Annotated in this window: 45 protein-coding genes; 17 read left to right on the top strand and 28 right to left on the bottom strand. The window is 67.5% G+C overall.

Annotated elements, in window-relative coordinates:
• The 3 genes from NV2_RS23610 to NV2_RS32860 form a co-directional block, all read left to right on the top strand.
• Window positions 1-418 (top strand): alpha/beta hydrolase fold domain-containing protein (locus NV2_RS23610; RefSeq protein ID WP_157103042.1); only part of this gene is annotated, 418 nt, incomplete at its 5' end.
• A gap of 225 nt (window positions 419-643) precedes the next feature.
• Window positions 644-1,435 carry an inositol monophosphatase family protein gene (locus NV2_RS23605; protein ID WP_067878537.1) on the top strand — a complete coding sequence of 264 codons (792 nt, stop codon included), beginning with the start codon at window positions 644-646 and terminating at the stop codon, window positions 1,433-1,435.
• 54 nt (window positions 1,436-1,489) lie between these two features.
• The gene (locus NV2_RS32860; RefSeq protein ID WP_307613577.1) at window positions 1,490-2,185 is read left to right on the top strand and encodes a helix-turn-helix domain-containing protein; all 696 of its coding nucleotides are present in this window, start codon (window positions 1,490-1,492) and stop codon (window positions 2,183-2,185) included.
• A 759-nt stretch (window positions 2,186-2,944) separates the two neighbouring features.
• Here the strand turns inward: NV2_RS32860 and NV2_RS23595 are convergent.
• Window positions 2,945-3,283, bottom strand: coding sequence for an ArsR/SmtB family transcription factor (locus NV2_RS23595; RefSeq protein WP_067878531.1), 339 nt, complete (start codon window positions 3,281-3,283; stop codon window positions 2,945-2,947).
• Between the two features lie 65 nt (window positions 3,284-3,348).
• On the opposite strand from NV2_RS23595, the gene NV2_RS23590 reads away from it, so the two are divergent.
• On the top strand, window positions 3,349-3,678 hold the full coding sequence (locus NV2_RS23590) for a putative quinol monooxygenase (protein ID WP_067878527.1): 330 nt from the start codon (window positions 3,349-3,351) through the stop codon (window positions 3,676-3,678).
• A gap of 396 nt (window positions 3,679-4,074) precedes the next feature.
• Window positions 4,075-4,728, top strand: coding sequence for a Uma2 family endonuclease (locus NV2_RS23585; RefSeq protein ID WP_067878524.1), 654 nt, complete (start codon window positions 4,075-4,077; stop codon window positions 4,726-4,728).
• A 1-nt stretch (window position 4,729) separates the two neighbouring features.
• Here NV2_RS23585 and ybiA read toward each other — a convergent pair whose 3' ends face one another.
• Window positions 4,730-5,320 (bottom strand): riboflavin biosynthesis intermediates N-glycosidase, encoded by a 591-nt coding sequence (ybiA, locus tag NV2_RS23580; RefSeq protein WP_067878521.1) that lies wholly within the window; start codon window positions 5,318-5,320, stop codon window positions 4,730-4,732.
• A 229-nt stretch (window positions 5,321-5,549) separates the two neighbouring features.
• Between ybiA and NV2_RS23575 the strand changes: the two genes are divergently transcribed.
• Both NV2_RS23575 and NV2_RS23570 read left to right on the top strand, forming a co-directional pair.
• A complete protein-coding gene (locus NV2_RS23575) occupies window positions 5,550-8,231 on the top strand; it encodes a hypothetical protein (RefSeq protein WP_067878519.1) in 2,682 nt (893 codons plus the stop codon).
• A complete protein-coding gene (locus NV2_RS23570; protein WP_067878517.1) occupies window positions 8,228-9,724 on the top strand; it encodes an AAA family ATPase in 1,497 nt (498 codons plus the stop codon). Before NV2_RS23575 ends, NV2_RS23570 begins: the two co-directional genes overlap by 4 nt.
• Window positions 9,725-9,776: 52 nt before the next feature.
• On the opposite strand, the gene NV2_RS23565 is transcribed toward NV2_RS23570, so the two are convergent.
• From NV2_RS23565 to NV2_RS23555, 3 genes are all read right to left on the bottom strand, one after another.
• Window positions 9,777-10,907: an NADH:flavin oxidoreductase gene (locus NV2_RS23565; protein ID WP_067878513.1), complete on the bottom strand. Its 1,131-nt coding sequence runs from the start codon at window positions 10,905-10,907 to the stop codon at window positions 9,777-9,779.
• A 229-nt stretch (window positions 10,908-11,136) separates the two neighbouring features.
• Window positions 11,137-11,475 (bottom strand): hypothetical protein, encoded by a 339-nt coding sequence (locus NV2_RS23560; protein WP_067878511.1) that lies wholly within the window; start codon window positions 11,473-11,475, stop codon window positions 11,137-11,139.
• 123 nt (window positions 11,476-11,598) lie between these two features.
• The gene (locus NV2_RS23555) at window positions 11,599-11,934 is read right to left on the bottom strand and encodes a cupin domain-containing protein (RefSeq protein ID WP_067878508.1); all 336 of its coding nucleotides are present in this window, start codon (window positions 11,932-11,934) and stop codon (window positions 11,599-11,601) included.
• A 71-nt stretch (window positions 11,935-12,005) separates the two neighbouring features.
• On the opposite strand from NV2_RS23555, the gene NV2_RS23550 reads away from it, so the two are divergent.
• Together NV2_RS23550 and NV2_RS23545 are read left to right on the top strand one after the other, a co-directional pair.
• Window positions 12,006-12,956 carry a GlxA family transcriptional regulator gene (locus tag NV2_RS23550; protein ID WP_067878506.1) on the top strand — a complete coding sequence of 317 codons (951 nt, stop codon included), beginning with the start codon at window positions 12,006-12,008 and terminating at the stop codon, window positions 12,954-12,956.
• A 64-nt stretch (window positions 12,957-13,020) separates the two neighbouring features.
• The gene (locus NV2_RS23545) at window positions 13,021-13,854 is read left to right on the top strand and encodes an SDR family oxidoreductase (protein ID WP_067878503.1); all 834 of its coding nucleotides are present in this window, start codon (window positions 13,021-13,023) and stop codon (window positions 13,852-13,854) included.
• Between the two features lie 20 nt (window positions 13,855-13,874).
• On the opposite strand, the gene NV2_RS23540 is transcribed toward NV2_RS23545, so the two are convergent.
• Both NV2_RS23540 and NV2_RS23535 read right to left on the bottom strand, forming a co-directional pair.
• Window positions 13,875-15,452 carry a class I adenylate-forming enzyme family protein gene (locus NV2_RS23540; protein ID WP_245662750.1) on the bottom strand — a complete coding sequence of 526 codons (1,578 nt, stop codon included), beginning with the start codon at window positions 15,450-15,452 and terminating at the stop codon, window positions 13,875-13,877.
• A 90-nt stretch (window positions 15,453-15,542) separates the two neighbouring features.
• On the bottom strand, window positions 15,543-16,262 hold the full coding sequence (locus NV2_RS23535; RefSeq protein WP_067878500.1) for a TetR/AcrR family transcriptional regulator: 720 nt from the start codon (window positions 16,260-16,262) through the stop codon (window positions 15,543-15,545).
• Window positions 16,263-16,460: 198 nt separating this feature from the next.
• Here NV2_RS23535 and NV2_RS23530 point away from each other — a divergent pair, with 198 nt between their 5' ends.
• Window positions 16,461-17,558 (top strand): FAD-dependent monooxygenase, encoded by a 1,098-nt coding sequence (locus tag NV2_RS23530; protein ID WP_067878497.1) that lies wholly within the window; start codon window positions 16,461-16,463, stop codon window positions 17,556-17,558.
• Between the two features lie 157 nt (window positions 17,559-17,715).
• Here the strand turns inward: NV2_RS23530 and NV2_RS23525 are convergent, their stop codons facing one another.
• The 4 genes from NV2_RS23525 to NV2_RS23510 all read right to left on the bottom strand — a co-directional run bounded on the left by NV2_RS23525 (window position 17,716) and on the right by NV2_RS23510 (window position 21,662).
• A complete protein-coding gene (locus NV2_RS23525) occupies window positions 17,716-18,210 on the bottom strand; it encodes a hypothetical protein (protein WP_067878493.1) in 495 nt (164 codons plus the stop codon).
• Window positions 18,207-18,962: a 4-hydroxy-tetrahydrodipicolinate reductase gene (gene dapB, locus NV2_RS23520; RefSeq protein WP_168436180.1), complete on the bottom strand. Its 756-nt coding sequence runs from the start codon at window positions 18,960-18,962 to the stop codon at window positions 18,207-18,209. The genes NV2_RS23525 and dapB overlap by 4 nt, the downstream gene beginning before the upstream one ends.
• Window positions 18,963-19,225: 263 nt before the next feature.
• The gene (locus NV2_RS23515) at window positions 19,226-20,341 is read right to left on the bottom strand and encodes an alcohol dehydrogenase catalytic domain-containing protein (protein ID WP_067878555.1); all 1,116 of its coding nucleotides are present in this window, start codon (window positions 20,339-20,341) and stop codon (window positions 19,226-19,228) included.
• Between the two features lie 118 nt (window positions 20,342-20,459).
• The gene (locus tag NV2_RS23510; RefSeq protein ID WP_067878488.1) at window positions 20,460-21,662 is read right to left on the bottom strand and encodes an MFS transporter; all 1,203 of its coding nucleotides are present in this window, start codon (window positions 21,660-21,662) and stop codon (window positions 20,460-20,462) included.
• A gap of 98 nt (window positions 21,663-21,760) precedes the next feature.
• On the opposite strand from NV2_RS23510, the gene NV2_RS23505 reads away from it, so the two are divergent.
• Window positions 21,761-22,096 carry an ArsR/SmtB family transcription factor gene (locus NV2_RS23505; RefSeq protein ID WP_067878485.1) on the top strand — a complete coding sequence of 112 codons (336 nt, stop codon included), beginning with the start codon at window positions 21,761-21,763 and terminating at the stop codon, window positions 22,094-22,096.
• A gap of 122 nt (window positions 22,097-22,218) precedes the next feature.
• On the opposite strand, the gene NV2_RS23500 is transcribed toward NV2_RS23505, so the two are convergent.
• The 4 genes from NV2_RS23500 to NV2_RS23485 form a co-directional block, all read right to left on the bottom strand.
• Window positions 22,219-23,535, bottom strand: a complete 1,317-nt coding sequence (locus NV2_RS23500) for a M16 family metallopeptidase (RefSeq protein ID WP_067878553.1) — start codon at window positions 23,533-23,535, stop codon at window positions 22,219-22,221.
• 64 nt (window positions 23,536-23,599) lie between these two features.
• The gene (locus NV2_RS23495) at window positions 23,600-25,888 is read right to left on the bottom strand and encodes a polyribonucleotide nucleotidyltransferase (RefSeq protein WP_067878483.1); all 2,289 of its coding nucleotides are present in this window, start codon (window positions 25,886-25,888) and stop codon (window positions 23,600-23,602) included.
• Window positions 25,889-26,269: 381 nt separating this feature from the next.
• The gene (gene rpsO / locus NV2_RS23490) at window positions 26,270-26,539 is read right to left on the bottom strand and encodes a 30S ribosomal protein S15 (protein WP_067878480.1); all 270 of its coding nucleotides are present in this window, start codon (window positions 26,537-26,539) and stop codon (window positions 26,270-26,272) included.
• Between the two features lie 141 nt (window positions 26,540-26,680).
• The gene (locus NV2_RS23485; protein WP_067878477.1) at window positions 26,681-27,640 is read right to left on the bottom strand and encodes a bifunctional riboflavin kinase/FAD synthetase; all 960 of its coding nucleotides are present in this window, start codon (window positions 27,638-27,640) and stop codon (window positions 26,681-26,683) included.
• Between the two features lie 229 nt (window positions 27,641-27,869).
• Here NV2_RS23485 and NV2_RS23480 point away from each other — a divergent pair, with 229 nt between their 5' ends.
• Window positions 27,870-28,559, top strand: coding sequence for a metal-dependent transcriptional regulator (locus NV2_RS23480; protein WP_067878549.1), 690 nt, complete (start codon window positions 27,870-27,872; stop codon window positions 28,557-28,559).
• 38 nt (window positions 28,560-28,597) lie between these two features.
• Here NV2_RS23480 and NV2_RS23475 read toward each other — a convergent pair whose 3' ends face one another.
• A complete protein-coding gene (locus tag NV2_RS23475; protein WP_067878475.1) occupies window positions 28,598-29,668 on the bottom strand; it encodes a tartrate dehydrogenase in 1,071 nt (356 codons plus the stop codon).
• Complete coding sequence (locus NV2_RS23470) at window positions 29,668-31,143, bottom strand: NAD-dependent succinate-semialdehyde dehydrogenase (RefSeq protein WP_067878471.1); 1,476 nt, start codon at window positions 31,141-31,143, stop codon at window positions 29,668-29,670. The genes NV2_RS23475 and NV2_RS23470 overlap by 1 nt, the downstream gene beginning before the upstream one ends.
• Before the next feature lie 137 nt (window positions 31,144-31,280).
• On the opposite strand from NV2_RS23470, the gene NV2_RS23465 reads away from it, so the two are divergent.
• Both NV2_RS23465 and NV2_RS23460 read left to right on the top strand, forming a co-directional pair.
• Window positions 31,281-32,522 (top strand): aspartate aminotransferase family protein, encoded by a 1,242-nt coding sequence (locus NV2_RS23465; protein ID WP_067878469.1) that lies wholly within the window; start codon window positions 31,281-31,283, stop codon window positions 32,520-32,522.
• Window positions 32,523-32,536: 14 nt separating this feature from the next.
• Window positions 32,537-33,037: a DUF3830 family protein gene (locus tag NV2_RS23460; RefSeq protein WP_067878466.1), complete on the top strand. Its 501-nt coding sequence runs from the start codon at window positions 32,537-32,539 to the stop codon at window positions 33,035-33,037.
• 184 nt (window positions 33,038-33,221) lie between these two features.
• On the opposite strand, the gene NV2_RS23455 is transcribed toward NV2_RS23460, so the two are convergent.
• Both NV2_RS23455 and NV2_RS23450 read right to left on the bottom strand, forming a co-directional pair.
• Window positions 33,222-34,625 (bottom strand): amidase, encoded by a 1,404-nt coding sequence (locus tag NV2_RS23455; RefSeq protein ID WP_245662749.1) that lies wholly within the window; start codon window positions 34,623-34,625, stop codon window positions 33,222-33,224.
• A 12-nt stretch (window positions 34,626-34,637) separates the two neighbouring features.
• A complete protein-coding gene (locus tag NV2_RS23450) occupies window positions 34,638-35,603 on the bottom strand; it encodes a D-2-hydroxyacid dehydrogenase (RefSeq protein ID WP_067878463.1) in 966 nt (321 codons plus the stop codon).
• Between the two features lie 82 nt (window positions 35,604-35,685).
• Between NV2_RS23450 and NV2_RS23445 the strand changes: the two genes are divergently transcribed.
• The 3 genes from NV2_RS23445 to NV2_RS23435 are packed head-to-tail and all read left to right on the top strand — an operon-like array spanning window position 35,686 to window position 37,848.
• Window positions 35,686-36,426 carry a maleate cis-trans isomerase family protein gene (locus NV2_RS23445; RefSeq protein ID WP_067878460.1) on the top strand — a complete coding sequence of 247 codons (741 nt, stop codon included), beginning with the start codon at window positions 35,686-35,688 and terminating at the stop codon, window positions 36,424-36,426.
• A gap of 8 nt (window positions 36,427-36,434) precedes the next feature.
• Window positions 36,435-37,175 carry a maleate cis-trans isomerase family protein gene (locus NV2_RS23440; RefSeq protein WP_245662748.1) on the top strand — a complete coding sequence of 247 codons (741 nt, stop codon included), beginning with the start codon at window positions 36,435-36,437 and terminating at the stop codon, window positions 37,173-37,175.
• Window positions 37,162-37,848, top strand: a complete 687-nt coding sequence (locus NV2_RS23435; protein ID WP_067878454.1) for a GntR family transcriptional regulator — start codon at window positions 37,162-37,164, stop codon at window positions 37,846-37,848. Before NV2_RS23440 ends, NV2_RS23435 begins: the two co-directional genes overlap by 14 nt.
• A gap of 189 nt (window positions 37,849-38,037) precedes the next feature.
• Here the strand turns inward: NV2_RS23435 and truB are convergent, their stop codons facing one another.
• The 9 genes from truB to infB all read right to left on the bottom strand — a co-directional run.
• Window positions 38,038-38,961, bottom strand: a complete 924-nt coding sequence (gene truB, locus NV2_RS23430) for a tRNA pseudouridine(55) synthase TruB (protein WP_067878451.1) — start codon at window positions 38,959-38,961, stop codon at window positions 38,038-38,040.
• Window positions 38,961-39,626 (bottom strand): 4'-phosphopantetheinyl transferase Npt, encoded by a 666-nt coding sequence (gene npt / locus NV2_RS23425; RefSeq protein WP_067878449.1) that lies wholly within the window; start codon window positions 39,624-39,626, stop codon window positions 38,961-38,963. Before npt ends, truB begins: the two co-directional genes overlap by 1 nt.
• A 181-nt stretch (window positions 39,627-39,807) precedes the next feature.
• Window positions 39,808-40,161 (bottom strand): MerR family transcriptional regulator, encoded by a 354-nt coding sequence (locus tag NV2_RS23420; protein WP_067878446.1) that lies wholly within the window; start codon window positions 40,159-40,161, stop codon window positions 39,808-39,810.
• A gap of 178 nt (window positions 40,162-40,339) precedes the next feature.
• Window positions 40,340-41,299, bottom strand: a complete 960-nt coding sequence (locus NV2_RS23415) for a metallophosphoesterase family protein (RefSeq protein WP_157103041.1) — start codon at window positions 41,297-41,299, stop codon at window positions 40,340-40,342.
• Between the two features lie 63 nt (window positions 41,300-41,362).
• Window positions 41,363-42,712, bottom strand: a complete 1,350-nt coding sequence (locus NV2_RS23410) for an MATE family efflux transporter (protein WP_157103043.1) — start codon at window positions 42,710-42,712, stop codon at window positions 41,363-41,365.
• A 276-nt stretch (window positions 42,713-42,988) separates the two neighbouring features.
• Complete coding sequence (locus tag NV2_RS23400; protein ID WP_067878437.1) at window positions 42,989-44,005, bottom strand: DHH family phosphoesterase; 1,017 nt, start codon at window positions 44,003-44,005, stop codon at window positions 42,989-42,991.
• 82 nt (window positions 44,006-44,087) lie between these two features.
• Window positions 44,088-44,531, bottom strand: a complete 444-nt coding sequence (gene rbfA / locus NV2_RS23395; RefSeq protein WP_067878434.1) for a 30S ribosome-binding factor RbfA — start codon at window positions 44,529-44,531, stop codon at window positions 44,088-44,090.
• A 23-nt stretch (window positions 44,532-44,554) separates the two neighbouring features.
• The gene (locus NV2_RS23390) at window positions 44,555-44,845 is read right to left on the bottom strand and encodes a DUF503 domain-containing protein (RefSeq protein ID WP_067878432.1); all 291 of its coding nucleotides are present in this window, start codon (window positions 44,843-44,845) and stop codon (window positions 44,555-44,557) included.
• A gap of 109 nt (window positions 44,846-44,954) precedes the next feature.
• Window positions 44,955-47,379, bottom strand: a 2,425-nt coding sequence (gene infB / locus NV2_RS23385; protein WP_157103040.1) for a translation initiation factor IF-2, incomplete at its 5' end; no start/stop codon positions are given.

Raw genomic sequence — 47,379 nt, 5'->3', positions numbered from 1 at the left:
CGGCCCCGCACTGAGCCACCAGATTCTCTCGTGCCCCATGCTGGACGATCGAATGGCAACCCCCTCGACTCATATGCCCGACCCTGACAGCGCCGGTTTTCGGCAGTCCATCGGCACAGCGTGGACTGCACTGCTGGGTGACGCTGCCGGGACCGAGGAGGCATCGGTCTACGCGGCGCCGGCCCGAGCCCTGGACCTTGCGGGTCTTCCGCCCGCGTACATCGATGTGGGCGGAAGCGAGATCTTCCGCGACGAGGCGATCGACTACGGCAGGAGACTGTCGGATGCCGGTATACCGGTAGAACTCCACGTGTGGCCGGGTGGCTTCCACGGCTTCAACAGTCTCGTACCGCATGCAGGCGTATCCCAGGCCGCCAATGACGCCAGATTGACGTATCTGAAGCGCGTTCTACTGTGACTTTTCCTCCCTGACGCCACCGCCGACAACACCGACGTTCGTCTACGCAGGTGCCGTTCCGGGATGCATCGACCACTCGCCCACGCGAACCTCCATACCGGAAACTACCGTGCAGGGCAGTCGCACGACATCGAAACACCACGACCTACGGCGCGACGTTGTCGATGCCGCCTTCGCACCGAGCGGGACTGGCACTGTCAGGTTCGGCCTGGATAGCGTGCATGCATGCAGGACCACCTCGACGACCTCCGCTTCGCCCACGTCATCGCCGACACTGCGGCCGCGACGAGCACCGAACGCTTCAAGAAGTTCGGCCGCGAGCTGGATACGAAGCCTGATATGGATGTGGCGCGCGACGCCGAGACGGAGGTGGAGAAGCTCATCCGTGGACAGCTGCAGCGTTCCCGCCCGCGCGACGCGGTCCTCGGTGAGGGAGAAGGGTTGGAGGGAACCGGACCTCGCTGCTGGGTGATCGACGCCGTCGACGGTCTCGAGAACTTCGCGCGCGGCGTCCCGGTGTGGGCCACGCAGATCTCCCTGCTGGAATTGTCCGAGGGCGGATACCGCCCGGTCGTCGGGCTCGTCTCCGCTCCCGCACTCGGGCGTCGCTGGTGGGCCGCGAAGGACCACGGCGCCTTCACCGGCCGCAACCTCTCCTCGGCTTCCCCGCTGCGCGTCTCCCGGATCTCCGCGCTGCCCCACGCCTCGCTCGCCTACTCCTCCCTCATCGATTGGGAAGACCAGGGCCGCCTGGCGGGCCTCCTGCACCTTGCGCGCACGGTGTGGCGCACGCGCGCATACGGCGACTTCTGGCCGTACATGATGGTCGCCGAAGGCGTGGTCGATATGTGCGCCGACCCGGAACTGTCACCGATGGAGATGGCGGCGAACGCTGTCATCGTCACCGAAGCGGGCGGCACCTTCACCGGTCTCGACGGCAGCGCGGGCTTGCTCAGCGGCAGCGCAGCAGCATCGAACGGGCTGCTGCACGATGATTTGCTGCGGTACTTGAACTAGCGACAAAAGCTGGCCACTTCCGTTGCTCATAACAAAAAGGTTATACTCGCTCCCGTGGCCTGGCAGATCAGTCTTCATCCGGAGGTGGAGTCGTGGTTCTTGGCTGTTTGTGCAGACGACCCTGAATCTGGCGACCTCATCGAGCTGGCGCTCGACCACCTGTCAGAGGAGGGCCCGGCGGCCGGTCGTCCATTGGTCGACAGGGTCAAAGGTAGTCGTTACCACAATATGAAGGAACTCCGACCAGCTTCTACCGGACGGTCGGAAGTGCGCATGCTCTTCGCATTCGATCCGGCACGGGAGGCGATTCCTCGTTGCCGGAGACAAATCCGGAAACTGGCAGGGGTGGTACTACGAGGCAATCCGCTTGGCCGACAAGCGCTTCGCGGAGCACCTGGATGCGTTGGAGGAGCAGCCATGACTGCAAAACTCACCAAATGGAGCGAGGTCGAAGCCAAGGCGCGCAGCGCCGACAGCCGCACCGAAACGGAGCGCGCGACCGCGCGAGAGCACGCCCGAGAGCGGCACGATGCCTACCTCCGCGGCCACCAACTCGCAGAAATCCGAAAGTCGATCGGGCTGACACAGACAAAACTCGCCAGCATCCTAGGGATTTCGCAGGCCAGGGTGTCGAAGATCGAACAAGGAAAGGTGGCCGGTATCGATACGATCCGCGCCTATGTCTCCGCCCTCGGCGGGTCCGTCGACGTCGTCGTCACACTCGGCGACCGCACCTGGAAGGTCGCCTGAACCGAGAACTCGATGAGTCACCTCGGCTTCATCGATCCGAGCCTGTGGATCGCAGGCGGGCAGTGAGCCGTTGCCGCACATCAGGCCAGTCTTCCGCAGCCACAGAGAACATCACGGAGTCACGCACCGTGCCGTCCGCGCGTCGGTGGTGACGCCGTAACGTTCCTTCGTGCCGGGCGCCGAGCCGGGCAATCTTTGTTTCCGGGTTAACCACGGTTGCCCACGCCGTGGGCGTGTAGAGGGTGGCACCTATCTCCAAACGTGCATCGCGCACACTCACATCGAGATACGACGTAGTCCCGACGACCGCACCTGCGGGAAGGCCGGCAACGGCGCGTCGGATGCGAACCACCCAGGTATGCCACTCGTCGCGCGCCTGCCATGCCCGCAGAAGCTCCTCGAATTGCTGCCGATCGCCGGGACGTCCGGCAACATGCACCCCACACGGCATCGTGGTCGAGCGCTCGGAACAAGCCGTCCGCGTCGGTTGCCGGGTCGGCGGGGCTCAGCGCCAACCAGCTCGGTACCGGCGGCAACCGGCCAGCTCAGTTCCGGCCAGAAAGAATCGTCGGGTCGAGGGTCAGATATCGGGACGAAGCGGCTCGAGTCGGCGATCGCGGTCTCTTCCACAGCTGCGACTATAGAAGGAGTTCCCGATCGACCCGGCCGCCAGTGGTTCTCGGGATCCCCGACGGTATCGGCGGCAGCGCGGGCCGTGAGTCGGACTCGCAGTCTCCGGTGCCGAGCAAGTCATCGCGATCAAGGCTCACCTCCCGGCCCAGGGCGTCCCTCGATCTCGGCCTGTAACAGTTCGAGCAGTGCCGGGAATCGTTGCCTCAGATCCGAGCGCCGCAGCTGAGCCATATTGCTGTTTCCGCGATTGACCTGGTGAATCAGGCCGGCTCGGCGGAGTACTCGAAAGTGATGTGTGAGTGTGGCTTTCGAGACGGGCAGTTCGAAGGAGCTGCAGTGACGTTCAGTTCCCTCGGGTTCGGCCAGCAAGGTGAGGATCACCCGCCGGCGGTGCTGATCGGCCAATGCCGCGAACACCGAACCCAGGGTCATTTCCTGCACGACGGGTTCGTCATTGTCGGGCACCCCGCCACCTCCTCACCTAAGGTACGTATTGCATCGTACCTCTTCGACCGTTATCGTCGATAGGTATGGCAACTACCATACCTATCGCCTCGTCACCCTATGCCCTGGTCGGCTTTGCTCGCCCCAAACCGGAACGTGCCGAAGAGCTTCGGGAGTTGTTGCTGTCGTTCGTCGCACCGACACGTACCGAGGACGGCGCTCTCGAATACCACTTCCACGAGGACCGCGACGAACCCGGAACGTTCGTCTTCTACGAGGTCTGGCGTTCGAAAGCCGACCTCGACAAGCATCTGGCGCTACCCCACATGAAGGAGTTCTGGGACAACCGGATGGACTATCTCGAACAGGACCTCGAGATCCGGTGGTTGAACATGCGCAGCCCTTACCCGCGTTGAGATCCCACCCCGAGGTGGTTCCCCGACTACCGCGACCGAGGCGATGTGGCGACCACGGCAGGTCGAACCGCTCGACTACGCCGCGGCTTCCAGTTCCGTCCGCTGGTCCGTCTGCGCGGCGCGCGCTGCCGCACGATTCTCGATCGTCCTGACAAGCTGTTCCGCCATTTCACGCGCTGTCGTCCTCACCGCCTCGGTCACGGCCGCCTCGGCCGGCAACCCGGCCACCGTCCCACCCGTCATGAGCCATCAGTTCCCCGGACGGTCGGCGCCGGGTGAAGACGTCGGGGCGGACCGAAGTACGCGAAGTAGTGGAGATGCGCACAGTCGGTGCCCACATACCCCGGTCTCAACAGGTGAGGGCCGGATCCGCGGTGGTTGAACTACCATAACCTCATGTCGTGCCCCGACGTGGAACGTCCCGAACTCCCCGAGTACATGACGTGGGAAGAACTGTCGGCGCTGCCCGAGGAAGTGGCCGAGCGGATCGAACTCTGGGACGGTCGCGTGGTCTGGTTACGTCGGGGTCCCCACGAACACCAAGAGTTCACGAACCTGATCTGGAACGGGCTGCGCACCTGCGCCAAGTCCGCAATGACGACAGATCTCGAGCGGTGCTGGAGAGTGGGTACCGAGACCAACGTGTTCTTCGGCCGCACCGGCATGTCGGATTTCGTCACCCCGGACTTCATGATCTACAAGTGTCAACCCGAGCCATACCAGTACGTTCGATCCGACGGGGTGGTCCTGGTAGGTGAAGTCCTCTCACCGTCCAATTCCGATGCCGACATGGAAGCGAAGAAGGCCCGCTACGCCCGAGCCGGAATTCCGTGGTACTGGGAAGTCACCCTGGCCACGCACCGCAGCGAAATCGCACACATTCATGCCTACACGCTCGTCTCGGAAGTACACCCACCGGACCCCGGCATCACTGTGCTGCACCGCGCCAACTACATTCTCGCCGGAGCTTGGTCCCCCGGCGACAGCGACGCGGTCACCATCGATCACCCGTTCCCGATCAGGATCCCTTGGGCCGAGCTGGAGTTCTGAGCTATCGGTCGCCGGGGAGATCCCGGCCGGCCGCCCGCGCAGCGGTTCTCAGCCGATCTCGCGCCGTCATCAACGCGAACCCCAGCAGATTCAGCCCCTCCCACTCCCGCGGACTCTCGGCCCGCGGATCGTCGACGGTCATGCCGATGCCCCAGATCCGATCCACCGGGCTCGCCTCCACCAGCACCCGCTCCCCGGTGTTGACAAGGAAATCTCGAAGCCGCTCGTGCTGACCGAATTTGGCGGTATTCGCAGCGACCACGATCGCGTATCGCCGTTCGTCCCAGACCTTTTCGTCGAATCCGCACACGATCCTGCCGAGTGACTTGGCCTCACCCGGCGTTTCGGCCGCTACGATGCGCTCGGCCGCCGCCGAGTCCTCGAACAGCATCGCCTTCTTCCACATCATGTAGTGCTCGGCCGTGCGGAAGGATACGTCGTCCAGGGTGAACTCCGCGGGCCACCACTGGCTCAGGCATTCCGCGCCGACGAACCCGTCGCTTCTCGGCTGGTGGCCCCAGAACGGCAGGTATTGCACCCGCGCACCGGCATCCAGGAGGTCGATCAACTCGGTGACGGTGCGCGGCTGCATTCCGGACAGTCTGCCCGACGCTTTTGCTTGTCGCACCGGGTTTTCGATTGTGTTCGCAGAGGAGGTTCCGGCTTGTACTGATGTCACCGGTTGACCGTCCGCTGGTGTGGGCACGTGCCGCATGATGGCAAAGGCCGTGCCGTGATCCGGGAGCTACTTCCTCGTAACACCCGTTGCCCGGCCCGCGATCCAGCATCGATAGCCGAGGGAAGTGTGGTAGGGGTTTCCTATGGGGAGCAAAAATGCAGGCGGCGGGTCCAGTGCCGTCGCGGCATCCGCGCATGCCGCCTGCGCACGGTTTCGCGGCACCGATCCGCTGGTGATCGGCCGCACTCGCCGTGCACTCGCCACCGATGTCGGCTTCGCCGACGATTCCGGTCGCATTCCGGAGGCGCGCTGGATGCGCGCGATGACCTTCGAACATCTGGTGCGTGACGACAAGTTCGTGAGTGAGATCGCCACCACTACGGTCGGGCGGCTGGGGTTGGATCGGCCAACCTCGGTGGTCACCGCGAATGCGCTGGTGTGGTTGGACAAGACCGCGGCACTGTTGGCCGAGGCCCACGCCCGGGCGCTCCGGGACGGCGCGGCCACGCTGATTCACGGGCCGGCCATCCCGTTTCCCGGCTTCGAGAACGATGAGGCCACCGAGGTCAAGCCCGACTTCGCGGTGGTGGCGCCGGCCGCGGACGGAGAGCGGAGCTGGCTGATCGTCGGTGACGCCAAGGATTACGAGCGGGTGCGCTCCCGGATCCAGGACGCCCGCCTGCTGAAGGGTTTTCTGCAGGTCGCGCTCGGCGCCGAGGCGGCCGAGGCGTGGTCGCGACTGCCGGCGGGGATGTCGGTGCACACCCATGGGGTGCTGGCGGTGCCGCGCAACGCCTTTCTGCAACCCGAGCCGCTGGTGGAGCAGCTCGACGATCACCGTGCCGAGGTACGGATGCGGGTGGCGGAGCGCAGGCTCGAGGCCGAGAGGCAACCCTACGACGAGTCGGAGGGGCTGACCCGCTACGTCGGCCACCTGCGGTCGGCGTTCGATCCGGCGAGCTGTCCGACGTGCACACTGTTCTCCTACTGCCGCAACGAACTTCGCACTTCGAGCGATCCGGCCGACCTGCTGGTCGAACTCGGGATCGCCGATGTGCGTCCCCAGTTGGTCGGCGTCGTGACCGGCGACGGTGGCGGTGAGTCGGCGCCTGCGTCGGTGGTCGCGAATGTGACCGCCACTCGGGACGGGGTCGCGCAGTCGACGGGGCAGCGGCGGATCGACCCGGCGGGACTGCCCGGCACGATCAATGTGGTGATCGCCAAGTCCGATACCGCCGCGCTCGGTATTCACGGGATCGGACTGCAGCGCGTCACCGCGGCGGGACGGGAACCGTGGCAGCTCACCGTTTTTCGCGATCGGCAGTCGTCTCCGTATACCCGGCGCGAGGTGATGCGCCTGCTCGGAGCCGAACTCGGCGAGGCGATGGCCGAACAGCGGCCCGCACACGCGCCGGTGCATCTGGTGGTTCCGGATCCGTCGACGGCCGATGTGCTCGCCTCGATCGCCGACAATCTGGCCGGTATCGAGCTCAGCCGGTTGCGCTGGGAACACGACCGAGCGATGGGACGTACTCCCCTGACCTTCGACGGTGAACCGGCCGAGATCCCGTCCGCGCTGCGCGAAACCGCGCGGACCGCGGTGTCGTTCCTCCTCGAAGAGGACCGGGCGCGCGCCTTGGAGTTGCGCTCACCCGTCGTCGATCTGCGTGAAGCGCTGGCCCAGCACATCGTTGCCGGTGGGCCCGCGGTCGCGGCACAACGCTTGGACTATCTGGTGGGGTGGGCCGAAGGAGAACGGCTGGACCCGCGTGAATTCGAGGACCGGATCGAAGCCTGCGAACACACTCCGGGCGCTCGGTTGACCAGCGGGCGATCGGATTCCATCTATGCCGCGCTGGTCGGCGGTAGCGGTGCGCCCGCGGATCCGGCGGTGTACGAGGCGCTGGTGACCGAGGAGTTGCGGTACAAGTGCGCGATTCTCGAGCGCGGGTTGGATGTGCTCGAGGCGGTGGCAGACTCGGCTCTGCGCGAAGTGCATCGGGCGATCGAGAGTGATGCGCAGGCGGTGTGGCGCCGGCGGCTCGCCCTGCACGCCTCCGATCTGGTGCGGTTCGGGCGCACCTATCGGTACTGGCGCAATTCGCTGGTGCCGGTGATCGAAAGCGACGGTAGATGCCGGGATCAGCTACTCGCGCTGGGGAATCCGCAGGCCGCCTCCGACCGGGCCGCGGCGGCCGGTGAGCGGTCGATCGTCAACGCTACGGTCGTGCAGCTGAATCCGATCGTGCTGCGGGTCGAATCGCGTCGCATCGGAGACGGGTCGAAAATTGTGCTGCTGCATGTCAACGGTGATCCGTGCGTCGAACAGCCGGGAATCGAATTGACCGTCCAGAAGGGCAGTTTCAAGTTCACCGGGCTGGCGATCGGCCCGCTGTCGGACGTCGGTACGCCCCAGCAGTTCGAGTGGACACCACTGAGCGTTCCGGCGTTGTCGGTGGGCGATCGGCTGGTGGTCGCGGACTTCGCGTGGTTTTCGAGCAACAAGACCTACAAGGCCCTCAATGTCACCCGCCCCAAGGCCGACGAGATCTCCTCTCCCAGGGCCACCTGCGAACCCGGCTTCTACACCGAGGATCCCGAGGCACACCAGTACTGCTGCCGGCCACACGAGAACTTCGAGGCCGATCGGGCCGATCAGCTCGCCGAACGCCGCGCGAACGGTGAACTGAATCCGCAGATCTGGCCGCCGGTGGTCGACGCGGATGCATTCGAGGTGACCGCCGCAGGCGCACCCGTCGCGAATGTTACTGCTGCACAAAGTGTCCCGATCCCCGAGGACATGACGATGGACGACCTCGAATGACAACAGAATTCGTGCAGCCGCCGCAACGACACAGCCAGCGGGTGCATCATGCGCAGGCGGCCGCGGGCAATGCGGCGGTCGCGGACAGAGCCGCCGCCACGCTACGCGACGCCTTGTCGGGCACCGCGGACATCGATCGTGTTCTGATCAAAGCTGCCGCGGGAGCCGGTAAGTCCTACGTGCTGGCACAACTGGTGGCCGATGCGGTCGCGCATCCACGGTCCGTGCGGGTCGCGATCGTCGCCTTCACCAACAAGCAGATTCACCCGCTGGCAAAATCGATCGGACGCAGCCTCGGTAGGGACCGCGTGTGCCTGTTCGTCTCCAAGGATCGCCTGCCCGACGTTCCCGACGACGCCGCAGCACATGCCACCGTGGCCACCAGCACCGCCGATATTCCGGCCGAGGCCGTGGTGGTCATCTCCACCTCGCACAAGCTCGGTGCGATGGGTGAGGCGAAGCGGTTACAGGGACATCTGGGGCCGTCCGGGCACGAGGATTTCGTGTTCGACGTCCTGTTCGTCGACGAGGCGTGGCAGCTGCCGCACCATCTGTTCGACAAGGTCGCCAAGATCGCGCCGATCACCGTCGGTGTCGGCGATGTGGGGCAACTGCCACCGCTCGAGGTCGGCACCAATCCCTGGCGCGGCGACCCCGGCTACAACCCTTACCGTGCCTGGCCCACCGATTTCGATTCGGACGAGCGCACCTGGTCGGTGGAACTTCCGGCGGTGTGGCGGCCTGCTGCCGGGCATCTGGAGCTGTGGCGGGCCTTCTATCCCGAATGGGACGAGCTCAATTGTGTTGCGGCCCCGGGGGATCGGGGCCTCGCGGTCGGCGCGGGTCTGCCGGATTCGAGCGCACGGATCTGGCAGCAGGTGGGAACCGGTGTGCCGACGCTACTCGAGATCGACGGACTGCCCGATCCCGAGGCGGCGGATGTGGACCTTCCGTTGATGCAGGCGGTGGAGTCGTTGCTCCGTGATCTTCTGTCCGCCGGGTTTTCACTTCGACAAGCCGAATACGACAGCACCGGCACTCCGACCGGTGTCACGCTCGACTCGACACCGGGCGATCACCGCGGCGATCCGCTGATCACGATTCTGGCGACCCGGAACCAGGCCGTCGACGACGCAACCGATGTGGTGCAACGGCTCCGCGCCGACTACTCCCTCGCCGACACCGACATCGTGGCATCGACGGTCGACTCCTGGCAGGGGCAGACCAACGGGATCACCATCGCGGTGCATCCACTGAACTCGGCCGTAGCGCTGGACGAATTCAACTCGGCATTCGGCCGGTTGGCGGTGACCTGTACCCGAGCCACGCACGGGCTGCTGATGGTGACCCGGCCCGGGCTCGCCCGGCTACTCGGAGACTCTCCGGCACGCCCCGGAACGCCGTTCGGCGAACCGGGCACCCGGCAGTTGCCGCGCCAGACCCACCACCGCATCCTCGACACCTTCGCCCGCGGGGTCTGGAACCTCGCCTGAAGGGTCACCTCCGCTGCAGCTCATTGCCCCCGGCACGGCCGTCCTGCGCGGTCTACGTCAGCGTCTGCTGGTGTTCCTGCCGGTAGGCGACATGCTCGTCACTGCGGCCCTCGTGCAGCTTGCGGACCCATTCGGGGTCGGCGAGCAGGGCACGGCCCAGTGCCACCACATCGAATTCACCCTCGGCATGCTGCTCCAGCAGTCGGTCGATGCGTGTGACCTTCGAATCTCCCTCACCGGTGAAGGTCGTAGTGAACACCTTGTCGAGGCCGACCGAGCCGACGGTGATCGTGGGTAGTCCGGTGATCTTCTTCGTCCACCCGGCCAGGCCCAATTCGCCGTCCGGGCCGGGCAGTTCGGGGAATGCAGGCTCCCAATGGCGGCGGGTGGACGGATGCAGGACGTCGACTCCCGCTTGGACGAGCGGAGTGAGCACGCGGGCCAGTTCGTCGGGGTTCGCGGCGATGCGGGCGCGGTAGTCACTGGATTTCCACTGCGAGTACCGGAACACGATCGCGAACTCGGGGCCGACGGCGTCGCGGATCGCGGAGACGACCTCGGCGGGGAAGCGCACCCGGTTCTCCAGCGAACCGCCGTAGCTGTCGGAGCGGACATTGGTTCGCTCCCACAGGAATTGGTCGAGCAGATAGCCGTGCGCACCGTGCAGTTCGATGCCGTCGAATCCGGTCGCCTTCGCGTCGACCGCGGCGTCGACCCAGGCATTACGCAACGCTTCGAGGTCGGAGGCCGTCAGTGCGCGGCCGGCCGGGGCACCGTCGAGGCCGAGCCCCGAGGGACCGACGGATTCGACATCCGGCTCGAGTTCCGGCTTGTCACCGCGCGCGATACCGAGATGCCACAACTGCGGGATGATCTGCCCGCCCGCACCGTGCACCGCATCGACAACCGCTTTCCAGCCCGCCAGGCTCTGTTCCCCGTACAGGCGCGGCACGGAGGTATCGGGCCCGGCAGCCCGGTCCGGGATATAGGTGCCCTCGGTGATGATCAGCCCGACACCGCCCGCCGCACGCCGCCGGTAGTACTCCGCGACATCCTGGGTGGGAATGCCGTCCGGGGAGAACATGCGAGTCATCGGCGCCATGGCGAAGCGATTGGGCAGGTGCAGCGATTTCACGTCCAGCGGCTCGAACAGGCCGTCGACGGGCAGCGATGTATCGGTCACAGGCGAAGCAACCGTGTGCGGTTCGACGGCTATTCCGGGCTGTGAGATTTCTTCCGGTCCGCTCGCACAGGAATACGTCCGCCGGCCTGCCGCGGCTACACCGTGGACCCGACCGGTTACGGTCTCGAGGCGCAGTATCCGGTGTCGCGAAGGGGTCCACGAGCCGACCTGCAGTACTCACCCGAGGATGTCCTGATCGTCTGCGAGCCCACTCCGATGACGTACGTGGTTACTCGGGGACGAGCGCGTAGACCTGAACGATGAAATCCTGTGTGGCCCCGGAGGGTTCGGCTATATAGAACCCGCGGCGCGACAACGACTTCCGCTCCATCGGCATACGGGTCTTCGCACCGGAGACGATATTCGACAGTACGCGTCGATCGTAGTTGGCCCGCACATCGACCATGACGCTGAACCGGATCTGTTCGGTGCCCGGGCCGGTACGCCACAGGAGACCGTCCGCTTCCTCCGGAACCTCGGCCAGGGAGAAGTTCTCACTGGACCGCGCCTTCTGAGCCGATCGCGGTTCGCGATCCGACCGAACCTCGGCGACCAAGACCTCCCGCATTGCTGCTCTCCCTTGCGTCGTGCCGACCGGTGCGCTCCTCGAGCCTATCAACCTGCGACCGCATTGCGGAGCGTTCGGGAGCTCCGAAGCCGTTGCAGAGCATTCGGTCCCGCGTCGGAGCGGTTATCCCTCCGGGTAGAACACGAACAGGGTGCACCCGGAGGTGCTCGCGGGGATGTGCCAGCTTCCCGCTGGTGCGTGCAGAAATGTCCCCTCCGGATAGTCGCGCGCGCCGTCGTTGAAGGTGCCCGCCACGACATAGACCTCTTCGGGGCCCGGTCGATGGACGTCGCGATGCGGCCAGGTGGCGCCGGGGTCGATTTCGACCACGTTGGCATGGGCGCCGGTGGGGCTCTGCCACAGGGGGCGTATCCGGATTCCGGGGAAGAGTTCGCGGGCGCGTACCTCGGCGGTGGTGGTCGAGGTGTAGCCGGGTTGAGCGAGGATTTCGTGACTCATAGCTGCCACGGTGCCGGAGGCGAGCGGCGATCGACAGCGTCATAGATGACATCCAGGGGTACAATCTTGCCATGCATCGTGTGGTGGCGTTGGTGCGACCGGTGCAGTCGACGTTCGAACTCGGTTGCGCCGTGGAAGTCTTCGGGACGCTGCGAGACGGCGTCCCGCAGTTCTACGAGTTCGAGGTCTGCACGCAGCTTCCGGGCCCGGTACCGACCAGCGCGGGATACGCAATCGCGGTGGAGCGGGATCTGTCGGCGCTGGACTCGGCGGATACGGTGATCATTCCCGGCTGGCTCCCCGTCGAGACACCGTTGCCGGCCCCGGTCCGGCAGGCATTGATTCGCGCACATACCCGGGGCGCCCGACTGGTCACGATCTGCTCCGGCGTGTTCGCGCTGGCTCGCACCGGCCTGCTGGACGGTCGCGCCGCGACGACGCACTGGGCGCGGGCCAGGCAGTTGGCGCGCGAGTTTCCGCAGGTTCGAGTGGAACCGGATCGGCTGTACGTGGATCACGGTGATGTGGCCACCAGCGCCGGGGCCGGCGCCGGAATAGATCTGTGCCTGCATCTGGTCCGTGCCGACCACGGCGCCGGGCACGCTGCCCTCATCTCACGGCACATGGTGCTGCCGCCGCATCGCGACGGCGGGCAGATCCAGTACGCACCACCGCAACCCGCCGCCGCCGACGACGAGATGAACGGTCTGCTGGAATGGGCCGAGGGGCAGCTCGACAGCTCGCTGTCGGTCGCTGATATGGCCGCACATCTCAATGTCTCACCCCGTACGCTGGCGCGCCGGTTCACCGAGCAGCTCGGCACCGGCCCGGGCGGGTGGTTGCTGTCCCGGCGGGTGGCGCAGGCGCGACACTTGCTGGAGGAGAGCGATTTACCGGTCGACGCCATTGCCGCCCGGGTCGGCCTCGGCTCGGCGGTGAATCTGCGGCGGCGATTCCGGGATCAGGTGGGTACTACACCGAGTGCGTACCGGCGCGCTTTCCGCGGGTCGCGCGAGGCTTGACCTCGAGTCGGCTCGAGGTCGTACGGTCTCCCTCGACTGATCGTCACGAACGGGAGAACGAGCAATGATTCTTGTCACCGGAGCGACCGGCAACATCGGAAGCGCACTGCTGAAGCAACTGAGTGCCGTCGGCGCCGGGCCGCTGCGCGGGCTCACTCGGGACCGGTCGCGGGCCGCGTTCCCTCCGGGGGTCGAGATTGCCGAAGGCGATCTCACCGACCATGTTTCGGTGAAGGCCGCGATGGACGGGGCACGTTCGTTGTTCCTCGTCTCGCGGATCGGACCGGATGCCGATATCATCGCCGCCGCACGCGAAGCCGGTGTCGACCATGTGGTACTGGTGTCGTCGATCACCGTGCAGACCCATCCGCATCTGGGCCCGGCCGCCGAGAATGCCGCCGTCGAGCGACTGCTCGAGGACAGCGGCATGGAGTGGACGATCGTGCGGCCGACACAGTTCGCCTCGAACACCCTGATGTGGGCGGAAGGCATCGGTGAACATCGGCCCGTCCGTGCACCGTTCGCCGATATCGGCCTGCCCACCATCCATCCGGCGGATATCGCGTCCGTGGCACGCGTCGCCCTCACCGAGCCGGGCCACCGTGGGCAGAAATACGCTCTCACCGGACCCGAACCGATCTCGGCACGGCAGCAGGCGGCGGCTGTCGCCGCCGAGTTGCGACGAGAGATCGAATTCGTCGAGATCAGCCGTGACCAAGCATATTCCGGCATGGTGGCCGCATTCGGCGCCGAGGCCGCGGATGCCGTGCTGGATGTGACGGGCGGTGATGTCAATGCCGAACTGCTGCAGGTGCGCGACACGGTTGCGCGTGTCACCGGTCGACCGGCCACACCGTTTCGGCAGTGGGTCGCCGAGAACGCCGACGCTTTCCGCTGAACCGCAGCAGGACCGCACCACTACCCGTTCAGTGCACGCATCGCCGCGGCGCGCGCCGCCGCGCGGTCGGTCTTACCGCCGGGCCCCAACTCCAGCCGGTCCACCACGACCACGTATTCGGGAAAGTATTCCTTGCCCACACCACGGGATTCGAGGTCGCCTGCCAGGGTTTCCCGGTCGAGAGCAAGGCCGTCGGCGAGAACGACGACCGCACAGACACGTTCGCCGTAGACCTCGTCGGGAATGCCGACGACGGCGGCGTCGGTCACCGCGTGATGATCCCGTACCTGCTGCTCGATCTCGGCGACCGACACGTTCTTGCCACCGCGGATGATGAAATCGGAGGTGCGACCGACCACGCGTAACCGGTCCTGCGCATCGATTTCGACGATATCGCCGAGCAGCATCCATCCGTCGCGGGTATACAGTTCGGCGTTGGCGTCCGCATCGTCCCAGTACCCTGCCGAAACCGTCGGCCCGGACACCGCGGGGCGGCCGCGGCGGACCGCACCGACCACGTCGACGCCGTCTTCGTCGAGTATCCGGACATTCGCAGCACGAAGGATCCGGCCGCTGGTACGCAGCCGGGTTTCGGAATCATCGTCGACGGTGGTGCGGCTCACCGCGCCGCACTCGTTGGAGCCGTAGAACTGCAGCACCTTCGCCCCGGTGCGCTCCTCGAATTCGCGGGCGTCGCCGTAGGGTACGGCCTCACCTCCGGTGTAGAGCACGCGCAGGCTCGACAGATCCCGGTCTCGCACCGACGGTGCGCGCAGCAACATCTTGAACTGCGTACTGACGCAACACAATACGGTGACACGCTCCCGTTCGATCAGCATCGCGACCTCGTCGGCATCGAACCGCGCGGTCACGACCACGGGTATGCCGAGCAGGGCCGGGAGGAAATGTGCCGACCACAGGCCGAATCCGTACGGCGCCGGAACCACCGAGCACACCACGTCGTCGGGGCCGATCCGCGCGCCCAGCATCGCCTCGTGCGCAAAGGCGGTCCATCTTCGTTCGTTGTGCGCAACCACCTTGGGCAATCCGGTGGTACCGGAAGTCGAGTTCAGGATCGTGATATCCGATGGCGCGAAAGAACCCCCCGCCGGGGCGGTTTCGGAACACGCCGGTTCGGACCGCCGATGGCGGGTGAGGGCGCCCGGCTGTTCATCGGCGATCACCACAGTGCTCGGAAACACCCCCTCCGTGCCCAGCTGCTCGACCAGCTCCTGCCACGAGCGGTCACCGACGGCGGCTACGGTGACCAGCACCGTGGACTCGGTGCGCCGCATGGTGTGGGCGATCTCGCGTATCCCGGCCCGAATTCCGATCGCGGTGGCGATCCGGCCCGCGCGGTAGCATCCGCACAGCGCGGCATGCACAGTGGCAGTGTCGGGTAGCAGCAGCGCGACCCGCGATCGCCAACCACCTGTGTCACGGACCGCGTCTGCGAATTCGTCGGCCCATCGGTCGTATTCGCTCCATGTGGTCGAACCACTGGCGGTGATGAATGCCGGCTCCTGTGGAATCGACCGGGACCACCGGCCGACGATCTCACCGATCGACAACCCGTCGTACGGATCGGTCGAAGACACATAGCTCCCTGGAAAGATCTCATCCGTTGCGCGACTCATCGCCGTGACCACCTCCATCGCCTATCGCTGTCGAGGATAGGGCCACACACCTCACCCGCGGGATCCGTCCCCCAGGCCGAGCGCCCTGCCTATCTCGCCGAGGCATTGCTCGTAGAGGGGTTCACAGTCGGAGTAGGCGAAGTCGAGTTGGTGCAGGACTTCCATACACAGCAGGCCGTAGAGCCGGATCCAGCAGGTCAGGAAGACGTGTGCGGCAGCAGGCGGTAGCCGATGGTCCGTCAGCGCCGAGTAGGTGTCGAGCTGTTCGGCGAGCGAACCGGGCAGGTCGCCGAGCTCGGGAACCGGGAAGGGGCGGGTCTGCCACAGTTCCACCGTCAGCTCCAGCAGGACCTGCTCGAACCGCCTGCCGGCCCGATGACGCCCGGAGTCGGTGTTCCGGTTGGCCGGGCTGATCGGCGCGGCGAAGATCCAACCGAATTCGGCTTGATGAGTGACCGCCCAGGCACGCATGGCACGGCAGACCACCAGGATGCGGTCGCCGACCGGAGCATCGGCCTGTGCGTCTCGGGCCTGCTCCATCACCGCGGTCAGCTCGTCGAAGAACTCCGCGGTCACCGCGCCTACCAGGGCGTCATGGTTGTCGTAGTAGTGATAGAGGGCCGGGCCACTCATCCCGACCTGCCTGGCGACGGCGTTGACGGTTACCGCGGCCGAGCCCTTGTCGATCAGGAGCGTACGGGCCGCCGCATGGATCTCCGCCACCGTCGCCTTGCGGATTCGCTCGCGCCGTCCCGCCGTGCGTGTCGCCATCGACGCACCCCTTCTCTCGTTCCTGCTATCCGTTGACATCCTAGAGCTTCTATGTTTGTTTAATGCCTCTAAGTAAATCTACTACCTCTAGGAGACTGCCGTGAAGCGCCGGTACCGAATCCTGCTGTTGGTCACCCTGCTGATCGCTGCGGCGTGGTGGCAACAGTCCAGATCCGCCCACACCGGAGGGGGCCGGCGATGAAGGCCTTGATCGTCGGCGGTGGTATCGGCGGGCTCGCCACCGCAGTGGCTTTTCATCAACGCGGCTGGGAGGTCGAGGTGCTCGAACGGTCGCCCGAGTTCACCGAAATCGGTGCGGGCCTGTCGATTCAACCCAACGGTCGCCGAGCCCTCGACACGCTCGGCCTCGGCGACCTCGTGCACGGAACTCCGGCCGAGCCGCTGACTGGAATCCGCCGCGTGGACGGCGCCTGGCTGGTCCACAACGACACCGACGCCCTGCGAAACCGTTTCGGCCCCTGGGCCACCCTGCATCGCGCAGCCCTGGTGGACGCCCTGCGTGGCCTCATCCCGCATGCAGTGCTACGGCCGGGGACAACCGTGCACGAGGTACTGGCCGACGGCACTGTCCGCCACGATGGTGGCACCGCCTCGGCAGATCTGGTGGTGGGTGCCGACGGCGTGCACAGCGTGACCCGGAGGTCCGCGTGGCCACAGGCCCCCGGGCCGCGCTACCTCGGATATACGACCTGGCGACTGCTCACACCACTTCCGGTGACCGCCAGCGCCGAAATTTGGGGGCGCGGGGAACGTTTCGGATATGCCCCCATGCCCGACGGCCGGACCTACTGCTATTCGATGGCGAATGCCCCAGCGGGTTCCCACGCAGGTCTGGACGAGCTTCGTACGCGGTTCTCACACTGGTGTGCCCCGGTGCCGGATCTGCTGAACGGCGCTACGGCGGGCGACGTCCTGCAGCATGACACCTACGAACTGCCGCCACTGCGCAGTTATGTCGTCGGCAAGGTAGCTCTCGTCGGGGATGCGGCCCACGCGATGGCGCCCAACCTGGGACAGGGCGCATGCCAAGCGCTCGAGGACGCGGTGAGCCTCGCCGATATGGTGGACCGGCTCGGCGTGGAGGCGGGCGTGACCGAATACGATCGCGTGCGCAGACCGCGCACCCGGACAGTAGCCCGGCTCTCGCGGCGGGCGGGCGCTCCCGCGCACTGGAATTCGCCGACGCTCAACACGTTACGCGACGCCACTCTTCCCTTGCTGCCGGCCGCACTGTTCGGTCGCTCGATCACCCCCACCTATACCTGGACGTTGTAAATACCGACCGGTGCGAAAGCCAATGCGCGCCGCCGGCTCGAACGCCGCAGGTAATGGGCCGCCACACCGACCGGTAGACCAGTCGCAGCGGCTCGGGCCGACACCGGTCGCGCCTGACACACTTTCACCGACAGACCGAACGCACCGCGTCGAACGCTCAGGGAGCGGCGTTGCGTTCGGCCCGTTCCAGCTCCACCGCACGCCGCATGACCTCGCGTGCCCGGGTCCGGTCGCCCGCGTAGTCGTAGGCGCGGGCGGCACGGTAGTTGGTGCGCCAGTTGTCCGGGTCGGCTTCGTATTCCTTCTTTACCTGTTCGAACAGTTCGTCGGCGGCGGACTTCTCCAGGCGGCCGGACGGGCGGCGGGGCAGCTCGGAGGTGTCGAGTTCGAGGCCCTCGTCGTGGATACGGCGGGCCAAGCGCTGATGAGCCAGGGCGGCGCGGATACTGGCACCGACCACCCAGACGCCGACGATCGGCAGCAGCAGCACGCCGACACCCATGCCGATTGCGGCGCCCTTACCGGTGCCGATCAGTTCGATGGCGATGCGGCCCAGCAGGATGAAATAGAAGGCCAGCGCGACGACCAGGAAGGCCAGCAGGCCGACGGTGCGCAGCACCTGCCGGCCGCTGTCGCGTTCGGAGGCACTCACAGGTCGAGCAGCGGATCGAGTCCGACGGTCAGGCCCGGCCGGGTACCGATCTCACGCACACCCAGCAGCACACCGGGCGCGAAGGAACTGCGGTCGATCGAGTCGTGGCGGATGGTGAGAGTCTCCCCCTGGGTACCGAACAGCACCTCCTGGTGAGCGACCAGACCCGCGAGCCGCACCGAATGCACGTGCACGCCGTCGACGCTCGCGCCGCGGGCGCCGTCGAGTTCGGTGGTGGTGGCATCGGGGCTCGGGCCCACACCTGCCTTCTTGCGGGCATCGGCGATGATGCCGGCGGTGCGGTATGCGGTACCCGAGGGAGCGTCGGCCTTGTTCGGGTGGTGCAACTCGATGACCTCGACCGATTCGAACCAGCGGGCGGCCTGTTCGGCGAACTTCATCGACAGCACGGCACCGATAGCGAAGTTGGGGGCGATCAGCACACCGGTGCCGGGGCTGTCGGCGAGCCAGCCGCGGACCTGCTCGAGGCGGGGCTCGTCGAAGCCGGTGGTGCCGACGACGGCATGGATACCGTGTTCGATCAGCCATTTCAGATTCGGCATCACCACGTCGGGGTGGGTGAAGTCCACGACCACCCGGGTGTCCGACTCGGTGAACGCGTCGAGCGCATCGCCCTTGTCCACACCGGCGGACAGCTCCAGATCACCGGCCGCTTCGACCGCATCGCAGATGGCCTGTCCGACCTTGCCCTGCGCGCCGAGCACGCCCACCCGGATCCGGTTCGTTGTCACCGTGAACTCCTCACTTACCGTGCCGATGCGGTCACATGCCCTCGAGTGCCGTGGCCGACGCTGCCGTTACCTCGAAGCCTATCGGGCGGGTGTTCGGCCGCCGTCACACCGGTCGCCCGGAAGTCACTTGAATCACCCGGCAAGCGCTCCGGCCGGTCGCCGACCGGGCACACGGCAACTCAGCACCGGCTGCTCGCCCCGGACCGGGTTCGGTGAACTGCGCATCGCCGGCGTATCGGCGATCCGTCCGGACCGCCGATACGTCAGTCGAACACGATCACCTGACGCAGTGCGTGACCAGCGGCCAGCTCGTCCATCGCACGATTGATCTCGCCGAGACCGATACGCGCGGACACCAGGCGTTCGACCGGTAGCTTGCCCGCCCGCCACATCTCGACATACTTCGGGATGTCGCGCGACGGCACCGCCGATCCGAGATAACTGCCGACGATCGAGCGCCCCTGAGCCACCAAGCTCAGCGGGGAAATACTCGCGCGAGCATCGGGGTGCGGCAGTCCGACGGTGACGGTGGTGCCGCCGGGTGCCGTGGCGGTCACCGCGGTGTCGAAGGCACGCACATTGCCCGCCGCTTCAACCACGACCTCGGCCACCACCCCCTGCTCGACTACCTCGGCGGGGGTGAATGCCCGGGTGGCGCCGAGCTCGCGGGCCAGCGTGAGCTTTTCGGGAACCGTGTCGACGGCGATGACCTCACCGCCGAGGCTGTCGCGCAGGGACGCGGCGACCAGGACCGCGGCCATCCCCACGCCGCCGAGCCCGACCACCATGATCCGGTCATCGGGGCGCGGCGGCGCCGAATTCAACAGTGCCCCACCGCCGGTGAGAACCGCGCACCCCAGGACGGCGGCGACTTCCGGGGGGACGTCGTCGTCGACCGGGACCACCGAGCGCCGGTCCACGACCGCGTGCGTCGCGAACCCGGAGACGCCGAGGTGGTGGTGGACCGGCTCGTCGCCGCGGTGCAGCCGGCGCCCGCCGCCGAGCAGCTCGCCGTCGTTGTTGGCCACACTGCCGGGGACGCACGGGGTGCGCCCGCCAGTGGCGCAGCCCGCGCAGTCACCGCAGCGCGGCAGGAAGGTCATCACCACGCGCTGCCCGATCCGCAGATCGCTGTCCCCCGGGCCGAGCTGTTCCACCCGACCCGCGGCTTCGTGGCCGAGCAGCATAGGCACCGGTCGCACCCGGTTTCCGTCGACGACCGACAGGTCCGAGTGACACAGACCGGCCGCCTCGATCCGCACGAGCAGCTCACCGGGCCCCGGCTCGCCCAGCTCCAGTTCCTCGATCGCGATCGGGGTCGACTCGGCGTAGGGAACAGGGTCCCCGATCCGCTCCAGCACAGCACCACGAATCTTCATGAGGCCGACGCTACCGGGCGACCGGATTCCAGGCGCCGGATCGGTCCGCTCGAACGCGGCCGCCGGCGCAGCTCCGTAGCGCGAACCCGGTGCGACCGGCGCCGCGCACCCGGCGGTCTCAGCGATTCCGGCTGCCACGCACGCCCAGGGCGGCGGCGCCCAGGCAAGCCAGCGCCACGATCACCACGAACCACGGGAAGATGGTGCCCATCCCCCACTGGGTGGCCGCCCAGCCGGCCAGCACGGTCGGCAGCGCCATCGCCGTATAGGCCAGCAGGTAGTACGCCGACATCGTTTCGCCGCGCTTGTGTTGCGGCACCACATTCGACAGGTGCCGCAGCGAGCCGCCGAAGCCGAGTCCGAAGGTCGCACCGAGCAGGACACCGGCCACCAGCACCACCACCCAGTTGTGGGTGGCCAGGGCAGGGAGGGTCAGCACGAGCGCGACCGCCATGCCGACATCACCGCCGACCGCCGCACGCACCGCCGGAATCCCGGTCGCGAACAGCTGCGCCAAGGCCGCCGCAGTCGCGGTCGAGGCCACCACGGCACCGCCGAACACCAGATTGTGCACACCGGTCTTCTCCGAAGCCAGCGACGGATACAACGACAGCAGGACGCCCAGCACCGACCAAGCGGCCATCACACCCAGCGCCGAGAACCAGAAATCGGCGCGAATCTCCTGCGGGATGGCCGGTTTCGCGATCCGGATGGGTCCGGACACCCGGGCGGTGTGGGTTTCGGTCATCGCCACCACACCGACACCGATCAGCAGGCAGGCCGCGGTGATCACGACATACGGGGTACGTAGCGGATGCGGTACGTACTGCGCGAGCAGCGCCGAGCCCAGGATCGCCACGGCCATACCGGCATTGAACGCCACACCGGTGAGCTGGCCGGAGCGCGCACCATGTCGCGGGCGCAGATCCAACAGCGCGGCCGCACTGGCCACCACGGTCGCACCGACCGCGATGCCATGTAGGGCCCGGGCCACCAGCAGCATCGCGACGTTGTCCGCGAACAGGAATACGACCAGACCGATCACCATCGTGACCAGGGCACCCAGCAGCACAGGTTTGCGGCCGACCACATCGGACACCTTGCCCGACACCAGCACCGCCGCGAGCGCCGCGACCGCGTAGACCGCGAAGACGATCGTGGTGGTAAGCGGGGAGAAATGCCATTCCTGCTGATACAGGCCATAGAGCGGTGCGGGTGCACCCGATACTCCCAGCGCCACCGCGCTGGCGACCAGGATCAGGGCGTAGGCCCAGGGTTGCGTGGCTCGTGGCGCCGGTGCAACTGCCATCGTTGCGGCCATCGAATCCTCCCCATCAGGTAAGTTTGATTGTGATCGAACTCAACTCACCGTAACCGTGGTTTGATTCCCATCAAACCGAATATCCCGTGAGAAAGATCATGAGCGAATCCAACAAGACAGTGGAATACCATCCGGTTGCCGGCGTGCACGAGGTGCTCGGCGCCCTCCACGATCCGGTGCGGCTGGAGATGGTGCGCCGACTCAGCAATGCGGGCGGCCCGGTGCGCTGCGGGCTGCTCTACGACACCATCAACAAGTCGACCGCCACACACCACCTGAAGATCCTGCGCGAAGCCGGGCTCACCGAGCGCATCACCGCCGAGGGGCAGACCTTCGCGCGCCTGCGGGCCACGGAAGTCGAGCAGGAACTTCCGGGGCTGATCACCGCGATAGTCGGGGCCGCCAACGCCGCCGACGAGACCGACCGCCGCTGAGACGACTGCACCGGGCACCTGGTCTGCGCAGCGCCGGACGCCCCATCGCGACACGCTCCCCTCGTGGCGATCGCCCCACCGGGCTCCCCTGTCGGCCGCGGCCGACTCCACCCGCTACGTCCTCAGTGCACCAGATGCCGGACCGCGCCGGGCAGCTCACGGGTGCGACGGTAGGGCCCGGCGACCGCCGCCGCGTACGGGCGCGCCAACAGACTTCGGGCGATCGCCGACACCTCGGCCGTAGTGACCGCATCGATACGGGCCAAGGTCTCCGAGACACTGCGGTGGTTGCCGTAACTGAGTTCGCTGCGGCCGATCCGGTTCATCCGCGAGCCGGAATCCTCGAGCCCCAGCACCAGCCCCCCGCGCAGTGAGCCCTTCGCGCGCGCACATTCGGCGTCGGTGATCCCGTCCGCCGCAACCTCTTCCAGGACAGCGCGGGCCAAATTCGTGACCTCGCCCAGATTTTCGGGCTGGCAGCCGAGATACACCGAGAAAGCACCGGTGTCGGCGAAGGTGTCGACGCTGGAGTACACCGAGTACGCCAGACCGCGCTCCTCCCGGATCCGCTGGAACAGCCGCGAACTCAAACCGCCACCGAGCACCGTGTTCAGCACCGACAGCGGCCAGCGCTTGTGCCCTTCGTGCCGGCCGAACGCACGCACGCCGAACACCAGATGCGCCTGCTCGCTGTCGCGGAAGCTGCGCGACAACTGCGGTGCGGTGCGCCCCCGGAACATGCCCTCGCGGCGCGGCGCCGGATCGCACGCCGGGTCGAGCCGTGCGGCGAAGGCATGCTGCACCAACTCCACCGTGTGCTCGTGTTCCACGTTTCCGGCCACCGCCACGACCATGCGGTCCGGCCGGTAACGACGCTGATGGAAACCACGCAACTGGGTGGAGGTCATCTGCTCGATCGAATCGATGGAACCGATCACCGGGCGGCCGATCGGATGATCGCCGAACAGGGCGGTGAGGAAGCTGTCGCCGACCAGATCCTCCGGGTCGTCGTCGCGCATGGACATCTCCTCGAGCACCACCTGGCGTTCGAGATCGACGTCGGCCGACCGGCACAGCCCGTTGAGCACCACATCGGACACGACGTCGACCGCCAACGGCAGATCATCGTCGAGCACGTGCGCGTAGTAGCAGGTCTGCTCCTTCGCGGTGAACGCGTTGAGCTCACCGCCGACCGCATCCACCGCCTCGGCGATCTGCAACGCCGAACGCGTGGGAGTCGCCTTGAACAGCAGATGCTCGAGGAAATGAGCGGCACCGGCAACCGTCGGGGTCTCGTCACGGGATCCGACACCCACCCAGACACCGATCGAGGCCGATCGGACACTGGGCACATGTTCGGTCACGACCCGCAGGCCGCCGGGCAGCACGGTACGCCGTACCCCGCTGTCGGACGGAGAACCGTCCGCAGCGAGGACCAGCGAAGCGCCCCCCTGCTCGGGTGTGAGCAAGGGGGCGGATTTCTTCTTCGTCACATCCAACTATCTACTCGGCGGAGGCGGAAACCTGCTCGGCGGGTGCGTCGGACGCAGCCTCGGCGGGTGCTTCCGCCGTATCTTCTTCGACCACCGGGACGAGCGAGATCTTGCCACGGTTGTCGATATCGGCGATCTCGACCCGGATCTTGTCGCCGACGTTGACCACGTCCTCGACCTTGCCGACCCGCTTGCCGTTGCCCAGCTTCGAGATGTGCACCAGACCGTCGCGGCCCGGCAGCAGCGACACGAACGCGCCGAAGGCGGTGGTCTTGACGACCGTGCCCAGGAAACGCTCGCCGACCTTCGGCAGCTGCGGGTTGGCGATGGCGTTGATCGCGTCGATCGCGGCCTGCGCCGACGGGCCGTCGGTCGCGCCGACGAACACGGTGCCGTCGTCCTCGATGGAGATGTTGGCGCCGGTGTCCTCGGTGATCTGGTTGATCATCTTGCCCTTGGGTCCGATGACCTCGCCGATCTTGTCGACCGGGATCTTGATCGCGGTGACGCGCGGGGCGTAGGGGCTCATCTCGTCCGGGGTGGCGATGGCCTCGGCCATCACGTCCAGGATGGTGTAGCGAGCATCCTTGGCCTGGTTCAGCGCACCGGCGAGCACCTTGGACGGGATACCGTCCAGCTTGGTGTCGAGCTGCAGCGCGGTGACGAATTCGCGGGTACCGGCAACCTTGAAGTCCATGTCACCGAACGCGTCCTCGGCACCGAGGATGTCGGTCAGGGCGACGTAGCGGACTTCCTGCTCACCCTTGTCGTTGGTGACGGTGTCCGACACCAGACCCATCGCGATACCGGCGACCGGGGCCTTCAGCGGCACACCGGCGTTCAGCAGCGACAGCGTCGAGGCGCAGACCGACCCCATCGAGGTCGAACCGTTGGACCCCAGTGCCTCCGACACCTGGCGGATGGCGTAGGGGAACTCCTCCTGCGAGGGCAGCACCGGCACCAGCGCACGCTCGGCGAGCGCACCGTGGCCGATCTCGCGACGCTTGGGCGAACCCACGCGGCCCGTCTCACCGGTGGAGAACGGCGGGAAGTTGTAGTGGTGCATGTAGCGCTTGCTGGTCTCCGGGCCGAGCGAATCGACCTGCTGCGCCATCTTCACCATGTCCAGGGTGGTGACGCCCAGGATCTGGGTCTCACCACGCTCGAACAGCGCCGAGCCGTGCGCCCGCGGCACGACCGCGACCTCGGCGGACAGAGCACGGATATCGGCCAGGCCGCGACCGTCGATGCGGAAACCGTCGGCCAGGATGCGCTGGCGGACCAGCTTCTTGGTGACCGAGCGGAACGCCGCGCCGATCTCCTTCTCACGGCCCTCGAAATCCTCGGCCAGCGCCGAGAGCACCTCGAGCTTGATCTCGTCGGTGCGGTCGTCGCGCTCCTGCTTGCCGGCGATCGACAACGCCTCGTTCAGCGGGGTCTTCGCGGTGCCCTCGACGGCGGTGTACACGTCGTCGGCGTACGGCGGGAAGAGCGGGAACTCCTCGGTCGGCTTGGCCGCCAGGGTGGCCAGATCGGCCTGCGCCTTGCACAGCCGTGCGATGAACGGCTTGGCGGCCTCGAGGCCCTCGGCCACGACGGTTTCGGTCGGCGCCTGCGCGCCGTCCTCGACCAGCGCGAGGACCTTGTCGGTGGCCTCGGCCTCGACCATCATGATGGCCACGTCACCGGATTCGACGACCCGGCCCGCGACGACCATGTCGAACACCGCGTCCTCGAGCTGCTCGACAGTCGGGAACGCGACCCACTGGCCGTTGATCAGCGCGACGCGCACGCCACCGACCGGGCCGGAGAACGGCAGACCGGAGATCTGCGTGGACGCCGAGGCCGCGTTGATGGCGACCACGTCGTACAGATCGTTGGGGTCCAGGCTCATCACCGTGACGACGACCTGGATCTCGTTGCGCAGACCGTCGACGAACGACGGGCGCAGCGGACGGTCGATCAGGCGGCAGGTCAGGATCGCGTCGGTGGAGGGGCGGCCCTCACGACGGAAGAACGAGCCGGGGATACGGCCCGCGGCGTACATCCGCTCCTCGACATCGACCGTCAGCGGGAAGAAGTCGAACTGGTCCTTGGGATGCTTACCGGCCGTGGTGGCCGACAGCAGCATGGTCTCGTCGTCCAGGTACGCGACCACGGAGCCGGCGGCCTGCTTGGCCAGGCGCCCGGTCTCGAAACGCACCGTGCGGGTGCCGAAAGTGCCGTTGTCGATCAGCGCCACCGATTCGAACACACCGGGTTCGACCTCGATGGCGGAAGTGGTCTGGGATTCGCTCATATTTCTGTCTCAACCTCTCGTCTTGCCGGATCCAGCGCTGCTGGGCGCGATCCGGCGGGTGTCCCTGCGCTGCGGTTTTCCCTGCACAGGGTCAGCCGTACCCGGGCTCGGGCGCGTGGCAGCCCTCCTGGCTGCTGCGGCGCACACCCGGCCGATCCCCCGTGGAACCGGCGACGCGGAGGCGGTCAACGATCGAAGCCCGCCGGCGCTCGCCGAAAGGCCACTACCGAAGACCGACGCCACGCGTGCGGGTGCATACGGCTGGTGCGGTGCCGATATACGACAAGCCGACGGGGAGAGTCTATGCCTCCCCGTCGGCATCGCGTCAGCTACCTGCGAATGTCAGCGCGTCTCGCTCACGTCCGTACCGGCGTGAACAGATCAACGACGCAGCCCGAGCCGCTCGATCAGGGTGCGGTACCGGGTGATGTCCTTGGCCTGCAAGTACTTCGACAGGCGACGGCGACGGCCGATGAGCAGCATCAGGCCGTGGCGGGTGTGATGATCGTGCTTGTGCTGCTTGAGATGCTCGGTGATATCCGAGATCCGCTTGGTCAGCATGGCGATCTGGGCCTCCGGGGAACCGGTGTCCGTCTCGTGCACGCCGTACTCGGCGAGGATCGCCTTCTTCTGCTCGGTGGTCAGAGCCACGAATTCACTCCTTGATATTTCAGTCCGCGCTCGAAGGACCCGGAAAATCCGGGCGGGCGCCACCGCGAACCGCAGCAAACCCGACGAGCCACCCTACCGGACCCCACTCACCAGCCCCAATCCGCCCCCGCGCGCCGAGACTCAGCCGGCAGCGAGGATCTCCCGGGTACGGGTGACATCGTTGTTCATCTCGGCCACCAGCTCCTCGACCGAATCGAAACGGAGCATCCCACGCAGATGCTGCACGAAATCGACCGCCACGTGCTGGCCGTACAGATCGATGTCGGTATCGAGGACGAACGCCTCCACGGTGCGGGCCCGACCGGAGAACGTGGGATTGGTACCCACCGAGACCGCGGCCATCGCGCGCTGCCCCGGCCGGGTCAGACCCGCCTCGTCGGTAGTCAGGACGGTGAACCAGGCGGCATACACGCCGTCGGCGGGAATCGCCGCATGCATCGGCGGCGCCACATTGGCGGTCGGGAAGCCGAGCTCACGACCACGGCCGTCACCGTGCACCACCACCCCCTCGACCCGGTGCGGGCGGCCCAGAGCATCGGCCGCGGCAGCCATATCGCCGGCATCGACACAGGCACGGATATAGGTGGAGGAGAAGGTGACGGCGTGTTCACCGACCAGGGTCACCCCGTCCACCTCGAAACCGAACTTGCCACCCAGCTCGCGCATCGTGTCCACAGTGCCGGCGGCCTTCTTACCGAACGTGAAATTGTCACCGATGACGACCTCGGCGACATGCAACTTCTCCACCAGCAGATCGTGCACGTAGCGATCGGGCGACAACTTCATGAAGTCCTGGGTGAACGGCATCACGCAGAACACGTCGACACCGAGCTCCTCGACCAGATCCGCACGCCGGGGCAGCGTGGTGAGCTGCGCCGGATGCGACCCCGGGCGGATCACCTCCATCGGATGCGGATCGAAGGTCATCAGCACAGAGGGAACACCGCGCACCGCAGCGGATTTCACCGCACGGCTGATCAACTGAGCGTGACCGCGATGGACACCGTCGAACACGCCGATGGTGAGCACGCACCGACCCCAGTCCGGTGGCATTTCCTCGAGACTTCGCCATCTCTGCACACCCGGAAGCCTACGCAAGCGCGCTGACGAACCGCAGGCTGCCTCCTCCGGCCGCGTCGCTCCCACCGCTGTACCCGACGGCGGTGTCCGCGGCGGCCTCCGTGGTAACGCAGGCTGCCTCCTCCAGCCGCGTCGCTCCCACCGCTAAGCTCGATACGTGCCCGGAAAACGTGATGTCGCGACTCGACGTGAGTTGGCGGAGCCCAACGCGGCGCCGCCGGCTCCCGGTGTGGGCGCAGACGGGAGCGGCGCGAATGTGGCTGTCTCGCTGTCGTCTGTCGCTCAGGATTATCTGAAGGTGATCTGGAGCGCGCAGGAGTGGTCGCAGGAGAAGGTGTCGACCAAACTGCTGGCCGAACGCATCGGGGTGTCGGCTTCCACCGTGTCGGAGGCGGTACGCAAACTCTCCGATCAGGGGCTGGTCGAACACGCCCGCTACGGCGCGATCACCCTCACCGAGGACGGCCGCCGCGCCGCCGTCGCCATGGTCCGACGGCACCGGCTGATCGAGACCTTCCTGGTCAACGAGCTCGGCTACGGCTGGGACGAAGTGCACGACGAGGCCGAGATCCTCGAGCACGCGGTCTCGGAAACCCTCATCGAGCGCATCGACGCCAAACTCGGCCACCCCGACCGCGATCCACACGGCGACCCCATTCCGTCGGTCGACGGCGCGGTGCCCACGCCTCCAGCGCATCAGCTCAGCGACTTCCAGGCCGGGCAACGCGGCCGCGTCGCCCGTATCTCGGATTTCGATCCCGCGATGCTGCGGTATTTCGACGAGGTCGGAATCGCCCTGGACACCGTGATCACCGTGGTGGAGCGGCGCGACTTCGCCGGCACCATCGCAGTGCGGATCGGCGAACAAACCCTCGATCTGGGAAGTCTTGCCGCAGAGGCAATCTGGCTGACCACCTGAGCCGGCCCCGGCCGTTCTCCGCACCGATCCGCCGCCTGCTACCCGGCCCGGTCCGCCACCAGCTTCGCGGCCCGGTCCGCGATCGCGGAACCGAGTTCGGCGGTGGTCGCGGTGCCACCGAGGTCGGGAGTGAGGGTCACCCCCTCGGCCAGCACCTCGCAGACCGCACGGTCGACCGCCGCGGCCGCGGCCCCCTCCCCCAGATGCTCGAGCATCATCGCGCCGGCGAGAATCTGCGCGACCGGATCGGCGATCCCCTGTCCGGCGATATCGGGAGCGCTGCCGTGCACCGCCTCGAACATCGACGGGCTCTCGCCCGCGGGATTGATATTGCCCGAGGGCGCCAGCCCCAGCCCACCGGTGACGGCGGCGGCGAGGTCGGAGAGGATGTCGCCGAACAGATTCGAGCCCACGATCACATCCAGCCGGTCCGGATGCAGCACGATTTCCGCGGCCAGCGCGTCCACGTGCATCTGCCGAGTCTCGACCTCCGGGTACTCGGCGGCGATGCGGTCGAAGACACTGTCCCAGTAGGGCATCGAGTGGATCAGACCATTGGACTTGGTGGCCGAACACAGCTTCCCGCCACGCCGGCGAGCCTGCTCGAACGCGTAGCGGATGATGCGTTCGCAGCCGGTGCGAGTGAAAATCGATTCCTGGACCACGAATTCGTCCGGACGGCCCGGATTGTGCGTGCCGCCGATCTCGGAATACTCACCCTCGGAATTCTCGCGGACGATGAGGATGTCCAGATCCGCGGCGGTCCGGTCACGCAGCGCGGATACCGTGCCCGGCAGCAGCCGCACCGGACGCAGATTCACATATTGCGCGAAGGCGCGGCGCAACGGAATCAGCAGGCCCCACAGCGAAATATGGTCGGCGACACCGGGAAATCCGACAGCGCCGAGCAGGATCGCGTCGAAGGCGGCCAGCTGCTCCGGACCGTCGGCGGGCATCATGGCACCGGTACGCAGATACTGTTCACACGACCAGTCGAATTCGGTCCAGGCGATACCGGGTAGCACCGCATCGAGGACCTTCACCGCCTCGATGGTCACATCGACGCCGATACCGTCTCCGGGGATGGTGGCTATGCGATACATCGGCATCACAGTGCCACACCGATGTACTTGGCCTCCAGGAACTCGTCGATTCCGGTGAGCCCGCCCTCGCGACCGAGACCCGATTCCTTCACCCCGCCGAACGGGGCCGCCGGATTCGACACCACGCCCTGGTTGAGGCCGACCATGCCGGTGTCCAGGGCCTCGGCGACGCGCAGGCCGCGGCGCAGATTCTCGGTGAAAAGGTAGGAAACCAGACCGTAGGGAGTGTTATTGGCCCGCGCCACGACCTCCTCCTCGGTGTCGAACTCCGCGATACCGGCGACCGGGCCGAAGATCTCGGTAGCGAACATCGCCGCATCCTCGGGCACACCGGTCAGCACGGTCGCCGGGTAGAAGTTTCCGGGACCGTCGGAGACCTCCCCGCCGAGCCGGACCGTCGCTCCACGCCGGCGCGCGTCGGCCACCAGGTCGGTCACCTTCGCGACCGCGGCCTCGTCGATCAGCGGACCGACCACCACGCCGTCGGTGGTGCCGGGGCCCATCGGCAGGGCCGCCATGCGCTCGGTGAAGCGGCGAGTGAACTCCGCGGCGATCCCGCGCTGCACGTAGATCCGGTTGGCCGCGGTGCAGGCCTGGCCGATATTGCGCATCTTGGCGGCCAGCGCGCCCTCGACGGCGGTGTCGAGATCGGCGTCGTCGAAGACGATGAGCGGCGCGTTACCGCCAAGCTCCATCGAGGTGCGCATCACCGTCGTCGCGCACTGTTCGAGCAGGAGCTTGCCGACGGCCGTGGAGCCGGTGAACGAGAGCTTGCGCGAGCGCGGGTCGGCGATCATCGGACCGGTCACCGCACCGGGATCCGACGTCGTCACCACATTGACCACACCGTCGGGGACCCCGGCGGTGCGCAGGATCTCGGCGAGCGCCAGCGTGCACAGCGGGGTCTGCTCGGCGGGCTTGACGACACAGGTGCACCCGGCAGCGAGCGCGGGGCCGATCTTGCGGGTCGCCATCGCCATCGGGAAGTTCCACGGCGTGATCAGCAGACTCGGGCCGACCGGCTGACGGGTGACCAGGAATCGGGAGCCACCGGCGGGAGCCGGCATATAACCGCCGTCCAAGCGCACCGCCTCCTCCGCGAACCAGCGAAAGAATTCGGCGGCATAGGCGATCTCGCCACGCGCCTCCGCGAGCGGTTTACCCATCTCGCTGGTGGCGACGAGGGCGAGCCGTTCGGCGTCGTCGAGCAGTGCGCGGTGGGCGCGCACGAGAATCTCCGAGCGCGCCCGCGGCGGGGTCGCCGCCCACTCCGACTGCGCCTGCGCGGCGGCGGCCAGCGCATCCAGGCCGTCTTCGGCCGTGGCATCGGAGACGGTGCACAGCGCCTCCCCTGTCGCCGGGTCCGCAACCGTGAGCCGGGCGTCGGTTTCGCGCCACTTTCCACCGATGAACAGCCCGGTGGGCACGCTCTCGATCGCAGCCCGAGCCGCCGGGCCGGGATCCGCAACGGTTCGCGTCATCACTCGCTCCTCACATCAGATCAGCGTTGTCATTGCCGTCACCGTCGCGGCCATGTTATACGTATTGTCAACAATCCGACAATACGAAAATCGGGTCGTAGACGCGCCCCGAACTCTGTCACCGGGAGGCGGATCTCATGACTGCACTTTCCCCCGTCCTGCGCCAGGCCACGCCGGTCACCGTCGACCACGGCGAGGGCTGCTACCTGTACGGCACCGACGGGCGCCGGTATCTGGACTTCACCGCAGGGATCGGGGTCACCAGCACCGGCCACTGCCATCCGCGGGTGGTCGAGGCGGCGCGCGAACAGATCGGCAGTCTGATCCACGGCCAGTACACGACCGTCATGCATCAGCCGCTGCTGCGGCTCACCGAGCGGCTCGCCGATGTTCTTCCCGAACATCTGGATTCGGTGTTCTTCGCCAACTCCGGCAGCGAAGCGGTGGAGGCGGCGCTGCGGTTGTCACGGCAGGCGACCGGGCGCCCGAACGTCATCGTGTTCCACGGCGGATTCCACGGGCGCACCGTGGCCACCGCCAGCATGACCACCTCGGGCACCCGCTTCTCGGCCGGCTTCAGCCCGCTGATGAGCGGCGTGCACGTGGCACCGTTCCCGACCGCCTACCGCTACGGCTGGAGCGAAGAGGCAGCCACCGACTTCGCACTGCGCGAGCTCGACTACATCCTGACCACCCTCACCGCCCCACAGGAGACGGCCGCGTTCATCGTCGAGCCGGTACTCGGGGAGGGCGGCTACATTCCGGGGAACACCCGGTTCTTCCAGGGCTTGCGCGAGCGAGCGGACCGGCACGGCATCCTGCTGGTGATGGACGAGATCCAGACCGGATTCGGGCGCACCGGAAAGTTCTTCGGCCACCAGCACTTCGACGTGCGGCCCGACATCATCACCATCGCCAAGGGGTTGGCCAGCGGCTTCCCGCTCTCGGGCATCGCCGCGCCGAGTGAGCTGATGGCCAAGGCCTGGCCGGGCTCGCAGGGCGGAACCTACGGCGGGAACGCGGTCGCCTGCGCGGCTGCCGTCGCGACGATCGACGTCATCGAATCCGAAGGGCTGGTGGACAATGCCGCTACCCGGGGTGAGCAGCTGCTCGCCGGGGTACGTGCGGGCGCGACCAAGCAGATCGGCGATGTGCGTGGTCTCGGATTGCTGGTGGGCTCCGAATTCACCACCGCGACCGGTGAGCCCGATTCCGCTACCGCCGCGGCGGCCCAGCAGGCGGCGGCCCGGCACGGTCTGCTGCTGCTGACCTGTGGCGCCTACAGCAATGTGGTCCGCATGATCCCACCGCTGATCGTGAGCTCCGACCAGATCGACGAGGCGCTGGCCATCTGGGCACGCGTACTCGACGAACTGTAGAGCGGAGATATTCGATGGCGCGATACATCATCATCACCCTGACCAAGGCCGGCGTGCGGGCTCGCGCGCGGCTGCTCGACGAGCAGGCACCGCACACCTGCGCCGCGGTGTGGGACGCCCTCCCGCAGGAGGGGGATGCCTTCCACGCCAAGTACGCCCGCAACGAGGTGTACACCCTGGTCCCGCGGATCACCGCCGCGCCGCATCGCGAGAACCCCACCGTCACACCGATTCCCGGCGATGTGTGCCTGTTCGATTTCGAGCCGTGGGAGATCGGCAATCCGGCCTACGGCTACGACCCGGGCTCGGCCGCCCACGACGCACAAGGGGCCACCGACCTGGCCCTGTTCTACGACCGCAACAACCTGCTGATCAACGGTGACATGGGCTGGGTTCCCGGCAATGTGTTCGCCACCGTCACCGAAGGGCTGCCCGAACTGGCGGCAGCGTGCAACACCCTGTGGCTGCGTGGCGTGGAAGGCGAAACCCTGTCGTTCACCCGAGAAGCGGAGTGAACTCGGGCCGCAGCGACGCTCGGCCCTGAACGACCGAGAGGCCCGGACCACCGAGGTCCGGGCCTCTCGCGGGTGCCAGGGCACGTCCGGCGTCGCTCACGCTCATCCCGATCCACCGACGCGCCCACCGCATCGCTTCGCACGCCGGCGCCGGAGCACACGGCGCGCCGGCCACACTCCGTAGCTACGCTGCCGTGTCCGCCAGGACGAGTTCCGCGAAACGAGCCAGCGCCAGCACGAATTCGTCGGAATGCCGGGCGCCGACGATCTGCAGCCCCACCGGCATGCCCGAGGACGTGACCCCGGCCGGGATGCTGATGGCGGGCTGCTGGGTGAGGTTGAACGGATAAGTGAACGGGGTCCACTGCGGCCAGCTGTCCATCGAGCTGCCCGGAGGAACGTCGTGCCCCGCCTCGAAGGCGGTGATCGGCATCGTCGGGGTGACGAGTACATCGTGGGCGGCGTGGAAGGCACCCATGATGATGCCGATCTCGGCCGCGACCGCGCGGGCCTGCAGATAGTCGACCGCACCGAGTTCGAGTCCGCGATCCCACATGCGGCCCAGACCGGGATCGACCCGATCCCGTGCGCCGTCCGGGAAGCCGGACAGCAGGGTCGCCGCGCCGGCCGCCCACATCTGCTCGAACGCGTCGCGGGGGTCGGCGAAGCCCGGGTCGGCCTCGACCACCCGCAGTCCGGCCGCGTCGAGCTTGCGGACCGCCGCCGCGACCACTGCGGCGATTTCCGGATCGACCTCGGCGAATCCCAGATCCGGCGAGTAGGCGACGGTCGCGCCGCGAACCTCGCGTGCGAGCGCACCACGGAACGCCGTCAGCGGCGGAGCCCCCGCCGTGGGGTCACGCGGATCGGGCAGCGACAGGATATCCATCAGCAGCGCCACATCCTCCACCGTGCGCGCGAACGGTCCCGCATGCGCCAGCGGCCCGAACGGACTGGCCGGATAGAGCGGGATTCGGCCGTGGGTGGGTTTGAACCCGACCACACCGCAGAACGATGCCGGAATGCGCACACTGCCACCGCCGTCGGTGCCGATCGACACCGGGCCCATCCCGGCGGCCACCGCGACCGCCGCACCGCCCGAGGAACCGCCCGAGGTCTTGGCCGGGTCGATCGGGTTGCGGGTGATCCCGGTCAGTGCGCTGTCGGTGGTGGCCTTCCACGCCAGCTCGGGCGTGGTGGTCTTGCCGAGGAAGACCAGGCCGTCCTCGCGCAGGCGTGCGGTCGCGGGACTGTCCACCGGCCACGGACCGTCGGGCTGGATCGAGGTCGATCCGCGTAGTGTCGGCCAGCCCTCGGTGAGGAAGACATCCTTGATCGAGACGGGGACACCGTCGAGCAGTCCTTGCGCGTGACCACTGTGCCAGCGGGTCTCGGATTCCTTGGCCTGCACCATCGCCCGCTCCGGGTCGACGAGACAGTAGGCGCCCAGGACGTCGTCGCGGGCGGCGATCGCATCCAGCGCGGCCTGGGTGGCCTCGACAGGGGACAACACGCCCGCCGAATAGGCGGCGGCCAACTCGGCCGCCGTCATCGCCGCGGGGTCGGTCCCGGATTCGGGGTGGGCCATCGGTGACTCCCTTCAGCTCGGTACGTAACCCAGCTTCTTGTCGACCACATTCTGTAACGGCCGACCGGTGATCCAACGCTGGAAATTGTCGGTGAACGCGGCGACGATCTCCGGCCGCCAGCCGATGAAGTCACCGCTGTTGTGCGGGGTGAGAACAACATTGGGCAGATCCCACAGCGGATGCCCGGCGGGCAGTGGCTCGGGATCGACCACGTCCAGGGCCGCGCCGGCCACCGCGCCGCTGCGCAGCGCGTCGACCAGGTCGTCGGTGACCACCGACTCCCCGCGGCCGACGTTGACGAACCGCGCATGCGGTTTCATCGCCGCGAACGCGCTCGCATCGAACATGTGCCGCGTCTGCGGAGTGAGCGGGGTGACACAGACGACGTAGTCCGCCGCGGGGAGCTCGGCATGCAGATCCGTTGTCACCGTACCGAAGTCGGGGTCGTCTTCGCGCGGGCTGCGCCCCAGTCCGTGCACCCGCATCCCGACGGCGGTCAACAACCGCGCGATGGCGCGGCCGATGGACCCGGTACCCACCACCAGCGCGGAGGCGCCCGCGATGCGCTCGGACTCACGGTGTTCCCATTGGTGGTCGAGCTGCAGCCGGATCGATCCGGGCAGATCCTTGGCGAAGTTGAGTATCTGGGCCAGCACGTATTCGGCGATGGGCCGGTCGAACAGGCCGCGGGTGTTGGTGACCTCGACATCGCTGGCGATCAGGTCGTCGAACATCACCGCGTCCACGCCGGTGCCGCCGACGTGGACCCAGCGCAGGCTGTCGGCGTGCGGCCAGGCGGCGGGGACAGCGGTGCTCTGGAAGTCGTAGACGAACAGCGCTTCGGCACCCGGCAGCGCGCCTGCCAGGCCCGCGCCGTCCACGGAACGGACGGTGGCCTGCTCCAGCACCGGACGCAGAGAATCCGCGTCGGGCTCGGTGCCGTCGTGCAGGACGGTGACAACTGGGCCCGCTTTCATATTGACAGGCTAAAAAGCCATCGTATGCTTGTCAACAATCCGATTGTGCGCGGAGGACGTTCGCAAACGCGAGAGGGGCCCCGTGGATCTGAATTTTCCCGAGCTGGATGGTCCCGTCGCGCAACGGGGCATCGGGATCATCGCGCCGTTCGACCTGGCACTCGAACGGGAACTGTGGCGCTGGGCGCCACTCGAGGTGAGCCTGCACCTGGCGCGCACCCCCTACGAACCGGTGCCGGTGTCGCTGGAAATGGCCGAACTGGTCTCGGACGCAACGCATCTCACCGCAGCCACGCGTAACGTGTTGCAAGTGGAACCGGAGGTGATCGCCTATCTGTGCACATCCGGCAGTTTCATCAAGGGGCTGGCCTACGAGCGCTCGCTGTGCGACACCATCTGCCGGGCCGGCGCCCGGGACGCGGTCACCACCTCCGGCGCCCTGATCGAGGCGACGCGCCGGCTGGACCTGACCCGGCTGTCGGTGATCACGCCCTACGACGAGCTGCTCACGGGCAAGCTGCACGAATTCCTGGACGAGGCCGGATGCGAGGTGGTGCGGTCGAACCACCTGGGCCTGGGTGGCGGGATCTGGAAGGTCAGCTATCGCACCATCGCCGAGCGCATCATGGCCGCCGACGATCCCCGCGCGCAGGCGCTGTTCGTCAGCTGCACCAATCTGCCGACCTACGACCTGATCGAACCGCTCGAACAGCTGCTGGGCAAACCGGTACTGACCGCGAATCAGTTGACCATGTGGGCGTGTCTGGGGCGGATGAAACTGCCCATGATGGGCCCCGGCAAATGGTTGCAGAACGTTTTCTAGGAGGCGCTGTGGAACAGACCGTCGGTTTCATCTACCCCGATCACGCCGCCGAGGACGACTACCCGTGGACCGCGGCCCGGCTCGGCGTGGACCTGCGGGTTGCCCACATCTACGGCACCGATCTGCACGCCGTGCCCGAACTGCTCGATCTGGGCAGCCCGGAGAAACTGCGGCGCGGCGCCGAACTGCTGGCGCCACACCGGCCCCGCGCGGTGATCTGGGCGTGCACCTCGGGCAGCTTCGTCTACGGGCCGGACGGTGCACGTGAACAGGTGCGGCAGCTGTCGCTGGACTGCGGGGTCCCCGCCTCCAGCACCAGCTTCGCCTTCGTCGATGCCGTCCATGCGCTGGGGGTGCGCACGGTCGCGGTGTGCGCGAGCTATCCGGACGAGGTCGCGGCACTGTTCGTGGATTTCCTCGCCGCGGCAGGAATCGGGGTCACCTCACTGGGGAGCGCCGGGATCGACACCGCTGCCGAGGTCGGCACCCTCACCGGACCGCAGGTACTGGCCCTGGCCGCGGCCAACGACCACCCCGAGGCCGAGGCACTGCTGATCCCCGATACCGCCATGCATACGATACGTGTGCTGCCCGCACTGGAATCGGCGCTCGGCAAGCCGGTACTCACCGCCAACCAGGTCACCGTCTGGCAGGGGCTGCGACTGGCGGGCCTGTCTGCCGTGGCGCCCGTGTCCGGGCCGCGACTAGGTACGCTCTTCTCGGAAAGGCCGATTCATGTCGGTGATTGAATTCGAACCCGTGAATCGGCAGTCCACGGCCGAGATGATCGCCGACCGGCTCCGGGCGGCCATCGTGCGCGGCACCGTGCAGCCGGGCAGCCAGCTGGTGGAGGCCGAGCTGGCGGCACAGTTCGACGTCTCCCGCGGCCCGGTCCGCGAGGCGATGCAGCGGCTCGTCTCGGAAGGACTGCTGCACAGCGTGCGCCACCGCGGCATCTTCGTCATCGACCTCAGCCTCGACGACGTCGCCGATATCTACCGGGCCCGGACCGCGCTCGAGGGCGGCGCACTGGAACTGATCCTCGACGGCCGGCGCGAGCTCGCCTATCACGCACTGGAACCGGCCGTCACCGCGATGGCCTCCTGTGCGGCCGCCGACGATGCCACCGGCGTCACCGAAGCCGACCACGCCTTCCATCAGGCCCTGGTCGGCAGCGCCGACAGCCCGCGTCTGGTGCGCGCCGCGCAGACCCTGCTGATCGAGACCCGGATGTGCCTGGGCGCACTGCAGACCACCTACACCGATCTCGGCGAACAGGTCCGCGAACACGTCGCCCTGCGCGAGGCGATCGCCGACAAACCGTCGCAGCAGGTCCGCGAGCTCCTGGTCGCCCACATGCACGACGCTGTGCAACGACTGCGCGATCAACAGAGCGATCAGGACGGGCCCGGCACCGAATAACGATCGGCGGCACCCCGTGACAAGAGCGGCGAACACCCGCCGGCACAGGCGTGGCGACCATCGTGGAATCCGGTAGCACCCCTTCGATGCAGTAACCGATGTGCGGCGCCGAGTCGGAGAGCGCAACGTGCCGGGTCCCGGCCGAGGGGCGGCCGCCCGTGACCGGAGCTCCGCGCGTCTGCTGGGCGGTCAGTCGATGAGGCCCCGTGGGCGGACCACGAACACCGGTGCGGCGCGTTTACCCTTCTCCTCCACCAGCGCGATGACCTTGCCATCGCCCGTGGTCGCCGCATGCAGGCCGCGTAGTCCGACCGGTTCGAGCCAGCGCCCGTCGCGCAGCGACTCGCTCTCGGTGTCGCTGATGGCGCGCGCCGGAAAAGCAAGGTGCACAGCGGAATCGATATCGAGATTCAACCCGGGCGCATCGGCCAGCTGCTCCAGGGTGCGGGCGTGCTCCAGAGTGAACGGCCCCACTCTGGTGCGCCGCAACGCCGTCAGGTGACCGCCCACTCCCAGCGCAGCGCCGAGATCACGAGCCAGTGCGCGGATATAGGTACCCGACGAGCAGTCCACTTCGACGGCGAGGTCGACGTACGTCGTCGTGCCGGTGTCGATGTCGTCGCGGGAGAGGATGTCGAAGCGGCTGACGGTCACGGGCCGGGCCGCCAGTTCGACCTGCTCACCGGCGCGAGCGCGAGCATAGGCCCGCTCCCCGTTCACCTTGATCGCACTCACCGTCGCGGGCACCTGCTGGATATCACCGGTGAGCTCGGCCACCGCGGCGGCGATATCGGCGGCGGCGAGGTGGGCGGCGGGCGTGGTGGTCACGACCTCCCCCTCGGCGTCGTCGGTGACCGTGGACGCGCCCAGCCGGATGGTCGCGGCGTAGGACTTCGTGGTGAGGCTCAGCAGTCCGAGCAGCTTGGTGGCACGCTCGACCCCGAGCACCAGCACCCCGGTCGCCATCGGATCCAGGGTGCCGGCATGACCGATCTTTCTGGTGCGCAAGATTTTCCGGCACTTCGCGACCACGTCGTGACTGGTCTGCCCACCGGCCTTGTCGACGATCAGCAATCCACCGAGCGGGTCGACGATCGTGTGCTGCTCGCCCATCAGCCGGCCACGATCGCAGTCAGGATCAACCCGTCGGTGATCGTCCAGCGGCCGTCGAATGCGGTCAGTGGCGCACCGCCGTCCTCGGCGTGCCCCGGAACCAGCAGCACGCTGCGGAAGGTACCGGCCGAGCCGGTGTCGTCGACGGTGAAGGTGATGTGCGCGTCCTCGAATCCCAACCAGCGCAAGGTGAGCGGGAACCACGCCTTGTAGGTGGCCTCCTTGGCGCAGAACAACAACCGGTCCAGGTGCAGCCCGGTGGCGGGGATCGCACCGCGCAGCCACTCGCGCTCGGCGGGCAGGCTCACCGAATCGAGAACACCCTCGGGCAGCGTGTCGTGGGGTTCGGCATCGATGCCGACCGAACGCCAGCGCAGCCGATGCGCCAGGACCGCAGCCCGATAGCCGTCACAGTGGGTGAGGCTGCCGACCACACCGCGCGGGAACAATGGCATCCCACGCTCACCCTTACCGATCGCGACGGGCTGCTCCCCCAGCTGCTGCAATGCCTCGCGCGCACAGTGACGCGCGCCGATGAAATCACGCCGCCGCTTCTCGACCGATTGCGCGATCAGAGCTTCCTCACCAGGATGCGGTGCCAGCCCCTCCGGGTACCGCAGCAACTCGGCCGCGGCGACTCCCGCGGGCAGAATGCTGCCGATGATCCGCGCCTGTTCTCCGATGACCGCCTCCTGAGCCGAGCTGTTAGCGGTACGAGCCTAACGGGTGCGGACAGACCAGGGGATCGACGGTGCACAGCGCTCCCGTGGCAGGTGGACAGCCCCCGACTCGGTGCGGTAGTGCCGAGGACCGGACGTCCGGCGAGCCGTGCGCTCCGGGTTCCGGTTACAGCTCGCGCAGCAGGCCGTGCAGTCGTGCGCGCGCAGTGGTCAAACGGTCCACATCGTCGTCGATGACCTGCACCTCGTGGCGCAGCATCCGACCGACCTCGGCGCGAACCTCGGCGTCGGGCATCTCACCGTGCACAGTCGGCAGCATCAGCCGGATCGCGCGGGGGTTCAGTCCCGCATCCATCAGCAGCCGGATACCGCGCACCACATCGGCGGCTTCCTCGCTGTATTCGACACCGTCGTCGTCGCGACGTCGCGGTGCGGCGCGCAGGCCCTGGTCGTAGACCTCCAGCAGCCGACGGGAGATCCAGGAGAACTCTGCCTGGCTACGCAACTCACCGATCTGCATCGTCTCTCCTCGTCGCGCACGACGGTCCCGCTCCGGAACCGTTGTCTCACCTTACGATCGCCGTCCCCACCGCAGAAACCGTTCCGGCGGGTCGGGCGCACTTCGCCCGGCGAGTCCCGCACGCCGGCTCACCGGTCGGGGCACACCCGACCGCATCGTTCGGGCCCGACCGCATCGTTCAGGCCAGGCCGCGGCGACGCTCGGCCATGCGGCGCATCTTCTCGCCGGCCTCCCGCATTTCCGGAGTGATCTTGAAGTGCCCGCCCCATTCGTTCAGATCGTCCGGCCCGTATTCGGGGTCGGGCAGAATTTGGCGCAGCAGCTTGTCCGGCAGCCCGCGGCGTTGCCATTCCCGCGGATAGCCGAGCGAGACCTCCTCGAAACGTACCCCGTCGTGGAAGGTGGTGCGCGGGATGTGCAGGTGGCCGTAGACCGAGCACACGACGTTGTAGCGGGTGTGCCAGTCGGCGCTCTCCTCGGTACCGCACCACAGCGAGAATTCCGGATAGAACAGCATCCGGGTGGGTTCGCGCAGCATCGGGAAGTGGTTGATCAGCACCACCGCGGTGCCCTCGTCGAGGGCGTCCAGGCGGCGTCTGCTGTACTGCACCCGGGCCCGGCACCAGGCGTCGCGGGTCAGATACGGGTCGCTGGCCAGCAGAAATTCATCGGTCGCCACCACATTGCGGTCGCGCGCAATGGTCAGTGCCTCGGCCTTGGTGGTGGCACCGTCGGGCATCCAGGAATAGTCGTAGAGCAGGAACAGCGGCGCGATGGTCACCGCTCCACCGTGTTTCTCCGCGCCCGCACCCTCCCAGACCGGGAACGGGTCCTCCGGGGTCACGACGTCCAGATCGCGGCACAGCGCGACCAGGTAGTCGTAGCGCGGGGCGCCCTTGATCTGCACCGGATCCTTGGTGGTCGTCCACAGTTCGTGATTGCCCGGAACCCAGATCACCTTCGCGAAGCGCTCACGCAGGGTGCGCAACGCCCACCGGATGTCGTCGGTCTTCTCCCCCACGTCTCCGGCGACGATCAGCCAGTCCTCGGGCGAATCGGCACGGATCTGCTCGACGACCGGTTTGTTCCCCTGATGACCGACATGGATATCGCTCACTGCCATCAACTTCGGAATCACCGGTCCACCATCGCACGTGCACGGCCCCCCACGCGCACTCGACCCTGCCGGACAGGTCCGCGGCTACCCGGTACGGCGGGCGGCGGGCAATTCGGCGCCGGTCCGCGCCCAGTCACCCCACAACGCCCGGCCCGACACCGCGATCAGCCGCAAGACGATGAAGGCGCTCAGACCGGACCAGATTCCGGCGATACCCCAGTCGAAGGTCAGGGACAGCCAGATCGCGGGTAGGAATCCCACCAGCGCCGCCGCCATCGTGGTGTTACGCAGGTAAGAGGCGTCGCCGGCACCCAGCAGCACACCGTCGAGTGCGAACACCACGCCGGCCACCGGGATGAGCGCGACGAAGAACCACCAGACGACGTGCACCCGGTCGAGGACGGCGGGGTCGCTCGTGAACAGCTGGGGAATGACGACGTAGCCGGCGGCGAAGATCAGAGCCAGCACTCCCGCGAATCCGGTCGACCACAGGGTGATGCGCCGCGCGAGACTCCGGGCCGCACCGGCGGCGCCGGACCCCAGCGCGGCGCCGGTGAGTGCCTGCGCCGCGATCGCCAGCGAATCCAGTGCCAGCGACAGGAAGTTCCACAGCTGCAACACCATCTGGTGGGCGGCGACGGAGGCAGCGCCGAAACGTGCCGCGACCGCACCGGCGGAGACGAAGCAGGCCTGGAAGGCCAGGCTGCGCACGATCAGATCACGACCCAGCACCAACTGCGCTCGCATCACCGCCGGGCGCGGGCGCAGCGAAACCCGTTGCCGTACCAGCGCTGTCACGAACAGCACGCCGGATACCAGCTGTCCGGTCACATTCGCCACCGCGGACCCGGCCAGCTCCCAGCGGGGCGCACCGAGCAGTCCGTGCACCAGGACCGGGCACAGCAGCGCCGACACGACCAGCCCCGCAACCACGTACACCAGCGGTCGGCGGGTCTTCTGGACGCCCCGCAACCAGCCGTTGCCGGCCATGGTCAGCAGGATCAGCGGGACTCCGAACAACGCGATCCGCAACCACTGCAACGCTTCCGCGGCGATATCGTGTCCGCCGGAGATGACATCTACGATCGGCCGGGCACATACCTGCAGGACGAGCACGATCACCAGTCCCGCGGCGAGGGCGAGCCAACTGGCCTGCACACCTTCGGCCACCGCGCCACGCTCGTCACCGGCACCGTGCCGCCGCGCCGAGCGCGCGGTGGTGCCGTAACTCAGGAAGGTCAGCTGCGTGCTGACCTGGCCGAGAATCAGGCCGCCGACCGCGAGACCGGCCAGGGCCAACGCTCCCAATCGGCCCACTACCGCCATATCGAACAGCAGATAGATCGGTTCGGCGACGAGGACGCCGAGGGTGGGCAGCGCGATCCCGAGGATCCGCCGCGGCCCGGCCTCGATACCGGCCGAGCCATCGGCCACCGCAGCGCTGTCGTCGTTCACCGCCGCGACGCTGTCGCCCGAACCTGCCCCGCCCACGTCCTCATACCCGTTCTCGTACGTCGACCCGATGGAATTCGAACGGATCCTGGTTCATCCAGCCATTACGTATCCGGTACGACACCTGCTCGTCCGAGGCCGTCTCGACCTGGATCACGGTCCGCGTGACGGGTCGCCGCAAGCCGCGCGGCGGGTAGACAAACCAGCAGTTCACCGGATGGGCGTGCACACGTACCGAGATCCGGCCGTCCCCCATGCTCAGTTCGTCCCGTCGGCAGCCAGCTCGGCGAGCAGCGCTGCGACGAGGTCGTCGGACGTGCCGTGGGTGGTGTAGCCGGCGGCGTAGCGGTGCCCGCCCCCGCCCAAGCGGGTCGCGACCCGTGCGACGTCCACGGCATCACCCGTACCGACTCCACTGTCGCGCGAACGCAGCGACACCATCCAGCGCTGTGGCTCGGTCCGTGACTGCTTGAACACCGCCGCCACATCGGCCTCGGCGGTGGTGCGGACGACGTCGATGACGCTCTCCACTTCCTCCGAGCGCAACCCGTCGGCATCCGCACTGTGCACGAAGGCGTACACCAGACCGGCGCCGTGCGCGGCAGCCGGCTCCAGCCGCGCCGAACCCAGCACCCGCGACAGCATGGACAGCCAGCCGAAGGGATGAGTGTCCATCAGGGTGCGGGTGATACCGGCACCGTCGATTCCGGTCGCCAGCAGGCGGTCGGCCAGCAGATGGGAGGCGGCGCCGCCCCACCGGAAGCAGCCGGTATCGGTGACCAGGCCGGCGAACAGGCAGTGCGCGATATCGCGGTCGATATCCGCACCCCAGGCGTCGAAGACCCGCGTCAGCACACTGGTGGTCGAATCGGCGGTGTCGTCGATCAGGTTGACGGTGCCGAAGCGGGTATTCGAGCGGTGGTGATCGATCACCAGAACCGTCTGCGCCCCGTCGAGCCGGTCGGCCAGTGCACCGAGCCGCCCGGCACTGCCGCAATCCACCGTGACCAGCAGATCCACCTGCGCAGCAACCTGTGCCGGCGGCACCAGATGTTCGGCCCCGGGGAGCGAGCGCATCGAGGCCGGGAGTTCGTCCGGTTCGGCGAAGGACACCTGGACCGGGATCCCGCGCCGATGCAGCACCTGGGCCAGTGCGAGACCGCTGCCGAGGGTGTCGGCATCGGGTTGGATATGGCACAGCACGGTCACCGAACGCGCGGCGGCCAGAACTTCGACCGCCACGGCCGGATCCGCCGACGGCGTCACAGCTGTCATTCTCAGGCTCGATTCTCCGGCACCCGGGCCGGTCGACGCCACAGCGGGACCGGTCCGTGCACCATCTCGACCGCGGTAACGGTCAGTCTTCCTCGTCGGGGTCGGGTTTGTAGGGATCGGCATCGCCGGCGTGCTTGGCGTTCGCGGCGACCTGAGCAACCTGCTCGTCGGCCGCGCGAGCCTTCGCCAGCAATTGCTCCATCTCGCGTGCGGCGTCCGGCACGGTATCGAGTACGAAACTCAGCGACGGGGTGAACTTGATCCCGGTGGCGGCGCCGACCTTCGAGCGCAACACTCCCTTGGCCTTCTCCAACCCGGCCGCGGCACCCGCGAAATCCGGTTCGGCGGCGAGGGTTTCACCCATCACCGTGTAATAGACGGTCGCCTCCCGCAAATCACCGGTCACCTTGGCATCGGTGACGGTGACGAAACGCAGCCGCGGATCCTTGATTTCGTACTCGATCGCCGTCGCGACGATCGAAACGATCCGCTTCGCGAGTCGGCGTGCCCTGGCCTGATCCACCATGGCGGGCCCTCCTCACTTGTCATTCAGTCTTCGGGTCCGAAGATGCGGCGGCGTACTGCCAGCAACTGTAACTCCGGACGGGCCGCCACGTGGCGTTCACACTTGTCCAGCAGCTCGGTGAGATGTCCCATATCCGAACTGACCAGCGCGACGCCCAGCTGTGCGCGACGGTGTCGATCATGATCACCGGCCTCCGCCGCGCTGACGCCGAACCGTTGCAGTTCGGCCAGCACCGGACGAATCACCGAGCGCTTCTGTTTCAACGAGTGCACATCGCCGAGCAGGATGTCGAATTCCAATGCTCCGACGAACAAGGGCTCACCTCTTCGTTGTCACGACATGCCGAGCGAGCCGAACGTCACGTCCGGTCGGCAGTACCGACCGGACGTGACGTTTGCTCATTCGGCCATCCCGAGGACGCGCTCAGTCGCGCGGCTTCTCCCGAAGCTCGTAGGCCTCGATGATGTCGCCTTCCTTGATGTCGTTGTAGCCCAACGTCATACCGCATTCGAAGCCCTCGCGAACCTCGGTGGCGTCGTCCTTCTCGCGGCGCAGCGACTGGATCGACGTATCGGCGATCACCACGCTGTCACGCAGCAGACGGGCCTTGGCATTGCGCTTGACCGTGCCGGAGGTGACCATGCAGCCGGCGATGTTGCCGAACTTCGAGGAGCGGAACACGGCGCGAATCTCGGCGCGACCCAGCTCGGCCTCTTCGTAGATCGGCTTGAGCATGCCCTTGAGGGCCTTCTCGATCTCGTCGATGGCCTGGTAGATCACCGAGTAGTACCGGATGTCCACGCCCTCGCGGTTGGCGAGTTCGGTGGCCTTGCCCTCGGCCCGGACATTGAATCCGATGATGATCGCGTTGGACGCCGATGCCAGGTTGACGTTGGTCTCGGTGACACCACCGACACCGCGGTCGATGACCCGCAGCCGGACCTCGTCGCTGATATCGATCCCGAGCAGGGCCTCTTCCAGAGCCTCGACCGTACCGGAGTTGTCACCCTTGAGGATCAGGTTCAGCTCCGAGGTCTCCTTCAGAGCGGCATCCAGATCTTCCAGGCTGATCCGCTTGCGGCTGCGCGCGGCCAGGGCGTTGCGCTTGCGCGCATTGCGCCGGTCGGCGATCTGCCGCGCGATGCGGTCCTCCTCGACGACGAGCAGGTTGTCACCTGCGCCCGGCACCGAGGTGAAGCCGATGACCTGCACCGGACGCGACGGCAGCGCCGCATCCACATCCTCGCCGTGTTCGTCGACCATGCGGCGCACGCGGCCGTAGGCGTCACCCGCCACGATCGAGTCACCGACGCGCAAGGTACCGCGCTGCACCAGCACGGTGGCCACCGGACCACGGCCGCGGTCCAGATGCGCCTCGATGGCGACACCCTGGGCGTCCATATCCGGGTTGGCCCGCAGGTCCAGTGCGGCATCCGCGGTCAGCACCACGGCCTCCAGCAGGGCTTCGATATTGATGCCCTGACGCGCCGAGATGTTGACGAACATGGTGTCGCCGCCGTACTCCTCGGCCACCAGGTTGTACTCGGTCAGCTGCTGGCGGACCTTCTCCGGGTTCGCGCCTTCCTTGTCGATCTTGTTGACCGCCACCACGATCGGGACCTCGGCGGCCTGCGCGTGGTTGATGGCCTCCACCGTCTGCGGCATGACGCCGTCGTCGGCCGCGACCACCAGGATCGCGATGTCGGTGGACTTCGCACCGCGGGCACGCATAGCGGTGAACGCCTCGTGACCCGGGGTATCGATGAAGGTGATCAGGCGATCTTCGTCGTTGACGTTGCTGAGTACCTGGTAGGCACCGATGTGCTGGGTGATACCGCCGGCCTCGCCCTCGCGGACGTTGGTCTTGCGGATGGTGTCCAGCAGTCGGGTCTTACCGTGGTCGACGTGACCCATCACGGTCACCACCGGCGGACGGACCTGCAGCTGGTCCTCGCCGCCCTCGTCCTCGCCGTAGGTGAGGTCGAAGCTCTCCAGCAGCTCGCGATCCTCGTCCTCGGGCGAGACCACGTGCACGACGTAGTTCATCTCGCCGCCGAGCAGCTCGAAGATCTCGTCGTTCACCGACTGGGTCGCGGTGACCATCTCACCGAGGTTGAACAGCACCTGCACCAGCGAGGCCGGGTTGGCATTGATCTTGTCGGCGAAATCGGACAGCGACGCACCGCGAGCGAGACGGATGATCTCACCGTTGCCGCGGGGCAGCCGCACACCGCCGACCGACGGTGCCTGCATGTTCTCGTATTCGGCGCGTTTCGCCCGCTTCGACTTGCGACCACGGCGAGGTGCACCACCGGGACGACCGAAGGCACCCGCAGCACCGCCACGACCGCCGCCGCCACCGGGACGACCACCACCGGGACGACCCCGGAAACCGCCGGCTGCGGGCGCACCGCCACCGCCACCGCGGTAGTTACCACCACCGCCGCCGCCACCGGGACGACCACCACCGGCGCCGCCACCCGGGCGACCCGGGCGACCGGCCGCGGGACCCGGACGCGCCGCGCGCGCCGGCATCGCACCCGGAGTGGGGCGAGGAGGCATGGAGCCCGGCGACGGACGCGGTCCACCGGGACGGGGGCCGCCCTGACCGGGAGCCGGACGGGCACCGCCCTGGCCCGGGGCCGGACGGGCGCCACCCTGGCCGGGACGCGGTGCGTTCTGACCGGGGCCGGGACGCGGACCCGGACGCGGGCCCTGAGCCGGACGCGGCACGGGACGCTCGGGCGCCGACGAGAAGGGGTTGTTACCGACGCGCGGCGGCTTCGGGCCGGGCTTCGGGCCCGGGGTGGCCGGGCGGGCGCCGCCCTGCTGACCGCCGGGCGCGTTA

The organism is Nocardia vermiculata NBRC 100427 (genome assembly GCF_001613265.1).
Lineage (GTDB): Bacteria > Actinomycetota > Actinomycetes > Mycobacteriales > Mycobacteriaceae > Nocardia > Nocardia vermiculata.
The sequence above is the reverse complement of the archived record's forward strand: the minus strand, read 5'-3'. Positions and strand labels throughout refer to the sequence as shown.

Coding starts and splice junctions, on each gene's coding strand:
- NV2_RS23465 (WP_067878469.1), top strand. CDS start 31,281: ATGACTGCACTTTCCCCCGTCCTGCGCCAGGCCACGCCGGTCACCGTC.
- NV2_RS23515 (WP_067878555.1), bottom strand. CDS start 20,341: ATGAAGATTCGTGGTGCTGTGCTGGAGCGGATCGGGGACCCTGTTCCC.
- NV2_RS23585 (WP_067878524.1), top strand. CDS start 4,075: ATGTCGTGCCCCGACGTGGAACGTCCCGAACTCCCCGAGTACATGACG.
- NV2_RS23495 (WP_067878483.1), bottom strand. CDS start 25,888: ATGAGCGAATCCCAGACCACTTCCGCCATCGAGGTCGAACCCGGTGTG.
- NV2_RS23455 (WP_245662749.1), bottom strand. CDS start 34,625: ATGGCCCACCCCGAATCCGGGACCGACCCCGCGGCGATGACGGCGGCC.
- NV2_RS23570 (WP_067878517.1), top strand. CDS start 8,228: ATGACAACAGAATTCGTGCAGCCGCCGCAACGACACAGCCAGCGGGTG.
- NV2_RS23450 (WP_067878463.1), bottom strand. CDS start 35,603: ATGAAAGCGGGCCCAGTTGTCACCGTCCTGCACGACGGCACCGAGCCC.
- NV2_RS23475 (WP_067878475.1), bottom strand. CDS start 29,668: ATGCCGATGTATCGCATAGCCACCATCCCCGGAGACGGTATCGGCGTC.
- NV2_RS23605 (WP_067878537.1), top strand. CDS start 644: ATGCAGGACCACCTCGACGACCTCCGCTTCGCCCACGTCATCGCCGAC.
- ybiA (WP_067878521.1), bottom strand. CDS start 5,320: ATGCAGCCGCGCACCGTCACCGAGTTGATCGACCTCCTGGATGCCGGT.
- NV2_RS23550 (WP_067878506.1), top strand. CDS start 12,006: ATGCATCGTGTGGTGGCGTTGGTGCGACCGGTGCAGTCGACGTTCGAA.
- NV2_RS23530 (WP_067878497.1), top strand. CDS start 16,461: ATGAAGGCCTTGATCGTCGGCGGTGGTATCGGCGGGCTCGCCACCGCA.
- NV2_RS23510 (WP_067878488.1), bottom strand. CDS start 21,662: ATGGCCGCAACGATGGCAGTTGCACCGGCGCCACGAGCCACGCAACCC.
- NV2_RS23555 (WP_067878508.1), bottom strand. CDS start 11,934: ATGAGTCACGAAATCCTCGCTCAACCCGGCTACACCTCGACCACCACC.
- NV2_RS23590 (WP_067878527.1), top strand. CDS start 3,349: ATGGCAACTACCATACCTATCGCCTCGTCACCCTATGCCCTGGTCGGC.
- rbfA (WP_067878434.1), bottom strand. CDS start 44,531: ATGGTGGATCAGGCCAGGGCACGCCGACTCGCGAAGCGGATCGTTTCG.
- NV2_RS23470 (WP_067878471.1), bottom strand. CDS start 31,143: ATGACGCGAACCGTTGCGGATCCCGGCCCGGCGGCTCGGGCTGCGATC.
- NV2_RS23545 (WP_067878503.1), top strand. CDS start 13,021: ATGATTCTTGTCACCGGAGCGACCGGCAACATCGGAAGCGCACTGCTG.
- NV2_RS23400 (WP_067878437.1), bottom strand. CDS start 44,005: ATGACAGCTGTGACGCCGTCGGCGGATCCGGCCGTGGCGGTCGAAGTT.
- NV2_RS23460 (WP_067878466.1), top strand. CDS start 32,537: ATGGCGCGATACATCATCATCACCCTGACCAAGGCCGGCGTGCGGGCT.
- NV2_RS23435 (WP_067878454.1), top strand. CDS start 37,162: ATGTCGGTGATTGAATTCGAACCCGTGAATCGGCAGTCCACGGCCGAG.
- NV2_RS23560 (WP_067878511.1), bottom strand. CDS start 11,475: ATGCGGGAGGTCTTGGTCGCCGAGGTTCGGTCGGATCGCGAACCGCGA.
- NV2_RS23575 (WP_067878519.1), top strand. CDS start 5,550: ATGGGGAGCAAAAATGCAGGCGGCGGGTCCAGTGCCGTCGCGGCATCC.
- NV2_RS23420 (WP_067878446.1), bottom strand. CDS start 40,161: ATGCAGATCGGTGAGTTGCGTAGCCAGGCAGAGTTCTCCTGGATCTCC.
- NV2_RS23505 (WP_067878485.1), top strand. CDS start 21,761: ATGAGCGAATCCAACAAGACAGTGGAATACCATCCGGTTGCCGGCGTG.
- NV2_RS23535 (WP_067878500.1), bottom strand. CDS start 16,262: ATGGCGACACGCACGGCGGGACGGCGCGAGCGAATCCGCAAGGCGACG.
- truB (WP_067878451.1), bottom strand. CDS start 38,961: ATGGGCGAGCAGCACACGATCGTCGACCCGCTCGGTGGATTGCTGATC.